We start from the raw sequence: 56895 nt of genomic DNA on the forward strand, positions 1-56895 counted from the left end.
GGCCGGAAGCCGGGCAGGTGTGCCAGTCGTTCATCGTCGAGTTGAAGTGCAGGCCGGGATCGGCCGAGGCCCAGGCGGCGTAGCCGATCTTCTCCCAGAGGTCGCGGGCCTTCAGCGTCTTGTGGACCTTGCCGGTGGTGCGGGCGGTCAGGTTCCAGTCATTGTCGTTCTCGACGGCGCGCAGGAAATCGTCGGTCAGCGAGACCGAGTTGTTCGAGTTCTGGCCGGAGACGGTGAGATAGGCGTCGGAATCCCAGTCGGTGTCATAGGTGTCGAAGGAGATGTCCTTGTAACCCTGCTTGGCGAACTGGATGACGCGCTTGATGTAGTTGTCCGGCACCAGCGCCTTGCGGGCGAGCTTGATCTCGCGCTTGAGCGCCGGGTTCTTCTCGGGGTCGAAGCAGGAATCGGCATCGCCTTCGCAGTTCACGCAGGCCTTGAGCACGGCCTTCATGTGCTTCTTGACGGTCTTGGAGCCGGTGACGAGGGCGGCGACCTTCTGCTCTTCCTTCACCTTCCAGTCGATATAGGCCTCGATATCCGGATGGTCGGCATCGACCACGACCATCTTCGCGGCGCGGCGGGTGGTGCCGCCCGACTTGATCGCGCCTGCGGCGCGATCGCCGATCTTGAGGAAGGACATCAGGCCCGAGGACTTGCCGCCGCCGGCGAGCTTCTCGCCTTCGCCGCGCAGCATCGAGAAGTTCGAGCCGGTGCCCGAGCCGTACTTGAACAGGCGGGCCTCACGGACCCAGAGATCCATGATGCCGCCCTCGTTGACGAGGTCGTCCTGCACGCCCTGGATGAAGCAGGCATGCGGCTGCGGGTGCTCGTAGCTCGACTTCGACTTCACGAGCTTGCCGGTCTTGAAGTCGACGTAGAAATGGCCCTGGCTGGGGCCGTCGATGCCATAGGCCCAGTGCAGGCCGGTGTTGAACCATTGCGGCGAGTTCGGCGCGACGCGCTGGGTGGCGAGCATGAAGCGCAGTTCGTCATGGAAGGCGGCGGCATCCTCCTCGGAGGAGAAATAGCCGCCCTTCCAGCCCCAGTATGTCCAGCAGCCGGCGAGGCGGTCGAAGACCTGCTTGGACGAGATCTCGGAGCCATAGCGTTCGCCCTCGGGCAACTCGGCAAGGGCGGCCTCGTCGGCGACCGAACGCCAGAGGAACGAGGGAACGTCGTTCTCTTCGAACTTCTTCAGGCGCGCGGGCACGCCGGCCTTGCGGAAATACTTCTGCGCGAGCACGTCGCTCGCGACCTGCGACCAGGTCTCGGGAACCTCGATGCCTTCCAGCCGGAAGACGACGGAGCCGTCCGGGTTCTTGATCTCGCTGACGGCCGATCGGAACGGGATCGCGGAATAGGGCGACTGTCCGGCGGTGGTGTAGCGGCGCTCGATGCGCATGATCTTCGTCCCTTGATCTGCCGCGGGCCCGCTTTGCGAAGCCACGCGCGGCCGGTTGATCACCGGCTCCTGATGTCAGCCCAAACTCGGTTCGATGCCCGGGATCATCGCGCGTCCTTCCGGACGCGGTTACGATGATCCCACTCCATGTTGGAGCATCGGATTCATCCAAAAAGTGGCTTCCACTTTTTGGTCCGATGCTTTGGGGACCCGGCGGTGTAGCCCCGCCGATGGCCCCGGACGCGCCCAAAATGCCCGCGCAAATCCGTTCGCTTCCGCTGATGTCGGCGGATGCGGCGGCAGGCCCGGAACACACTGGGAAACTAGGGTTTCGCAGTCATCCAGAGGGGGTGCCGCCGGCCGTCATGCGATGGTCAAAATCTAGTGCAGGTACCGGTCTGACGTCAAGGAATAGTGTCCCGTGATCCCTGTGGACACGACATCTGGTAGGGATATGTGGGTTATGGGGATAAGTTGCAAGGTCCCGGCTAAGCCCCGGAAATCACCGGAGAATCGGACGCGCGTCGGCAAGATTGCCACAGTGCGGGAGGAAGCGCAGTCCTTAAAATCCCCACTATTCATGGTTGACACGATGTTAATGAGGGTGTCGCCGCATCGGCTCGCAAGCGCTGTCTGCAGGCCCTTGCGCAAGTGCTTGAAGCGCGGGCGCTTCGCCGTCCTATCGTGGCGGGAAGTCGGCCGAATCGGGGCGGTGTTGTGGCTAGGGCACCCGAGGGGAATCAGCGATCGTCGGTGGACCGATAGGCCAGCCCGCAGCGGAAGGGCTACGCGGATCGGTTCGATATGGGCGGACTGGACAGGGCGGGGCGGGACCGCCATAAGTCGCCCCGAGACATGCACGCATTTGCGTGCGCGCGAGCGCATGGACTTGAATACGATGAAGGACTGGCTGCTGCAGATCTTCACCTGGTGGAATGGCCAGACGATCGGCACCCGCTTCCACACCTGGCGCTTCGGCGAGCGGGTGGGCGAGGACGAGTTCGGCAATGTCTATTACCGCACCAAGGGTGGGGTGAAGGACAAGGCGCTCGGCTTCCAGCGCCGCTGGGTGATCTACAAGGGTGACGCGGAGGCCTCCAAGGTGCCTCCGGGCTGGAACGGCTGGCTGCATCACACCGTCGATGTTGCGCCCTCCGAGGAGAGCTACCAGCCGCGCGAGTGGCAGCAGCCGCATCAGCAGAACTGGACCGGCACCGCTCTGGCCTATCGCCCGCAGGGCTCGACGCTGGCCGAGGGCGAGCGCCCGGCCGCGACCGGCGACTACGAGGCCTGGACGCCCGGTCGCTGAGCGAGGCCGGCAAGGCCCCGCCGATCGATACCGAGCCGCTTCTTTCGGAGCGGCTTTTTTGTTGCTGGACGGAACATCCGCGGCCGTACTCCAAGGGTTTCAAGGGGAACGCCCTTTTTCCGCTGCGATTGCCGTGTTACTGCGCGCCATCGCGGTCCTTCCGCGCCGTCGAAGAGATTCGCGCACGCATGCCGTCGTTCTTTCGTTTCCCGATCCTGGCAGGCCTCGCCGCGAGCGCGCTGGCGACGCTGACGGCTACAGGGCCGGCGCAGGCGGATCGCATCCGCAATCCGACCGCGGTCTTCGCCGGGCTCGACAAGATCACCGGGCGCATCATCTCCTTCGAAGTCGCGATCGACGAGACCGTGCAGTTCGGCGCGCTGCAGCTCACGCCGCGCGTCTGCTGGACGCGGCCGCCGACCGAGGCGCCGCAGACCGATGCCTTCGTCGAGGTCGACGAAGTCACGGTCAAGAACGAGTACCGACGCATCTTCACCGGCTGGATGTATGCGGCGAGCCCCGGCCTGCACGGCGTCGAGCATGCGATCTACGACGCCTGGCTGACCGACTGCAAAGGCGGGACCGAGCTTGTCGTCGATCCCAAGGAGCCGGAGGCGCCGCCCCCGCCGGAGGATCAGCGCAAGCCGCGCACGCCGCCGCGTGACCCCAACCTGCCGCCGCCCGGGCAGCAGCCGCCTCCGCCGCCACCCGGCGGGCGCATCGATGTCGAGCCGCCGCGCGGCGTGCCGGTGCAGCCGCAGCGGCCGAGCCAGCGCTTCTTCCCGACCAATCCGATGCCCGGCCGCGATCCGGCGGCAAGCGGCGGCGCCTGATCCTCGCGAGCCGGCCGCCCGCGCTCAGAGCTGAGCGAGAGCCTCCCGACCGCTGATCGGCGCCGAGGTGGGCAGGGCGTGCCAGTTGCCCTGATGGCGTAGCGCTTCGTCGAGCAGGTGGCGATAGGCGTCGCGGGGAATCTCCATCGTGCCGAACTGCGCGAGATGGCCGGTCTGGAACTGCGTATCCAGCAGGCGATAGCCGCCGCGTTTCAATCGGGCGACGAGATGGACCAGCGCGACCTTCGACGCGTCGGTCTCGCGGTGGAACATGCTTTCGCCGAAGAAGGCTCCCCCCAGCGAAAGCCCGTAGAGGCCGCCGACGAGCCGGCTCTCGCGCCAGCACTCGACCGTGTGGACATGGCCGAGTGCGAACAGCGCGCCGAAGATCTCGCGGATGCGTGCGTTGATCCAGGTCTCGGTACGGTCCGGCTTGGCCTCGGCGCAGGCCGCGATGACCGCGTCGAAGGCGCTGTCGACCCGGATCTCGAACCGATCCGCGCGCACGGTCCGGGCGAGCCGCGACGAGAGATGGAAGCGGTCGAGCGGGATGATGCCGCGCAGTTCCGGCTCGACCCAGAACAGGCTGGGATCGTCGGCGCTCTCCGCCATCGGGAAGATGCCGGCCGCATAGGCGCGCAGCATGATCTCCGGCGTGATCGCGGGGGTGCGGACGGGCACGGAACGAGCCTTCATGAGATGATGGGAGCGTGAGCCGCGTCGCGAGTCAAATATAGGCAAGCGCTTCAGGAGGGTCCGTCATGCTCGGGCCTGACCCGAGCGCCTCGTGACGGAGAGGCGCCTGTTCCAGCCTGCGACTCTCGGGTCTGTTCTTCGCTTCGCCCGAGAATGACGCGCACTCATACAGCCTCGCATGAGGGACGGCCATGGTTTCAGACATAGCCTGAAGCCATGGCCGCAAGAGGCTGACAGATCAGCCTTCCGTGGCTTCGCCGCCCGGTGCCTCATCTCCAGCTTCGCCGTCCTCGCCGCCCTCGCCATCGTCGTTGATGCACTCGACCGAGACGACCTTCTCGTCCTTGGCGGTGTTGAACACCGTCACGCCCTGCGTCGAACGCCCGGCGATGCGGATGCGGTTGTCCGGGCCGGCATCGACCGGCACGCGGATGAGCTGGCCGCCATCGGTGACGAGCATGAGCTGGTCCGAGTCGAGGGCCGGGAAGGAGGCGACGAGCTTGCCGTTGCGGTCGTTGACGACCATGGCAACGATGCCCTTGCCGCCGCGCCCGGTGACCCGGTACTCGAAGGACGAGGTGCGCTTACCGTAGCCGCGTTCCGAGATCGTCAGGATGAACTGCTCGGCCGCGCCCATGGCGGTGTACTTCTCGAGCCCGAGCTCGATATCGCCGGCGCTCTCCTCGGCATCGGCCTCGACCGTCGTCGTGACCTCTGCACCTTCCTCGGCCTCGCCGGTCAGCGCTCTGCGGGCGGCTGCCGCGCGCTTGAGATAGGCGGCGCGCTCGTCGGGCGTGGCGTCGAGATGGCGCAGGATCGCCAGCGAGATGACCGTGTCGTCCTTGGCGAGGTTGATGCCGCGCACGCCGGTCGAGTCACGGCCTTTGAAGACGCGCACCTCGGGCACCGCGAAGCGGATGCACTGACCGTCGGCGGTGGTCAGCAGCACGTCGTCATTCTCGGTGCAGATCTGCACGTCGACGATATGGTCGCCGTCGTCGAGCTTCATCGCGATCTTGCCGGCGCGGTTGACGTTGACGAAGTCGGAGAGCTTGTTGCGGCGCACCCCGCCCGAGGCGGTGGCGAACATTACGTCGAGCGTCTCCCAGCTCGCCTCGTCCTCCGGCAGCGGCATGATCGTGGTGATGCGCTCGCCGGCCTCGATCGGCAGCATGTTGACCAGCGCCTTGCCGCGCGCGTTCGGCGCCGAGAGCGGCAGGCGCCAGACCTTCTCCTTGTAGACCTGGCCTTCCGAGGAGAAGAACAGCACCGGCGTATGGGTCGAGGCGACGAAGAGGCGGGCGACGAAATCCTCGTCCTTGGTCGCCATGCCGGAGCGGCCCTTGCCGCCGCGGCGCTGCGCCCGATAGGTCGAGAGCGGCACGCGCTTGATGTAGCCGCCATGGCTGACGGTGACGACCATGTCCTCGCGGGCGATCAGGTCCTCGTCGTCGAGATCGGAGCCCCAGTCCTGGATCTCGGTGCGGCGCGGCGTGGCGAAGGCAGTCTTGACCTCCGCGAGCTCGGCCTTGACGATCGATTGGATGCGGGCGCGCGAGCGCAAGATGTCGAGGTAGTCCGCGATCTCCTTGGCGAGCTTCTCCAGTTCCTCGCCGATCTCGTCGCGGCCGAGAGCGGTCAGGCGGGACAGGCGCAGCTCGAGGATCGCCTTGGCCTGCGCGTCCGAGAGCCTGTAGGTGCCGTCCGGGTTCATCGGGTGGCGCGGATCGTCGACCAGCGCGATCAGCGGGGCGATATCGTCGGCCGGCCAGTCGCGCGCCATCAGCGATTCATGCGCGGCGGCCGGCGTCGGCGCCGTGCGGATCAGGCGGATGACCTCATCGATATTGGCAACCGCCGTGGCGAGGCCGCAGAGCACATGGGCGCGCTCGCGGGCCTTGTTGAGCAGGTAGCGCGTGCGCCGCGAGACGACCTGTTCGCGGAACTCGACGAAGGCAGTGATGAAGTCCTTGAGGTTCAGAACCTCAGGGCGGCCGCCGTTCAGCGCCACCATATTGGCGCCGAAGGAGGTCTGCAGTGGCGTGAAGCGGTAGAGCTGGTTCAGCACGACATCGGCGACGGCGTCGCGCTTGATCTCGATGACGACGCGCACGCCCTCGCGGCTGGATTCGTCGCGCAGGTCGGAGATGCCCTCGATGCGCTTCTCGCGCACGAGATCGGCGATCTTCTCGACCATCGTCGCCTTGTTCACCTGATAGGGAATCTCGGTGACGACGATCGCCTCGCGCTCCTTGCGCATCTCCTCGATATGCGTCTTCGAGCGCATCACGATCGAGCCGCGGCCGGTGTGATAGGCGGAGTGGATACCGCTGCGGCCCATGATCGAGGCGCCGGTCGGGAAATCCGGTCCGGGGACGATCTCGATCAGGTCGTCGATCGAGATCTCGGGATCGTCGATATAGGCGACGCAGGCGTCGATGACCTCGCCGAGATTATGCGGCGGGATGTTGGTGGCCATGCCGACCGCGATGCCGCCGGCGCCGTTGACCAGGAGGTTCGGATAGCGCGCCGGCAAGACCGTCGGCTCATGCTCCTTGCCGTCATAGTTCGGCTGGAAGTCGACGGTCTCGAGGTCGAGGTCTTCGAGCAGCGGCATCGCCGCCTTGTCGAGGCGGGCCTCGGTATAACGGTCGGCGGCTGGGCTGTCGCCGTCCATCGAGCCGAAATTGCCCTGGCCGTCGATCAGCGGCAGGCGCAGCGAGAAATCCTGCGCCATGCGCACCAGCGCGTCATAGACCGCGAGATTGCCGTGCGGATGGTACTTACCCATCGTGTCGCCGACGATGCGGGCGCATTTTGTATAGGGCCGCTCGGGCAGGTTCTTGTTCTCGTGCATCGAGAACAGGATGCGGCGGTGGACCGGCTTCAGGCCGTCGCGGACATCGGGCAGAGCGCGGCTCACGATCACGCTCATGGCGTAATCGAGATAGCTCTTCTTCATCTCGTCGGTGATCGCGATCGGCTTGATGTCGCCGCCGAAGTCCGGGGCTCCGTCGCGCTTGTCGTCGGTATCGTCGCTCAAGGGGAAATGTCCCGATTCCTGCTGGTTTTTCAGCCTTCTGGCTATCCGATTCCGGCTGCAGACGCCAGCGAAAGCGGGCGCTGTCCAAGCAAAAATTATGTTAGTGAATTCAATAGTTTACGTGACGTTTTCGATTGCGTCGCGAAGTACTGCCATATTCCAGCCTTTCTTGGTGCGTGACGGCGGCCTTCCGGCGTGCTGATGTGGCGCCATGTTCGTCGAATTCGCCACTGCTGCGCTCGTCACCATGCTGGTGACGCTCGACCCGCCGGGCCTCGCGCCGATCTTCCTGTCGCTCACGCGCGGGATGTCGGAAAGCGAGCGGAAGCAGGTCGCGATCCGCGCCTCGATCATCGCCTTCTGCATCATGGCCTTCTTCGCAGTGGCGGGCGATATCGTGTTGAAGGCGCTCGGCGTGTCGCTGCCGGCCTTCCGCATCGCGGGCGGCCTCCTGCTGTTCTGGATCGCCTTCGAAATGGTGTTCGAGCGCCGCACCGAGCGCAAGCAGCAGACGGCCGAGACCGCGATCACCCAGGACCATATCCGCAATGTCGCGGCCTTTCCGCTGGCGATCCCGCTGATGGCGGGGCCGGGCGCGCTCACCGCGATGATCCTGCTCGCGGGCCGAGCTCATGGCGACCCGCTGCTGCTGGCGACTCTCGCGGTGATCTGCGGCCTGGTGGTGTTTTCCTGCCTGCTGGTGTTCCTGACGGCGACGCCGATCGCGAAGCTGCTCGGCGTCACCGGCAATATCGTGCTCACCCGCCTGCTGGGCGTGGTGCTAGCAGCACTGGCCGTGCAGTTCGTGATCGACGGGATCAAGGCTGCGGCGCAGGGCGGGTAGACCGACGCAGTTCGCGCCGGATGCAGTGCAGCGATCCGATGGTTTCGGTATCCCGGCGTGTTTCCATCAAATTATGATGCTTGCGACACGGAATGTCGGGGCGCGCTTTGCGGTGCGCTTTCCATCGTCGATGACAACAGTGACGCTGCCAAGGCCTTCTGTCTGATAATGCTCGCATTTTCTGCAGTCCTGCGCATTTTCCGACAGCCACCGGACCGATGACCGGATTGGCACGAAACCTGCCAATGCCGCCGCACACGGAACAGGTCGTGCAGGAAGCGACAGGGGCGTCGATCGATGGCGCGTGCCTTGCCCCGGCAAAGACGGCCCGTTTGATCGAGGACATCGCCGCCCGCGGCGTCGCTATGCAGGTTTACAATGCAAAGTCTTGATATCGTACGAGAAATCGTTGCGGGTCAGATCAGCCGCGACCCTTCCGAGGTCACGGAACAGACCAATCTCGAGGAAGCCGGCTACGATTCGCTGGATGTGCTGGAGACGATCTTCGCCATCGAGGAGCGCTTCAAGGTCCGCGTCCCCTTCGATGCCAACGATCCCAAACTCAAGGAAATGAAGACCGTCGGCGATATCGCGCGCATCGTCGAAGAGGCGATCGGCCAGCGGGCGCCGGCGTGAGGCGCATTGCCGTTACGGGCCTTGGCGCCGTATCCCCGGCGGGATTGACCATGGCGGCGACCTGGCAGCGCGTCGCTGCCGGGGAGACAGCGATCGGGCCGCTGGTGCTGCCGCGCACGGATAATCCTCCCTGTCCGATCGCCGCGCAGGTTCTGGATTTCGATGCCAATGCTCATTTCACGGCCAAGCAGCTCGGGGCGCTCGATCGCATCGCGCAGTTCGCGGTCGTCGCCGCGCGGGAGGCGGTCGCGGATGCGGGGTTCGAACGCGGTGATCCGGCGCTCACGCAGGCGGATGTGATCATCGGCGTCGGCGTCGGCGGTATGAACACGGTGGATGACAGCTTTTACCGGATCTATGCCGAGCAGGCGCGCGGGGTCCACCCGCTCACGGTACCCAAGCTGATGGCCAATGCGTCCGCGAGCCAGATCTCGATGGATCTCGGCCTGCGCGGCAACACGTTCGCGGTGGCGAGCGCCTGCGCTTCGGGAACCCATGCGCTGGGCCTGGCCTTCCGATCCATCCTGCACGGCGATTGCGACGTCGCCCTTGCTGGAGGCGCCGAAGCCTGCATCACGCACGGCACGCTGGTCGCCTGGAATGCGCTGCGGATCCTGTCGCGCGACACTTGCCGGCCGTTCTCGCGCAACCGCAGCGGCCTGGTGCTGGGGGAGGGCAGTGCGATCCTGGTCCTCGAGGAATGGGAACGGGCCGTGGCGCGCGGCGCGCGCATCTATGCCGAGATCGTTGGCTTCGCCGGGAATGCCGATGCGGGCGATCTGACCTCTCCCGACCAGCACGGCGCGGAGATGGCGATGCGGCGCGCCATGGCCAGTGCCGGCATCGCGCCTGAAGATATCGATTACATCAATGCCCATGGCACGGGGACCTTGATGAACGACGCCATCGAAAGCAGGGCGATCCGCGCGATCTTCCCAGGGGAGCGCCTGCCGTTGGTCTCGTCGACGAAGGGGGTGCTCGGCCATAGCCTGGGCGCTGCCGGGGCGTTCGAGGCGCTGGTCACGACGCTCGCGCTGCATCACCAGGTCGTGCCGCCGACGGCGAACTGCACCGAGCCGGACGAGGAATGCGGGCTTGACGTCGTGCCCGAAGGGCCGCGGCAGGTCGCCGTCAGGCATGCATTGTCGAACTCGTTCGCGTTCGGCGGCCTGAATGCCGTGCTGGCGTTCCGGCGCCACGCTTAAGCGCGACCCTCCGGGCTTGGACGGTTCCAGCCCGGAGAGTCATCCGCTTTCCAACGTCCTCGGGACAGGCAGGGCAGGTCGCGACTGCCGCAGCCAGGCGGCCTTTCGGTCGCGGGATCGGGCTATTGCACATCGCATAAGTAAATGCTTATGTGATGCCATGATCGAGAACGAGATCTTCAAGGCGCTGGCCGACCCGACCCGCCGCACCATCCTCGACAAGCTGGCTGCGAGCAGCATGAACGCGAGCGCGCTGCGCGAGGGCATGGTGATCAGCCAGCCGGCGATGTCGCAGCATCTCGCCGTGTTGCGCGGCGCCGGCCTCGTCCGCGAGGAGCGGAAAGGGCGCTTCGTGAACTACCGGGTCGATCCGGAGGGGCTCGCTCTGGTCGCGCGATGGCTGACGAAATACCGCGCCTTCTGGCCGGAGCGGATCGGCGATCTCAGGACCTTGCTCAAGGAGATGGATCAATGAGCGGTGACGACAGCGAAGCGGCGATTGACCCTCTCGTTTTCGCGTTCCAGTTCGATGAACCGCCCGAGAAGCTCTGGCGCGCCATCACTACGCCTGGCCTGCGCGAGCATTGGCTGCCCGACGCGGAGCTTGCTGATCCAGAGCCGAGCATCGTCACCCCGGGGGAGGCGCTCCGCTACCGGATGCGCGACAGCGAGCCGCCCTTTCTGGAAAGCGTGGTCACGTTCCGGATCGACGCCAGCGAGGCCGGCGGAAGCAGCCTGCATGTGATCCATGAACTGACCGATCGCCATGTCGGCCTGGAGCTGATCCCGGCGAACAGCAATGCGCCGCCGCTGATGCGCGCTGCCTGAGGCGGCGCGAACCACAAGCCTATCCATTCCCTAGATTTGGAGGTCGCCGATGCGCGAAGCGATGCAACTCGTCCCTATGGTCGTCGAGCAGTCGAGCCGCGGAGAACGCTCGTTCGACATCTACTCGCGGCTGCTGCGCGAGCGGATCATCTTCCTCAACGGTGAGGTCAATGACGCGATGAGCGCGCTGGTCTGCGCGCAGCTCCTGTTCCTGGAGGCAGAGAATCCGAAGAAGCCGATCCATCTCTACATCAACTCGCCGGGCGGCGTGGTGACCAGCGGCTTCGCCATGTACGACACGATGCGCTACATCCGCTCGCCCGTGCATACGCTGTGCATGGGCACGGCGCGCTCGATGGGCTCGTTCCTGCTGATGGCGGGGGAGCCGGGCGAGCGCGGGGCGCTGCCCAATGCGAGCCTGCATGTCCATCAGCCGCTTGGCGGCTTCCAGGGGCAGGCTTCCGACATCTTCATCCATGCCGAGGAGATGCGGCAGACCAAGCATCGCCTGACCCGGCTCTATGCCGAGCATTGCGGGCGCAGCTACGAGGAGGTCGAGCGTACGCTCGACCGCGACCGCTTCATGACGGCGGAGGAAGCCCTGGAGTGGGGCCTGATCGACCGGATCGTCCACCGAATGGAGGAACCGGCCGCCGCGTGAGCGGCCGGCTGCTGTCGCCTATTTTTCCAGGAAAGCCCGGATCGCGCCTTCGGCCTGCTTCATCGACATCACGCCGTCGAGATGGCCGCGGCTGCCGTCGATCGTGACATGGGTAATATCGCGCCCGGCATCTTTCGCTGCCTTCAGCGTGCGTTCGACCGCGTCCGGCGTGAAGACCAGATCCTTCGGCTGGGTGATGTAAAGCATCGGCGCCTTGATCTTCGCCATGCCGTCAGCAAGCGAGGTGCCGCCGGCCGTGAAGAGCTGGTTCGCCTTGACCAGATAGAGGAAATGGTTGGCGTCCGAGACCTTGGCGCGAGCCATGCCGGCATTGTCGAGCACGCTCTGGACCTGGAACTTGTTGGCGAGCGCCTTGCCGGGCTCCTCGCCCTCCTTGGCCGGGCGACGGCCGAAGGTGGCGTTGGCCCAGTCCTGGTGGTTCGCCTGCAGCGTCACCGCGGTCAGCGCCTTGGCGAGGCCAGCCAGCGGCGGGGTCTTGCCGTAGTAATCGCCATTGTTCCAATTGGGATCGACGAGGATGGGAGCGGCCCAGATGTCGAGCCAGGCTATCAGCATCGCGTCGGCCTCGCCGGCGCCGATCACCGGCATGGCTTTCGCGACCATCTCGGGATGGCTCGCCGCCCATTCGAAAGTCTGGAGCGAGCCCATCGAGGGGCCGGCGACGAGCGCGAGCTTCTTGATCCCGAGGTTCTCGACCAGCGCTTTCTGGACCTCGACGAAGTCGCGGACCGTGACGACGGGGAAGTCGAGCCCATAGGGCTTGCCGGTGTCAGGATTGGTCGAGGCCGGGCCGGTCGTGATGGTCTTGGGGTCGCCGGTGCTCAGGTTCACCAGCGTGTCCGAGGAGAGGACGAAATATTTGTTGGTGTCGATCGCCTTGCCTGGGCCGATGATCGCATCCCAATAGCCGGGCGCTGCATCGGCCGCGGCATATTTGCCGGCGGCATGCGAGTTGCCGGAGAAGAAATGGCAGATCAGCACGGCGTTGGACTTGTCGGCGTTGAGCGCGCCGTAACTCTCCCAGCCGACGCGGACATTCTTCAGCGTGCGTCCGCTCTGGGTGGTGAAGCTCGGGAGTTCGAAGACCTTCTTCTCGACTGCCAGATCCTGCGCTTCGGCCATGCCTGCCGTCATCCATCCTGCGAGCGCCAAAGCACCCATGATCCACATCTTCATCGCCGCATCCTTCCCGCTGCCGCAATACGTCCGGCCGCATCAGAGCGGATTTCCGACGATCGCGAAAGGGCTGGGGATCAGCGCGTGAACTGCGTCGGCACGAGGGAGGCGCCGGCCGGGCTGAGGAGAGTTTCGGGCTCGATGTCGAAGGCTGGAGCGTCGACCGGCCCCTTGAGCACGAAGGGCAGCTTCAGGGCGCCGTTCGCGGAGGCGAGCAGCGCGGTCATGTCGAGGATGCGGGTGCGCAACGAGGCGCTGCCGGCGAGGTTGAAGCGGTAGTTCGAGCCGTTCATCTGCGCCTCGGTCAGGGCGAGCAGGCCGCCGGCGATGCCGGCGTTGGCGGTGATGGTCTCGAAGGGCGTCTTGCCCTGCCGCCAGTCGCGCAGGGCCAGGGCCGGGCTGCGCTCGGCGCGGCGGAGCATTTCGCTGAAAGCCATGCCGTCGATTTCACCTTGCCGGGCTGCGAGATTGACGCGGCCGGTGAGCGAGCCGATCAGCTCGTCGAAGGTGCGGCCGACACCGTCGAGGGTGAGCTGCGCAGCGCCCGTGCCGCTCAGGCGTGCCAGTTGCGGCAGGTCGGACGCAGCTTGCCCGATATTGACCTTGTCGAGGCCGGCCTGAACCTTGACATCGACGCCGGCTGGAGCGGCGACGGCGAGAAAACGGCTCTTGACGTTGCCGCCATAAGCACTCGCACGGAGCAGCCCGGTCTCGAAACGGCCCTTCTTGACCAGCAGATAGGTCGCGACATCCGCTAGGCGCGCTCCTTTCAGGCGAGCGGCATCGACCGAGATGCGCAGGTCGATGTCGCGGGCGGTCCAGGCATCCAGGTCCAGAGGCGTGGCGTCTGCGGCATCGACTGTCGGGATCGGCAGGCGATCGACGAGGCGGCCGAGATCGAGCGTTGCGCCGGCCAGCGTACCCGACAGCGCAAAGCGGCCGCCGGCTTCCGCGAGCTTCATGACGCCGTCGAGGCGCTCGCCGTCGAGATTGACGACGGCATTGTTGAACGACACCTCGCGCGGCTTCACCTGGATATCCGCGGAAATGGCAACGGCTCCGAGAGCCGACGCCAATCGCGATTCCTCGCCGAACCAACCGAGCAACTGCGGAAGTGCCGGCGTGGAGAGCGCGAGAAGGCCGCTGATCACCGGGTCGCCCGGGCCTGAGCGGGTGCCTTCGAAACGCAGCTTCAGCAAGGAAGAGGTTGCCGAGAGCGCCGCCTTCGCGCTGCCACCGACCATCGGCCAGAGCAGGCTGATCTCGGTCGGTGTTCCCCGCCAGTTCAGAGAGCCGGACAGGGCCAGCGGGTCGTTTCGCTCGCGCTCGTCGACGACGAGGTCGAGATCGCGCACGACGCTCTGGATCGCGCCGTTCGCCCGCAAGAAGACCGAGCCCGCGCGGATGACGACCTTGCTCTGGCTCTGCAGGCGCTCGAATTCGGCGAGCGGCGTCGCAAGCCAGTCGGTGAGACCGTCGCTTCCGGCGGGAACGGCAACATCGATCCGCGGCGCGATGAGATCGACCCGGTCGAAGCTGATGCGTCCGCCCAGGAGCGGCAGAAGGCGCAATTGCGCCTTGACCCTCACAGCCTCTCCCGCGAGCGCACTGTCGCGCTGGGCGAAGACGACCTGAGACAGGCTGATCCGGGGTAGTGGCAGGAAGGCGATCTCGGCGCGATCGAGCGTCTTGACGACGAAGCCGGTCCGCTCCTCGATCGCGCGGACAGCCGCGCGCTGGACGCGACCGAGCGCGACGTCCCACGACTGCAACCCGAGCAAGCCGATGGCGACGACGAAGCCGAAAGCGAGAATCGCAGCGCGTCTGGTCATGGACTTCCGAATCGGCACCGGGCCGAAAGTCAGCCAGCCCCCTGGCGGGACAGGGTTTAGGCCGATGCGGAGGGCTTGTCGAGGCTGGAAAGCCGGCTATCCCGCCCGATCTGTGCCGGTTTTGGCCAGAATGAAGGCGGGATAGAGGCCGGCGAGGATGATCAGGAGCGCCGCCAGCGCGCCGTCCTCGAAAACGCCGCGCGACGCATGACCGTAGACTACGGTCGCCAGCGTATCGACATTGAGCGGGCGCAGCAGCAGCGTCGCCGGCAATTCCTTGAGGCAGTCGACGAAGACGAGGAGCGCCGCTGCGGCGATGGCCGGCCGGGCCAGCGGCCAGTGGATGCGCCGCAGCACCTCCGGCCCGGCCGCCCCGAGCGCGCGGGCGGCGTCGTCGATCCGGGGCGAGACACGCGACAACCCGCTGTCTACGCCGGAGACCCCGATGGCGAGGAAGCGCACGGTATAGGCGATGACGAGTGCCGCTCCTGAACCGATCAGGATCAGGCCGGGCTTGAGGCCGAACAGGGCCGATGCGGCATCGGCCAGCAGATTGTCGAAGGCGGCAAGTGGGATCAGCAGGCCGAGCGCCAGCACGGTGCCAGGCACGGCATAGCCGAGGCTGGCGATGCGGGCGAGGGGCTTCAGCCAGGCCTCGCGGCCGATGCGGCAAGCGGTCGCGATCGCGAGCCCCAGCGTCACGACCAGAACCGAGGCGAGCCCGGACAGCAAAAGGGCAGTGCCGAGAAGCTTGAGCAACGTTGCGTCGAGCTGTGCGAGGAGGCCGCGCTGCAGGATCTCGGTGACGAGATAGCCGATCGGCATGGCGGCGCCGAACACGACGGGCACGGCGCAGGCGAAGGTGGCCAGCGCCGCGCGGCGCCCCCGCAACGGCCTGCGCGTCACCGGTCGGGGCTGGCGGACGGGCAGGGCGAAGCGGCGTTGCCCGCGCAGTTTCACTTCGATGAGGATCAGGGCGAAGACGATGACCAGCATGACGCAGGCGATCTGGGCGGCGCCGGGCAATGAGCCGCGATTGACCCAGGTCGTGTAGATCGAGAGCGTCAGCGACCTCACGCCGAGATACTCGGTGGCGCCGATGTCGTTCAGGGTCTCCAGCAGGACGAGCGTCAGGCCGGCGGCAAGAGCCGGGCGGGCGAGCGGCAGGCCGATGCGCCAGAACAGCCGGCCGGGGGCGGCTCCGAGATTGCGCGCCGCCTCGACGACGCTGGCGCCCTGCACACTGAACAGCGCGCGCGTGCTGAGATAGACGTAAGGGTAGAGGACGATCGCCATGATCGCGATCGCGCCCGGCAGGTTGCGCGGGTCGGGGAACCAGTAGTCTCGCAAGGAGCGCCAGCCGGTGGCGGTGCGCAATGCGCTCTGGAGCGGTCCCTGGAAGCCCAGGAATTCAACGTAGATATAGGCGGTCAGATAGGTCGGCAGCGCCAGCGGCAGCACCAGCAGCCATTCGAACGAGCGCCGTCCCGCGAAATCGTATTGCGTCACCAGCCAGGCCGTGCCGACGCCGATGACGGCGCAGGCCGTGCCCACGCCGGCGAGGAGCAGCGTGGTCTGGACGAGGGCGGTGGGCAGGACATTGGCTGCGAGATGGGGCCAGATCTCAGCCGCTTGTCGCGACGAGAACGCGGTCGCGACGAGCGCGAGCAGCGGCAGTGCCGCGAGTGCGGCTCCCCCGATCACGGCATAGGCAAAACGGGTCGACGGCCGCCATGGGAATGGCGACCGTCGTGCTGGCTTGAGCGGTTGGCTCAGGCTCAATTGTCGAAGCCGACCTTGTCGACGAGATTCGCGGCGGCCTTGCGCTGCTTGGCGACCTCGGAGAGCGGCAGCTTGTCCGGCGTCACGGTGCCGAGCAGCTTGACGGCTGCGGAGTCGGTCACAGCCGCGTTGACCGGGAACTCGAAATTGCCGTTCGCGTAGAGCGCCTGTGCCTTGTCGCCGAGCATGTACTCGACCAGCTTGACCGCGTTCTCCTTGTTCGGAGCGTTCTTGGCGAGCGCAGCGGCCGAGACGTTCACATGCGTTCCGCCGCCGGCGAAGGTGGTCTTGAGCGGCTTGATCGCGTCGAACCAGCCCTTCTGCTCGTTCTTCGCCTCGCTCATCAGGCCGATATAGTAGGTGTTGATGATGGCGATGTCGCAGAGGCCGGACTGAATGTCGCGGGCGACGTCGCGGTCGCCGCCGCCGGGCTTGCGGGCGGCATTGGCGCGCAGGGCCTTGAGCCAGGTCTCGGTCTTCTCGGCGCCGTGATGCGCGAGATACGCCGCGAAGAGCGCGTTGTTATAGGGGTGCTGGCCGGCGCGGATGCAGAACTTGCCTTTCCATTTGGGGTCGGCGAGGTCCTCATAGGTGATCGCGTCCTGCTTGATGCGCTCCTTCGAGACCACGACGACGCGGGCGCGCTTGGTCAGCGTGACCCAGTTGTTGTCCGGGCGAAGCTGCGCGGGGACGGTCTTGTCGACGAGCTCGGACTTGATCGGCTGGGTGATGCCGGCATCGACCGCGGCGTTGATCTCGCCGACATCGACCATCAGCATGACGTCGGCCGGGCTGTTGGCGCCCTCGGCGCGGATGCGCTCCTGCAGGCCATCCTTCAGGAAGACCGCGTTGACCTTGATGCCGGTATCCCTGGTGAAGGCTTCCAGGACCGGGTTGAGCAGGGCGGGTTCGCGGGTGGTGTAGAGGTTCACGCCTTGCGCGAAGGCCGGGGCGGCCAGAAGGCAGGAGGACAGCGCCAGGGCGTGGAGATAGGTCTTTGCGATCATTCTTCTGCTCCGTCGAAGCGTGCGGTCAGCGCGATGGACGAGCGATAGAGCGCAGCTCTCGGAGCGTCAATGAAGTAATCTTTTGATATCAATGGCTTATAGTAATTTCAAGCCAGTTTGTATTTTGATGGATTCTAATAAATCAGGCATTGCCTTGGAAAGACGGAGAGATTTCTGGCGAGACTAGGTCGTACGTCTTTAGGGTGAGACGACCTGTCGCGGCTGGGGCTCGCAGTTTCTTGTCGAACGTGAGCGCAATATCGGGTCGCGCGATGCGCAAGATGTCGTCATTCCGGGGCGTGCCGAAGGCGCGAACCCGGCACGATCGGATGTCTCGAGCTTTAGCGCACCGGCAGCGGGATCAGGCGCACCGGTTCGCGCGGCGTCGGCTCGACCGTGCCGCGCAGGACCGCGTCGCTGGTGAAGGCGTCGTCCTGCAACTGCGCTTCGCGAACACGCAATTGACGGCGGACGCTGCGCACCTGCGCCTCCATCCGGGAAATGCCGACCTGCTCGTCGATCTGCTTGCGCTGGGCCTTGCTCAGTTCCGCGGCGGTGCGGAAGTCGCGGAAGTCGCGCCGGCTATAGGGCCAGCTCGAACCGCCGGTGAAGGTCGAGACCTTGCCGTCGAGCACGACGCTGTCGCCCGGGCGCAAGGTGATGTCGCGAAGCAGCGAGACGCGGCGCTCGCCGGCCTGCACGATCGCGGGGCGGCAGGCGGGATCGGCAGATTTCTCATGGCTGAAGGCCATCGGCAGGGCGCTGTAGCGCTTGCCGTCAGCGGCGACGGCATCGGCGATGCCGGTCGAGCCAGCGGCGGCCCTGAAGACCTTGACCGGAACGCCCGGATTCATCGCCTTGCAGATCGCTTCGTGAGCCTTCAGATCACTGGCCGTGCGGACATAGCCGATCGGCGCATGGAAGCCGTCGCAGAGGCGCACGCAGAAGGTCTGGGCGCGGTCTGCTGCGCCCGTCACCGCGTCGAACGATGCGGTGGCGGTGCCAGCAATCCTGGGTTGCCGGTCGGCGGATTTCCGGGCCGATTTGCGGAAGGGGTTGAGCTCAATCTGCGGCTGCACGAGTCGTCCGTCGGGCAGCATCTGCATCAGCGGCAGGCGCCAGCCATTGCCGGCAGGCGCGTAGGCACTGGCTTGTGGGGCGGCGTGGGTCGAGGTGTAGGCCGCGTTTCGCAGACGGGCCTGCTCGGTCTGGCGTGCGATTTCCCGGATGTTGGCTTCGCGCGCGTCGTCGTTCTCGGCCAGGACCATCGATGCCGTCAGCACCATGCCGCCGGAGCCGAGCACGACACCGAGCGCGGCAAGCGCCAGCAGGCGGCCCGCAGGGTTGCGCCTTGCAATCTTCGTCTTGCCGGAAACGGCAGCCAGAACCTCGCCGTCGCGGGCAAAAACCCGCGCCGGGACTTCACGGACACGCAACATCGCGTCACTCCAAACTACGCTTGTCCACCGTCCGCCGCCATTCGGGGTGTAGTTTACTTTTCGTTAAGCTTCAACGGCTTCGGGTCCGCCGCCGGCGGAAAGAGACGGAATGCTTAACGGGAGCGCAGCCTGAAGCGGCTGCTCAGAGCACGGCGACGAGGATGCCGAGCCACATGCAGAACAGCGCGAGCACGCCGATGCCGTAGACCGCGCCGCGCAGGCGCAGCTTGTTGGGGCCGATATGGATCAGCGTGTGGACGACGCGGGTCGCCACGTAGAGCCAGGCGAGAACCGCCATGACATAGCCGGTGGCGCCCGTCGCCATCGCCAGCATGATCAGCGCGAAGAAGACGACCGGCGTTTCGAATTGGTTGGTGAAGTTCGCCGAGGCGAGCCGGGCCGGGACGGGGTAGCGCTCGGTCGAGACCGTGACCTCGTCGGGGCGGACGGCGCCGCTGGTGAAGGCGGTCTTGCGGCGCAGCGCCAGGATGACGCCGACGACGAAGATCCAGAAAATCATCGCCAGCGTCGGATAGATCAGCTTGAGAGTCATGGTCGCGCGTCGCCTCTTGCAGCACTGCCTGAGTTAAGCCGGGTCAGTGCTGCACGAAGCTTGCGTGGACTCAAGAGCGGGTCGGATAGTTCGGGCTTTCCCGCACGATGGTCACGTCATGGACATGGCTCTCGCGCAGGCCGGCGCTGGTGATGCGGATGAAGCGCGCCTTGGTCTGGTAGTCGGCGAGGTCCTTGCCGCCGACATAGCCCATCGCGGCGCGCAGGCCGCCGGCGAGCTGGTGGAGCACGTTCGAGACCGGGCCCTTATAGGCGACCTGGCCCTCGATGCCCTCCGGCACGAGCTTCAGCGAATCCTTGATGTCCTGCTGGAAATAGCGGTCGGCCGAGCCGCGTGCCATCGCGCCGACCGAACCCATGCCGCGATAGGCCTTGTAGGAGCGGCCCTGGTACAGGAAGGTTTCGCCGGGGGTCTCGTCCGTGCCGGCGAGCAGTGAACCGACCATGGCGCAGGACGCGCCGCCGGCCAGCGCCTTGGCGAGGTCGCCCGAATACTTGATGCCGCCATCGGCGATGACCGGCACACCGGCCTTCGAGGCGGCGGAGGCCGCGTCCATGATGGCGGTGAGCTGCGGCACGCCGACACCGGCGACGATGCGGGTCGTGCAGATCGAGCCCGGGCCGATGCCGACCTTGATGGCGTCGGCGCCAGCGTCGACCAGGGCCTGAGCGCCGCCGGCGGTCGCGACGTTGCCGGCGATGACCTGGACCGAGTTCGACAGCTTCTTCACCCGGCTGACGGCCTCCAGCACCTTGGCCGAGTGGCCATGGGCGGTGTCGACGACGATCAGGTCGACGCCGGCATCGATCAGCATCTCCGAGCGCTCGAAGCCTTGATCGCCGGTCGTGGTGGCGGCAGCGGCGAGGAGCCTGCCGTGAACGTCCTTGGCGGCGTTCGGATGGGCGACCTGCTTCTCCATGTCCTTCACGGTGATCAGGCCGATGCAGCGGTAGTGATCGTCGACGACGAGCAGCTTCTCGATGCGGAACTGATGGAGCAGGCGGCGCGCCTCGTCGGGGCTGACGCCCTCGCGCACCGTGATCAGCCGCTCCCTGGTCATCAGCTCGGAGACCGGCTGGGCCGGGTTCTGGGCGAAGCGCACGTCGCGGTTGGTCAGGATGCCGACGAGCTTGCCGTTATGGCCCTGCGGGCCGCGCTCGACGACCGGGATGCCGGAGATGCCGTTGTTCTTCATCAGCGCCAGCGCGTCGGCCAGCGTCTCGTCGGGATGGATGGTGATCGGGTTGGCGATCATCCCCGATTCGAATTTCTTGACGAGGCGGACCTGGGCGGCCTGCTGGTCCGCTTCGAGATTGCGATGGATGACGCCGAGGCCGCCGGCCTGAGCCATGGCGATCGCCATGCGGGCCTCGGTGACCGTATCCATGGCCGAAGCGATGATCGGCAGGTTCAGCGAGATGGTCCGGGTGAGTTTGGTGCGGATGTCGACATCCGCCGGCATGACCTCGGACGGGCCGGGCTCGAGCAGCACGTCGTCGAAGGTGAGGCCGTCGCGAATCAGACCGTCGAGGGAAAGCGTCATCGTCAACTCCGACCGCCGGGTGAGACCGGCTTTTCAAGGGGGGCAGGGCGAGAGGCCCAATGCCGAGTTGACGAGGCCCGTTAGCATGCGCGGGCTGAGACCGCTAGTGCGCGGTCAGGATTCTTTTGCAGTGCAAAACGGCCGGGCGCGCATAACCGCCCGTCCGGCATATGAAGCGGACCGTGCCCCAGCGCCCCTGTCAGCCAAGGCCGCCCAGCGGCTGCGGTGAACCGCCCTGATCGGATCAGCCTATTCCGCCAGCGATCAGCGCCCGATTGCGGGCTGCATCACGCTCTCCGGCTTTACCCCGAAGCAGCCCCAATCGAAGAATTCGCGACCGGCAGCATTGGCCAGATTCTGGCAGCTCTGCAGGTGGATGCAGGCGTCGTACTGGATGCTGGCGGCGGCCCCGCCCGGGTCGGCCTTGAACGGGCAGGCGGAGCGCCAGACGGCTGGGGCTGCTGCTGCGGGGGCAGTCGCCGCCGCTCCATAGGAGAGCCCAGCCAGCACCGCCAGGGCTGCGATGCGCGTGCCGAGCGAAAGCCGGCGAGGACCGGTCAAAACATCTGAAATATGCGTCATAGTGCTTCTCCGCAGTTGGCGGCGCGCGCCCCTCGCGACGGCCCGGCGCAACCGGACACCCCAAAAATGGTGCTGCTGCGAGGGCCGCAGCAGTGAGACAAACGCATGGCGGCATTGTGCTTGTTGCCGAGCCATCAGTCTCATGCATAGCGGAAGCGCGCAGGCGGCGGGCAAATCGGGGGTCGGAGCGTGATTTCGCTCTCGTCACCTGCCGTGCATGCGATTAATAGCCGAGCTTATGATTTCAAGCGCGCCTAATTTGTCCAGGCGTGGAAGGTTCGACCCGTGCAGCGCGCCAAACTCCTCCCCCTGATCGTCGCTTGCGCGCTGTTCATGGAGAATACCGATTCGACGGTGATCGCGACCTCGCTACCGGTGATCGCGAAATCCCTCGGCGAGGACCCGATCGCGCTGAAGCTGGCGCTGACCTCCTATCTCGTCAGCCTCGCCGTCTTCATCCCGATCTCCGGCTGGATGGCGGATCGTTTCGGTGCCCGGACGATCTTCCGCTCGGCGCTTGTCGTCTTCCTGGCCGGCTCGATCCTGTGCGCGGTGTCGAATTCGCTCGGCGCCTTCGTCGGCGCGCGCTTCATCCAGGGCATGGGCGGGGCGATGATGGTGCCGGTCGGGCGCCTCGTCATCCTGCGCAGCGTCAGCAAGTCGGAAATCGTCGGCGCGCTCGCCTATCTGACGATTCCAGCCCTGGTCGGCCCGGTCGTCGGACCGCCGCTCGGCGGCTTCATCACGACCTATTTCGACTGGCGCTGGATCTTCTTCATCAACATCCCGATCGGTCTCGTCGGCATCGTGCTGGCGAGCCTGTTCTTCGAGGATATCCGCGAGGAGGATGTGCCGCCCCTCGATATCCGCGGTTTCCTGCTGTCCTCCTTCGGCTTCGCCGCCCTGATGCTCGGGCTCAATACCGGCGGGCGACATCTCGTGCCGGAGGCGGTGTCCTATGGCTGCGTATTGGGCGGCGCGGCTGCGCTACTGGCCTATTGGTTCCATGCGCAACGCGTGCCTTACCCGGTGCTCAACCTGTCGCTGTTCCGCATTCCGACCTTCCGGATCGGCGTGATCGGCGGCTCGATCTTCCGGACAGGCATCGGCGCCATCCCCTTCCTGCTACCGCTGATGCTGCAACTCGGCTTCGGCCTGGATGCGCTGCAGTCCGGATTGATCACCTTCGCCTCGGCGGCCGGGGCACTGATCATGAAGACGCTGGCGAAGACGATCCTGGCGCGCTTCGGCTTCCGTGGAGTGCTGACCGTCAACGCCGTGATCGGCGCCGCCTTCCTGGCCGCCTCCGGCCTGTTCACGCCGGCGACGCCGCACGCGATCATGCTGTCCATGCTGCTGGTCGGCGGCTGCTTCCGCTCGCTGCAATTCACCGGCATCAACGCGCTGAGCTATGCCGACGTCTCCAACCGCGAGATGTCGAGCGCCACCAGCCTGTCGAGCGTCGCGCAACAGCTCTCGTTGAGCATCGGCGTCACGATCGGCGCTTTCGCGCTGGAGACCACCCATATGCTTCACGGCGGCAAGACGCTTGCTGCCGGCGATTTCTGGCCGGCCTTCCTGATCGTGGGCCTCGTCTCGGCCTCATCGGCGCTATGGATGATGCAGCTCGACCCGAATGCCGGTGCCGAAGTCTCGGGCCATGTGCCGGTCAGCGCGCGCAAGATCACGGCCGAAGCGATCGCGGAGCAGAAGCCGCTGGATTGAGCTCTCGCTCGTCACGGCCGAAAAGCGTCTGCATGGATCAGGTTCCATGCAGCGGCGCGGAGGAACGATGCGAAAGGGCTGGCTTTCCTGGCTCGGCTATTGCGTCCTGATCGCGGCATTGCCGCTGGCCATGCTGGGAGCCGTCTCCGAAGCGAACGAATACCGCGCGATGGGCGTCGACGCGCTCGACTGCGACGGGCCGCTCGGCGTGCTTCTCTTCTCGGTCCCTGCCATCCTGATCTATGCGGCCGGCGGGATCCTCAACGCGCGTCGGTTCCGGCGCCGTCGCTCGGCCATGGTGGCCTGCCTCTGCGGGCTGATATGCGTGCCGCTGACGGTCAACATCGGGGCCGCATTGCGCGAGAGCAACCGCCCGGATGTTCGGGACGGCTGCCGTTCCGCTACTGCTCAGTCGGTGGCGCCCTCGGTGTCGCGCTTACGACGATACCCCGTCGCCAGCACGTAGAGCTCCGATGAATCCGCGCGGCTTGCCGCCGGCTTGACGTTACGGACGGTGGTGAAGTCGCGCTTCAGCCCGGTGAGAAGCTCGGCGCTGTCCCCGCCCTGGAACAGCTTGGCCAGAAAGAAGCCGCCCGGCGCCAGCACGCCATGGGCGAATTCGACGGCGGCTTCGGCCAACGCGATGATCTTGAGATGGTCGGTCTTCTTGTGGCCAGTGGTGTTGGCGGCCATGTCCGACATCACGCCGTCAGCGCGGCCGCCAAGACGCTCGGTCAGCAGGGCAGGCGCTTCCTCGGCCATGAAATCCATCTGGATCAGGTCGACACCGGGGATCGGGTCGACGGCCAGCAGGTCGATACCGACGATATGGCCCTTGCCCTGCTCCAGACCGATGCGCTTGGCGGCGATCTGGCACCAGCCGCCCGGCGCGCAGCCGAGATCGACCAGCCGCTGCCCGGGCTTGAGGAACTTGTAGCGGTCGTCCATCTCCTCGAGCTTGAAGGCAGCACGCGAGCGATAGCCCATCTCCCGGGCCCGCTTCACATAGGGGTCGTTGAGCTGGCGCTCGAGCCAGAGCTGCGAGGAATGCTTGAGCTTGCCGGCCTTCTTGACCTTGACGCGCATGTCGCGCGCGCCGGCAGGCTTGCCGCCGGTGTTGCCGCCCGATTTTCCGGTACTCATTGTGTCGAACCTATTTCCGCCGCCACCAGGCGCGGTCCTCATGCATCATGCGCAGCAGGATGCCCTCGCGCAGGCCGCGATCGGCGATGCGGACGCGCTCGCTCGGGAATGCGCGACGGATCGCCTCGAAGATCGCGCAGCCCGCCAGAACCAGATCGGCACGCTCGCGGCCGATGCAGGCATTCGCCGCCCGGGCGGCATAGTCCATCTCGATCAGGCGGTCGATGACCGTGAGGATATCACGCTGATGCATCCACAGCCCGTCGACCTCCCGCCGGTCATAGCGCGGCAGGTCGAGATGGATGCCGGCGACGGTTGTGACCGTGCCGGAGGTGCCGAGCAGATGGAAGCTGCGGGCGTCGCGGGCTCCCGCGGCCTTCTTCGCGAAGGGGGCGAGTGCCTGCGTGCAATCCTCGACCATGCGCTCGAAGAGTTCGCGGCTGACCTCGATGCCGCCATAGCGTTCGGCAACCGTGACGACGCCGATCGGCAGCGAGGCCCACTCGCGAATACGGGCGGCAGGGTCACGCGCCTCGCTGCGGCCGCCAAGCCAGATGATCTCGGTCGAGCCGCCGCCAATGTCGAAGACGATGACGCTTTCGGCCGCGGGATCGGCCAGAGCCGCGCAGCCGGAGACGGCGAGCGCGGCTTCCGTGCGCTGATCGATGACCTCCAGCGACAATTCAGCCTCGGCTGCGACGCGGCGGATGAAGTCGAGCCCGTTGGTGGCGGCGCGGCAGGCTTCCGTCGTCACCAGCCGGGCGCGGGTGACACCGCGATTCGCCATCTTGCCGCGGCAGATCTTCAGCGCCTCGACGGCGCGGTCCATGGCGGCGTCGGCGAGGCGGCTGCTCGCGGCCAGGCCTTCGCCGAGGCGGACGATACGGGAGAAGGCATCGACGACGCGGAAGCCGTGCTGCGCTGGGCGGGCAATCAGGAGGCGGCAATTATTGGTGCCGAGATCGAGCGCGGCATAGGTCGCGCCCGGCGGGCGCGGGGCGGGCTGAACGAAGCTCTTGAAGGGCGCCGGCGTGCCAGACGGAACGGCGCCGGTCCGCTGCGGATCGGCGTCATACCGCTGCGGCCGCGCGGCAGGCGCGACTTCCCGTTGTTGCCGGTCCTTGACCGCCACCGATCCAATCCCTTGACCTGCCCGATGCCAATGGCGCGGGCAGGGGTCGCGGCCCCGCACGACCCTGCTTCTTCATGAGCTAACTACAGGGCAAGCGTCATGCCAAGCAGAACCTTGCCCGGCAGGAGGCTTGCTCGATACCCGGGTGGCTACACGCTTGCGCGAGGACCGGCTGATCGGCCAGTCTCCGCCGACTTGAGAGACCGGGCAGGGAACCGACATGGCCGCCAGACATATTCTCGCCATCGACCAGGGCACGACCTCCTCCCGGGCGATCCTGTTCGATGCGTCGCTTGGCGTGGTGGCCAGTGCCCAGCGCGAGTTTCCGCAGCATTTCCCGGCCTCGGGCTGGGTCGAGCACGAGCCGGAGGATATCTGGGAGAGCGTGCTGGCGACCGCAAGGGAGGCCATCGCCAAGGGCGGCCTGAGCGCCAAGGATATCGCCGGCATCGGCATCACCAACCAGCGCGAGACGACGCTGATCTGGGACCGCCGGACCGGTCGGGCAATCCACCGCGCCATCGTCTGGCAGGACCGGCGGACGGCGAAGGCTTGTGCGAATCTCGTTGCGGCCGGCCATGAGGCGCTGGTCGCCGAACGGACGGGCCTGCGCATCGATCCCTATTTCTCGGCCACCAAGATCGCCTGGCTGCTCGACAACGTGCCGGGAGCGCGGCGCCGGGCGGAAGCTGGCGAGCTCGCCTTCGGCACGATCGACTGTTTCCTGCTCTGGCGCCTGACCGGCGGGTCCGTGCATGCGACCGACGCGACCAACGCGGCGCGCACCATGCTGTTCGATATCAGCCGCGGCGTCTGGGATTCGGACCTGCTCGACCTGTTCGACATCCCGGCCGCGCTGTTGCCGCAGGTGCGCGATTGCGCCGCGCATTTCGGCGATACCGCGCCGGAGCTGTTCGGCGCCTCTATCGCTGTGCGCGGCATGGCCGGCGACCAGCAGGCGGCGACGATCGGGCAGGCCTGTTTCTCGCCCGGCATGGTCAAATCGACCTATGGCACCGGCTGCTTCGCGCTGCTGAACACCGGCGACACGCCGGTTCGCTCGAAACATCGCCTGCTCAGCACCGTCGCCTATCAGCTCGGCGGCAAGCGAATCTATGCGCTGGAGGGCTCGATCTTCATCGCCGGCGCAGCGGTGCAATGGCTGCGCGACGGTCTCGGCATCATCGAGACCGCGAGCGATACCGGGCCGCTGGCGGAAGCCGCCGATCCCGAACAGGATGTCTATCTGGTGCCGGCCTTCGTGGGCTTGGGCGCGCCGCATTGGGACGCACATGCGCGCGGGGCGATGTTCGGCCTGACCCGCAATTCGGGCCCGCGCGAATTCGCACGGGCTGCGCTGGAAAGCGTCTGCTACCAGACGCTCGACCTCGTCGAGGCGATGCGGGCCGACTGGCCCGATGCAGGCGCCGGCAAGCAATCGGTGCTGCGGGTCGATGGCGGCATGGTCGCCTCCGACTGGACGATGCAGCGCCTCGCCGACATCCTCGACCTGCCGGTCGACCGGCCGACCGTGCTGGAGACAACGGCTTTGGGCGCGGCTTATCTCGCCGGGCTCGACGCCGGCTTGCTGCCGGAACCCGATCGCTTCGCCGACATGTGGCGGCTGGAGCGGCGCTTCTCGCCGGCCATGGCGGCGAGCGAGCGCAAGCGCAAGGTCACGGGCTGGCGCGACAGCGTCAGGCGGACTCTGAGCTCAACCTGAGAAGGGCAGCCAGCGCCGCTCAGCCGAGGACGCCACGGCGCATTCGATGAAGCGCACGCCGCGCGCGCCGTCGCTCACCGTCGGATAATCGGCGTCGAGCGGATCGGCCGTCGTGCCGGCCTTGCGGGTGCGGATATCGGCGAAGACGCCGCGATAGATATTGGCGAAGGCCTCGATGAAGCCTTCGGGATGTCCCGCCGGGATGCGGCCGGCGCGCCGCGCCGATTCGCAGAGCCAGGGCGAGGCGCGCGTGAAAATCTCGGTCGGCCCCTCGCGGCGGTGATGGACGAGCCGATTCGGCTCCTCTTGCCGCCATTCCAGCGTGCCGTTCTCGCCGGAGACGCGCAGGCGCAGATCGTTCTCCAGCCCGGCATTGACCTGCGAGGCGACGAGCACGCCGCGCGCGCCGCCCTTGAAGCGCAGCAGCATGCTGGTGTCGTCATCGAGCGCACGGCCGGGCACCAAGGCGCCAAGATCGGCGACCAATTCCTCGATCTGAAGTCCGGTTACGGTCGAGACGAGATTCTCGGCATGGGAGCCGATATCGCCGAGCGCGCCGGCGATACCACTGCGGGCCGGGTCGGTGCGCCAGCTCGCCTGCTTGTTGCCGGTCGTCTCCAGCGCTGTCGCGAGCCAGCCCTGATTATACTCGACCACGACCTTGCGGATGCGGCCGAGCGCGCCCGAGCGCACCATCTCGCGCGCCTGCCGGACCATCGGGTAGCCGGTGTAGTTGTAGGTAACGCCGAAGACCGTGCCGCGTTTGGCGACCGTCTCGACCAGCGTCGTGGCCTGCTGGCCGGTATGGGTCAGCGGCTTGTCGCAGACGACATGGAAGCCGGCTTCCGCAAAAGCCTGCGCGATCGGAAAATGCGTGTCGGTCGGCGTGACGATGACCACGAGATCGACGCGCTCCGCCGCCGAGCGGGCGAGCTCGGCTTCGAGCAAGGCCTGCCAGCTCGCGTGATTATGCTCGTCGGCCAGCCCAAGAGCACGCCCGGATTCGCGGGCGCGCTCGGGGGTCGAGGAGAGCGCGCCTGCGACCAATTCCGCTTGCCCGTCGAGCGCGATGGCATGGCGGTGCACGGCGCCGATGAAGGCATCGCGGCCGCCGCCGATCATGGCATAGCGCAGCTTGGGCGCGGGTTCGTCGTTCATCGCGTGACCTGATGCTCTCGGAGATGCGGCCGCCGCCGTAGCGGCGGCCGATGGGTATTATCCGCTCAGAACGGCGAGTCGGGATGGTAGAACTCCTTGGCGTTGCTCTTGTCGATCAGCACCGAGGGGATGATCGTGGTCGCCGGCAGTTTCTCGCCTTTCAGGCGAGCTTCCGCCGTCAGCTTGATCGATTCATAGATGAATTTCGGGGAATAGCTGACATTGGCCTGGATGCGCGGGTCCTTGCCATCGAGGATGATCTTGATCATGTCCTTGGCCCCGGCGCCGCCGAAAATTACCTTGATATCCTTGCGTCCGGCCTGGTCGATGGCGCGGATCGCGCCGAAGGCCATGTCGTCATCGGCCGCCCAGAAGGCGTCGATATCCTTGAAGCGCGTCAGGAAGTCCTGCGTGACCTTGTAGGCGTCGTCGCGGTTCCAGTTGGCGTATTTGGCATCGAGCAGCTTGATATCGGGATGGCCCTTCAGCACGCCGCTGAACGCGTCCATGCGCTCGTTGTCGAGCGTGGTCGGAATGCCGCGGAGCGCTACGACATTGCCTTTGCCGTTCAGCGTCTTGGCGATGTACTCGGCCGGGATCTTGCCGAAGGCGGTGTTGTCGCCGGCGACATAGGCATCCTGCGCCGAGGTGTCGGTCAGGCCGCGGTCAACGACCGTCACATAGGCGCCCTTGGCCTTCACATTGGCGACCGGCCGGGTCAGCGCCGCCGATTCGAAGGGGAAGACGACGAGCGCGTTGATCTTGGTGACCGCGCTCAGGTCCTGGAGCTGGTTGGCCTGCTCGGTCGCGTTGGCGGCGGTGCGGATGGTGATCTTGAGGTCCTTGTGCTTGGCCTCGAGATCCTTCTTCGCCTGGTTCGCCCAGTAGTTGATGCCGCCCATGAAGCTGTGCGTCGCGGCGGGAATGGAGACACCGAGATTGACGGGTTCGGCCGCGGCGCTCGTCGCTGCGAAGGCGAGGCCCGCGGCGGTGGCGAGCATGAGGCTGCGTCTGGTCTGCTTGGACATCGCTTCTCTCCCTGGTGGACCGCCTAGAGCACGCGCCGATCAGATTGCTGCGCAATCGGATCGGATCACGCGTTCTCTCTTTCTGAGCGAGAGACGGATTCACCGATCAGGCCAGGATGGCCTGATCGGATCCGGCTCTAGCGGCGGCCTTTCTGCAAAAACGCGACGGTGATGATGACGAAGCCCTGCACGGCAGCGTTGAGATAGACGCTGATCAGGCTCGTCAGGTTGAGGATGTTGCTGATCACCGAGAGCAGGATCGCGCCGATGACCGTGCCGGTGATGCTGCCATGGCCACCTTTCAGCGCCGCCCCGCCGACGATGACCGCGGCGATGGCTTCGAGCTCCCAGAGCAGGCCGGTCGTCGGCGAGGCCGAGCCCAGACGCGGCACGTAGAGCAGCGTGGCAACGCCCACACAGAGGCCGAGCAGCATATAGGTGAGAATCTTGACGCGCTCGACATCGACGGCGGCATAGCGCGCCACGGTTTCGTTCGAGCCGATCGCCTGGACATGCCGGCCGAAGATCGTGCGGTTCAGGATCAGCGCGCCGAGCAGCGCGACCAGCAGGAAGACCCAGACCGGGATCGGCACGCCGAGGACGCTGCCGTAATAGACCGGCGCGTAGAGATCGGCCAACGCGTTGTCGAGCGTCAGCGCCCCGCCATCGGCGAAATAGGTGAGGTATGCCCGGTAGATGCCGAGCGTTCCTAAGGTGACGATGAAGGGCTCGATCCGCCCCTTCGCAATCAGGATGCCGTGCAGCAGGCCGAAGACGCCGCCGAGCACGACTGCCAGCGCGGCCCCGCCGATCACCGCCATGATTGGCGAGCCGAAGACGCCGGCCGCCCAGTTGATGAAGAGGATGACGCAGCCCGCGATCAGCGCTGCCATCGAGCCGACCGAGAGGTCGATGCCGCCGAGGATGATGACGAAGCACATGCCGACGGCGATGATGCCGATGAAGGCCGTGCGAGTGAGCACGTTCAGCGCGTTGTCGAGCGTGGCGAAATCGCCGTTGAGCACCGCGCCCGCCGCGCAGAGCAGCACGAGGCCGATGATGGGTCCGAAGGCGGCGATGCGATCGCCAAGCGGCGTGGTTGCCTCGCGGGCGCGGCCTTTGGTACGCTGAACGGCTTCAGGCTGCGACATGGCGGGTCCCCGTGGCATGGGCGATCATCGTCGCTTCGGTCATCTCGTCGCCCTCGACCGAGGCGACGAGCCGGCCCTCGCGCATCACCGCCACGCGATGGGCGAGGCCGATCAGCTCGATCAGTTCCGAGGAGATGACGATCAGGGCGAGGCCCTGGGCCGCGAGCTTCTGGATCAGGAAGTAGATCTCGCGCTTGGCGCCCACATCGACGCCGCGTGTCGGCTCGTCGAGCACCAGCACTCGCGGCGCGGGGTGCAACACCTTGGCGAGCGCGAGCTTCTGCTGGTTGCCGCCCGAGAGCGAGGCCGCCTTCATGCCGAGCGAGCCCGCACGGATGCCAAATTCGGTGACCGCTGCTTCCAGCGCTCGCTGCTCGGCCGCGTGGTCGAGCAGCGGCCTGGCATAACGCTCAAGCGCCATCAGCGTCAGGTTGGGGCGTAGCGGGAAGTCGACATGCAGGCCTTTGCCCTTACGGTCCTCGCTCAGATAGGCGAGTCCGTGGCGGGTGGCGTCGCGCGGTGAACGGAGCTGGACGGCCTTGCCGTCACGCTTGATCGTGCCGCTGGCTGGCCGCAAGCCGAGAATGCCCTCGAACAGCTCGGTGCGCCCGGCGCCGACCAGCCCGGCGAACCCCAGAATCTCCCCCGACCGCACCGCGAACGAGATGTCGCTAGCCCAGCCCGGCACGGAGAAATCCTTGACCGACAAGGCCGGCGGCAGAGCTGGATCAGCGAAAATCTTCTCCGGAAAGAGGTCGGCGATCTCGCGCCCGACCATCATCGTCGCCATCGCGTGGCGGGTGAGCGAGGCGGTCGGAGCGCGGCCAACGAAGCGGCCGTCGCGCATGACGATGACCTCGTCGGTGATGCGTTCGACCTCGTCGAGCTTGTGCGAGATGTAGACGACGGTGATGCCCTCGGCCCGCATTCGCTCGATGAGGGCGAAGAGCCTTCCGGCCTCGGAGGGCGTCAGCGTCGCGGTCGGCTCGTCCATGATCAGCAGGCGCGCTTTTCGCGACAAGGCCTTGGCGATCTCGACGAGCTGCTTCTCGGCGACAATCAGCCGGCGCACCGGCGTGTCCGACGCCCGAGCCAACCCGACCTGCGCGAGCGCGGCCTCGGCTTCACGGCGCATGGCTTCCTCGTCGAGCAGCCAGCCCTTGCGGTGCTCATGGCCGAGGAAGATGTTGCCGGCGATGGTCAGATCCTCGGCCAGGTTGAATTCCTGGTGAATCAGGACGATGCCCTTGGCCTCGGCCGCGCGCGAGCCGGCGAAGGCAATTGGCTCGCCGTCGATCAGGACGCGGCCCTCGCTCGGCTGCTCGTAGCCCGAGAGGATCTTCATCAGCGTCGATTTGCCGGCGCCGTTCTCGCCGAGCACCCCGTAGACCTTGCCGGGTTCGAGGTCGAAGGAGACGCCATGCAGTACCTCGACCGGGCCGAAGCGCTTGACGATGCCATCGAAGGTGATGGTGAGGCCTACGGTCTGGCTCATGCCGGGCCTCCGCTGCGCAACGCCTCGCGCATGGCGAGCACGCCGGCGCCGATCAGTCCGGTCTCGGGGCCGAGTGGGGCGGAGGTGATTTCGAGATGGCGCGTCGAAAGGGCGAGCGAGCGCTGGTTCACGCTCTGGCGGATCGCGGCGAGGAACATCGGGCCGATCGCCGAGACGCCGCCGCCGATGAAGATATGAGAGGGGTTGTAGAAGTTGACGAGCGCCGCCAGCACCTGCCCGATCAATCGGCCGGAGCGGCGCACGATCGCATCGGCCTCGGCATCGCCGGCCCGGCTGGCGGCGCCGATATCGGCTGCTTCGAGCTGGCCTTTCGCCGCGAGGCGCTCCACCAGGGCGGGGCTGAGCCCGGATTGCGCGGCCTCCATTCCCATCGCGACGATAGCAGGCGCGGCGGCCATGGCCTCGACGCAGCCGCGATTGCCGCAGCGGCAGAGCGGGCCTTCGGGATCGGCGCAGATATGGCCGATATCGCCGGCCGAGCCAGTGGAGCCGCGATAGAGCTCGCCATGGCAGACGATGCCGCAGCCGATGCCGGTACCGACCTTGATGACGAGGAAGTTTTCGATCTGCTTGCGCTGGCGCCAGAGCACGCCGAGCGCCATCAGGTTCACGTCGTTGTCGACGAAGATCGGCGCGTCGGTGATCTCGCGCAGGTCCTCGCGGATGGCATAGCTGTCCCAGCCCGGCATCAGCGGCGGATTGACGAGCTGGCCGGCGGCGAAATTCACCGGGCCGGGCACGCCGATGCCGACGGCCAAGACGCGGTCCGGCGCGATACCGTTCTGGGCCAGCATCGCCGGCAGGAGGGTGCGCAGGCGGGCCATGATCGGGCCGGGGCCGGCCTGGACATCGGCCTCCTGCGCATGGCGGGCGATGATGCCGAGATCGGGGCGGAGCAGCGCGATATCGAGGCTGGTCGCGCCGATGTCGACGCCGACGAGCACGCCGATGCGACGATGGACGCAGAGGGTTTCGGGACGCCGGCCGCCTGTGGAATGCTGGACGCCGGCCTCGTCGAGCAGGCCTTCCTCGATCAACCCGGCGGCGATCGCATTGGTCTTGCTGCGCGAGAACTGCAAGGCATCGGCGAGCGCATGGCGGGCGGCGCCCCCGGACCAGAAAGTGGCCTCGAGCAGCGCGAGCTCATCCGGGCTCAGCCTGTGCCAGGGCAGGGCGATCGCAGCCTCCTGTCGTTTCCCGCTCGGCCTTTTGGCGGCCGTTGCAATGCAGGCTATGGGACGGTCTCGAAAGTGCTCAAGACCGAACTTCAGCCTAATTCAGGCAGAAGTTAAATTGAAAGCGAGACGGAGATCGGGCGCCCGCGATCTGGACGCCCGGCCGATCCTTGGGCGAAGCTGTGCGCAACGATGGAGGAATAGCCGATGCCGGCGACGATGCAGGGCCCTGCGATCTTTCTTGCCCAGTTCGCCGGCGACAAGGCGCCGTTCGACAGCTGGTCCGGCATCACAGCCTGGGCCGCTGGCCTCGGTTATCGCGGCGTGCAGTTGCCCAGCGGCGACAGGCGCTTCTTCGATCTGGAAAAGGCGGCAGCTTCTCAGGATTACTGCGACGAGATCACCGGCGTCGCGCGTGAGCACGGCATCGCGATCACCGAGCTTTCGACTCATCTGCAAGGCCAGCTCGTCGCGGTTCACTCAGCCTATGACGCGGCTTTCGACATCTTTGCCCCGGCGGAATTGCGCGGCAAGCCGAAGGAGAGGCAGGCCTGGGCGGTCGAGCAGATGAAGCTTGCCGCCAAGGCCTCGCGGCGGCTCGGGCTGTCCGGCTCGGTCAGCTTCACCGGCGCGCTGGCCTGGCCTTTCCTCTACCCCTGGCCGCAGCGGCCGGCCGGGCTCGTCGATGAGGCCTTCGGGGAGCTTGCGCGGCGCTGGCGGCCGATCCTCGATATTTATGAGGAGGAGGGTGTCGATGTCGGATTCGAGATCCATCCGGGCGAGGATGTCTTCGATGGTGCGACCTTCGAACTCTTCCTCGACCGGCTCGGCGGGCACAGGCGCTGCCGGATCAATTACGATCCCTCGCATTTCCTGCTGCAGCAGCTCGACTATCTCGCCTTCATCGATATCTATCACGAGCGCATCAGCGCCTTCCATGTGAAGGATGCCGAGTTCCGGCCCGATGGCCGGCAGGGCGTCTATTCCGGCTTCTCGCCCTGGATCGGAAGAGCCGGGCGCTTCCGCTCGCTCGGCGACGGGCAGGTCGATTTCAAGGCGATCTTCTCGAAGCTCGCGCAATACGGCTTCGACGGCTGGGCCGTGCTGGAATGGGAATGCGCGCTGAAGCACCCCGAGGACGGCGCGCGCGAGGGCGCCCGCTTCATCGCCGATCACATCATCCGCGTGACGGAAACGGCCTTCGACGATTTCGCCGGCGGCGGCGATCCGGGGCTGGCGCGGCAGATGCTGGGGCTGAGTTAAGACAGGCGCCGGTCGAGCGTTTCGGCGATCCGCGCGACGAGCGCGGCGTGGTCGGCCAGCATGTCCTGCAACGGGCCGATCGGGCGGAAGGCGCGCGAATCCTGCGCTTCCTCGCCCTCGTTTTCCCATGCCTCAATCGCCTCGTCGGCGGCTGTTAGCCAGGCTTCCTGCAATGCGCCTTCAGTCGGGCTGCCGGCTTCCAGCGCAAGGCGCTCAGCAATGCGATGGCGCAACGCGTCGCGGGCGGCACGGAGCGCGTCGAGTTCGTCGGTATAGCGCATGGATGCTGCGCGTCGCTCAGTGGACGGTGGCGAGGTCGTCGTCGTCCGGGTCGATCAGGCGATCGAGGCCGAGCTGCTCGACCCCGTCGGCGAACTCGGCGAAGGCATCGGCATCGGTGGCGAAGGCGTCCTGCCAGACGGTCGAGCCGCCTTCCTCGTCGACGAGCTCGAGGGTCCAGCCGTCGGTGCCTTCGATCTTGTAGATCTCCACCCGCACGGTGACTCCGTCATGGGTGAAGGTCTGTGACAGGGGCGAGCGGATGATGTCGGGGAATTCAGTCATCGCCGCAGTCTAGCACCTTCGAAAGCGGGGCGCAGCCGTCGCCAGCGGCGCCCCGTCATTCATTCAACGGCGGTTGCCGCGGCCGGCTCGGTGCGGCGCCAGCGCCGGACGAGGCGCACGACGCCGACATAGAGCAGCGGCACGAAGAAGACGCCGATCACGGTCGCGGCGATCATGCCGCCCATCACGCCGATGCCGATCGAGTTCTGGCTTCCCGATCCAGCGCCCGTGGCAACGGCCAAAGGCGTCACGCCCAGCACGAAGGCGAGCGAGGTCATCAGGATCGGCCGCAGGCGCTGGCGTGCCGCCTCCAAAGTCGCCTCGACGAGGCCCTTACCCTTGGCTTCCTGCTCGATCGCGAACTCGACGATCAGGATCGCGTTCTTGGCCGCGAGGCCGATCGTGGTGAGCAGGCCGACCTTGAAATAGACGTCGTTGGTCTGGCCGAAGAGCGTCGCCGCGAGCAGGGCGCCGAAGATGCCGATCGGCACCGAGAGCATGACCGCGAAGGGGATCGCCCAGCTCTCGTAGAGCGCCGCGAGGCAGAGGAAGACGACCAGCATCGAGATCGCGTAAAGCGCGACCGCCTGGCTGCCCGAGAGCTTCTCCTGGAAGGAGAGGCCGGTCCATTCATGGCCGAAGCCCGGCGGGAGCTGCGTCATCAGCTTATCGATTTCCTCCATCGCCGCGCCGGAGCTGACACCCGCGGCAGCCGCGCCCTGGATCTCGACGGCAGCCGCGCCGTTATAGCGCTCGAGCCGCGGCGAGCCGTAGGTCCAGCGCCCGCTGGAGAAGGCCGAGAACGGGACCATCTCGCCGCCTTGATTGCGGACATACCAGCGCCCGATATCGTTTGGCTGCATGCGGAAGGGCGCATCGGCCTGGACATAGACCGATTTCACCCGGCCACGGTCGATGAAGTCATTGACATAGGCCGAGCCCCAGGCCGTCGACAGCGTGTTGTTGATCGCGGCGAGCGGCAAGGTGAGGGCGCTTGCCTTCTCCTGATCGACCTCGACGGCGTATTGCGGGGTGTCCTCCTGGCCGTTCGGGCGCGTGCCCGTGAGCTGCTTGCTTTGCGCTGCGAGCCCGAGAAGCTGGTTACGCACCTCCATCAGGCGGGTGTGCCCGGCGCCTGCGATATCCTGCAGGTAGAAGTCGAAACCTGCCGTGTTGCCGAAGCCCTGGATCGCCGGGGGAGCCAGCGCGTAGACCGTGCCGTCCTTGATCGAGCGGAAGGCCCCCATGGCACGCGCCGCGATGGCCTGGGCCGTCGCCTGTTTGCCGACGCGGTCGGCGAAGGGCTTGAGGCGCACGAAGGCAAGGCCGACATTCTGCCCCTGGCCGCCGAAGCCGAAGCCGGCGACGGTGAGCACGCCCTCGACGAGGTCCTTCTCCTTCTCGAGATAGTGCTTCTGCACCTGATCGAGCACGCGTAGCGTCCGGTCCTGCGTCGCGCCAACAGGCAACTGCACGCTGGTGAGCAGGATGCCCTGGTCCTCGTCGGGGAGGAAGGAGGAGGGCATGCGGGCGAAGAGCCATGCCATGCCGCCGCTGATCAGCAGGAAGACGAGCAGGAAGCGCAGAGGCCGGCCGATCATTCCGGCGACGCCGGAGCGGTAGCCGTTGGTAGTGCGCTCGAAATTGCGGTTGAACCAGCCGAAGAAGCCCTTGCGGTGAGCGTGGTCGCCGGCCGGCTTGAGCAAGGTCGCGCACAGGGCAGGGGTGAGCACCAGCGCGACCACGACGGAGAGCGCCATCGCGGTCACGATCGTCACAGAAAACTGCCGGTAGATCACGCCGACCGAGCCGCCGAAGAAGGCCATCGGCACGAACACGGCCGAAAGCACGGTGGCGATGCCGACCAGCGCGCCGGTGATCTCGTCCATCGACTTGATCGTCGCTTCCTTCGGCCCGAGCTTCTCTTCCTGCATCACGCGTTCGACATTCTCGACCACGACGATCGCGTCGTCGACGAGCAGGCCGATGGCCAGCACCATCGCGAACATCGTCAGCGTGTTGATCGAATAGCCGGCGAGTGCCAGCACGCCGAAGGTGCCGAGCAGCACGACGGGCACCGCCAGCATCGGGATGAAGGTCGCGCGCAGGTTCTGCAGGAAGACGAACATCACGATGAAGACGAGGATGATCGCCTCGAACAGCGTGTGCACGACCTTGTCGATCGAGAGCGTGACGAAGGGCGTGGTGTCGTAGGGATAGGTGACCTCGACGCCTTCCGGCAGGGTCTGCTTCAGGCGCTCGATGGTCGCGGTCACCGCCTTGGCGGTGTCGATCGCGTTGGCACCGGTGGCGAGGCTGATGGCGAGGCCGGTCGTCGGCTGGCCATTATAGCGCGAGGAGGTGTCGTAGCTCTTGGCGCCGAGCTCGACGCGGGCGACGTCGTTCAGGCGCACGATCGAGCCCGACGAGCCGCTCTTGAGGATGATGTTCTCGAATTGCTGGACCGTCTGGAGCCGCGACAGCGCGGTCACAGTGGCGTTGAGCTGCTGGCCGCCGACCTGCGGCAGGCCGCCGAGCTGGCCGGCCGAAACTTGCGTGTTCTGGGCCTCGATCGCGGTGGCGATGTCGCTCGGCATCAGCGCGTATTTGCGCAGCTTGTCGGGATCGAGCCAGATGCGCATCGCATAGCCGGCGCCGAAGAGCTGGGTCGAGCCGACACCCTCGACGCGCTTCAGCGTGTCGTTGAGGGTCGAGTCGACATAGTCGGCGAGGTCGGTGGTCGACATCCGCCCGTCCTTGGAGACGAAGGCTGCGACCATCAGGAAGCCGGTGGACGCCTTGGCGACCGAGATGCCGGTGCTCTGCACTACCGATGGCAATTGCCGGGTGACGAGCTGCAGCTTGTTCTGCACCTGCATCTGCGCGACGTCGGGATTGGCCTGGCTGTTGAAGGTCAGGGTGATCTGCGCGTTGCCGGTCGAGGTCGAGGTCGCCGTCATGTATTGCAGGTTGTCGACGCCGGTCATGCCCTGCTCGATGACCTTGGTCACCGAGTTCTCGACGGCCTGCGCGTCGGCGCCGGGATAGTTGGCGCTGATCTGGACGGTCGTCGGGGCGATCTGGGGATATTGCGATATCGGCAGCGTGCGCAGCGCGAGCAGGCCCGCCAGCATGATGACGATGGCGACGACCCACGCGAAGATCGGCCGTTCGATGAAGAAGCGTGACAGCATGGCGTCAGTTCTTCGCCGTGTTGCCGTCGGCCGGCAGCTCGGCCCGGCGATGGGCGGATTTGAGCTCGCCAGTGGCCTCGTCGACGCTGACCTCGTTCACCGTCACGGTCTGGCCCGGGCGCACGAGCTGCCCGCCTTCGACGATGACGCGTTCGCCATCCTTGACGCCGCTATCGACCAGCCAGTTGTTGCCGATATTGCGGCGTGTGGTCAGCACGCGTTCCTCGACCTTGCCGTCGGCCGAGACGAACTTCGCGGTCGCCTCACCCTTGGTGTTGCGTCCGACCGCACGCTGCGGCAACAGGAAATTGTTCTCGGCGATGCCTTCCTGGATCACGGCGCGGACGAACATCCCCGGCAGCAGGATCCGCTCCGGATTGGGGAATTCGGCCCGGACCGTGAAGGTGCCGGTGGTCTCGTCGATATTGGCCTCGGCGAATTCGAGCTTGCCGGACTGGGGGTAGGCGTCGCCGGTGTCGAGCTTCAGCTTCACCGCGACATTGGGCCCGGTGAACTTCAAGCGGCCGGAGGCGACATCATTGCGGAACTTCAGCAGGTTGGTGCTGGACTGGGTGACGTCGACATTGATCGGGTCGAGCTTGCGGATCGTGGTCAGGATCGCCGCCTGGTTCGCCGTGACGAGCGCGCCCTGGGTCAGGGCCGACTTGTCGATGCGCCCGTCGATCGGCGCGGTGACCTTGGTATAGGCGAGGTTGATCTTTGCAGTCTCGACGCTGGCCTTGGCGGCTGCGACGTCCGCCTGGGCCTGGTTGAGCGTGGCAGCGGCGTCATCGGCATCCTGTTTGCTGCCGGCATTGCGCAAAAGGAGTTCGCGATAACGGTCGGCCCGGACCTGGGCGTTGACGGCGGCGGCCTCGGCCTTGCGCTGGGCGGCGACGGCGCTGTCGAGAGCAGCCTGATAGGGCGCCGGATCGATCTCGTAGAGCACCTCGCCGGCCTTGACCTCGCTGCCCTCGCGGAACAGCCGGGACTTGATGATGCCACTGACCTGCGGGCGAATCTCGGCGATCAGGTTCGCGGAGACCCGGCCGGGCAGCTCTGCCGTGATCGCGACGGGTTGCGGGTGCAGCGAGACGACGCTGACCTGGAGCTGCGGCTGCGGCGGAGGCGCCGCCTTCTCGGAATTGCAGCCGGCCAGTGCCGCCGCGAGCAGGAGGGCGCCGGGCAAGGCGTAGCGGGATGGCGAAGGGGCGCGCTCGGCCAGCATGCAATCTCTCTTTTTGGAAACTAACGAGTTTCTTATCTCTTGATTTCTGTGCCTGTCAAACCGAAGAATGCGGCGCGAGCACGGACGCGATCATGACAAGCAGTAAAATCAGTGAGATGACGGGGCAGCAGGGCCGCGGGCGTGGACGACCCAAGACACGCTCCGACGAAGCCGAGCGGCAGCGGATCGTGCAATCCGCCCGCGATCTGTTCCTCGATGTCGGCTATGGCGGGACGACCATGGATGCGGTCGCGGCGCGCTGCGGCGTTTCGAAGCGCACGCTCTATCAGCTGTTCCCAGCCAAGACCGACCTGTTCCGCGTCATGGTGGCCGATCACCGGCGCTCGATGCTGGCGCTGCCGCGCGACCCCGATGAGGACCTGCCGTTGGCCGAGGCGCTCGCTGCGATCTTCCGGCTCGAGATCGACGAGATCGACAATCGCGACCGACTGGCCTTCATCAGGCTGGTGCTCGCCGATTCCGATCGCTTCAGCGAGATCGGTGAGATGATCGAGCAGGAGGGGGCAGGACCCGCGCGACGCCTGCTTGAGGACTGGCTCTCCGTTCAGCAGGAACGAGGCAGGCTTCGCGCCTTTCCTGCGGATGCACTCGCCCGCATGCTGATGGACATGGTCTTCTCGGTGCTGATCAAGCGCTTTCCCGGCGACCGGCTACTTACGGTGGAGGACCGGGCCAGCCATGCCAGGCTTTGCCTTGAGGTGTTCGTGCAGGGCGCGGCGACGACGGCTGATTGATCTGGGTAGGCGTCTCGCTGTTCCTGCACGATGCCGGAATGCGCCTGCGAATGACGGGCCTTGGAACTGCCGGCTGCCGGTGTCCGTTCATCTCGCAGGAGGACGCGCCGATGACCAAGGTTCACAATCGGGCTACGGACGCCCCAGCGACCTACAACACCGCTCGACGGCCGGGACAGCCTGGGGAGGAGGGCGAGAATCGGGCTGGTCCGAACCCGCGTTCGATGCACCCGACCGGCCCCCATGCGCCTTATGAGCCGGATGACCCGGAAGGGCTGGCTGCCGAGAAACATCACTCGGAGCCCGTCGAACTTGAAGACAAGACGGCGGACACACGCAAACCAAGCGGGACGATCAAGGTGGTCGATCTCGGGAAGAAGGGGTAGCGCGCCGGACCGGGGCAATGATGGAGGGGCAGCTCCAGTCCGTTGACGTTGCCTCATTCGCGCCGTAATCGTCGTCGGGACGGTTCCCTCACGGGATCAAAAGGGAACGCGGTGCGGGTGGCCTTGCCACCCCATGCCGCGGCTGCCCCCGCAACTGTAAGCGGCGAGCCTTTCGCCACACGCCACTGGGGCCTCGGACCTGGGAAGGCGGTGAAAGGCACAGACCCGCGAGCCAGGAGACCTGCCGTCAGCCGTGGTCACACGCGGACACGTTCGGCCGGGGTGCGCCGATCGCTGATTCGACTGTTCGCCGTCTTTCGCGCGGCTGATGGGAGATCGCGTTCGCGGTGACGTGCCACTGACGTCAACGCCCGAGGTCTCCATCGTGAACGTCTTCCTCCAGGCCGCCGGACGCGGCCGCTTTCTGCTATCCGCTTCCTGCCTTGCCATCGCCGGTGCTGCTGCCCCGGCTTTCGCTCAGAGCGCGCCCGCAACCGTGGCCCTCGATGAGATCGTCGTCAGCGCCACGGGCACGCCGACCCCGGCGCGCGAGATCGCGAGCTCCGTGACAGTGATCACCGCCAAGGAGATCGAACAACAGCAGCGCCGCACCCTGCCGCAGGCGCTGGCCGCCGTGCCGGGGCTCAACATCGTCCAGATCGGCGGCCCGGGCGGCCAGACCTCGGTCTTCATACGTGGCACCAACTCGAACCACGTCAAAGTCCTGATCGACGGCATCGAAGCCAATGACGCCTCGACGCCGAACCGCGCCTTCGATTTCGGCTCGATGGTGACCGACGATATCGAGCGCATCGAAGTTTTGCGTGGACCTCAGAGCGGCCTCTACGGCGCCAATGCGATCGGTGGTGTGGTCTCGATCACCACGAAGCGCGGCGAAGGCCCGCCGAAGGTGACGGCCCGCGTCGAGGCCGGCTCGCAAGGCACCTTCAATCAGTCAGCCGGCTTCAGCGGTGGCGACGATCGCTTCAACTACGCCTTCAATGTCGCCCATAACCGCTCGGACTCGACCGATTCAGTTCCGCCAGGCCTGATTCCGCGGGGCGTGCGCGTACGGCCCTACGCCTATGATTCCTATACCTATTCCAGCCGGATCGGGGTCGCGCTCTCCGATACGCTCAGCCTCAACTGGGTCGGCCGCTATACCGATGGCAAGTTCCTGTCGGCCTATGATGCCGGGTTTCCGAGCCGCCCGACCGCCTATCGCTCCAGCCAGAACTATGCCCAGGCCTTTACGCGCGGCGAGATTGTCTGGGATCCGCTCGGTGGCCGTTTCGTCAATACCTTCGGCGTCTCCTATTCCAACCAGGATCGGTCGTCGCGGGCGCCTTCGGCGATGACCGGGCTCCTTGGATTGCCGACCGAGTATCTCGGCGAGCGCACCAAGCTCGACTGGCGCGGCAATCTCGAGATTGCCAAGGGTCACAACGTCATCATGGGCCTGCAATATGAGCGCGAGCGGTTGGACACGACGAGCTTCGTCGCCTCCAACGGCAACAAGGCGGGCTATATCGAGTACCAGGGCAATATCCAGGACCGCTATTTCCTGGCGGCGAACACTCGCCATGACGTCGACGACGCCTATGGCGGCCACACCACCTGGCGCGTCGCGCCGGCGATGATCGTGCCGGGTACGGAGACCAGGCTGAAGGCGAGCTACGGCACCGGCTTCAAGGCGCCGACCCTGAGCGAGCTCTTCGTCGACTATCGCCCCGGCTTCAATTTCCACGGCAATCCCGACCTCAAGCCGGAGCAAAGCCGCGGCTGGGATCTCGGTTTCGAGCAGCCGCTTTTCGACAGGCGCCTGCTGGTCGGCGCGACCTGGTTCCAGAACCACATCGACAACCTGATCGTCACCAACGCCAAGGGCGATTCCTACGCGAATGTCGGCAGGGCGCGGACCAAGGGCGCCGAGGCCTTCGCGGCACTGGAAATCTCGCCGCAGTTCCGGATCCGCGGCGACTATACCTTCACCCTCGCCAGGGACGAGATCGCCCGGCAGGAGCTGCTGCGCCGGCCGCGTCATAAGGCGAGCCTGACCGCGACCTGGACGCCGATCGAGAAGCTCAGCCTCTCGACGACGCTGATCTATGTGGGCTCCTGGGTCGACGGCAATCGCGACTTCTCGGTGCGCCGCCTGAACGCCAAGGGGGCGACGCTGGTCAACCTCGCCGCGGAATACAAGGCGACCGATAAGGTGACGGTTTTCGGACGGATCGATAACCTCTTCGACAAGCGCTGGGAGAATCCGGTCGGCTTCCTCGTGCCGGGCTTCGGCGCCTTTGGTGGTATCAGGGTGGCCTTCGGCGGATGAGACGGTTTCGCGCACGGCACCGGACGCCTGGCTTGATTTTCGCTGCGGTGCTTGCCGGCACCGTGGCGGGGATGCTGCCGGCGCAGGCTGTTTCGGCCGCGCCGAAGCCGGCGCGCATCGTCTCGCTCAACCTGTGCACGGACGAGCTCGTGCTGCGTCTCGCCGATCGCGCCCGCATCGCCTCCGTTACCTGGCTGTCGCGCGATCCGCGCAACGCCAATATGGCGGAGGCGGCACGGGCGGTCGGGGTCAATCACGGCCTCGCGGAAGAGGTCTTGGCCGCAAAGCCCGATCTCGTCGTCGCCGGCGCCTATACCACCCGAACGACGGCCGCCCTGCTGAAGCGCACCGGCATTCCGGTGCGCGAGTTCGGCGTGCCGCGCAACATCGCCGAGATGCGCGCCCAGATCACAGAGATGGCGGCGCTCATCGGCGAGGAGGAGCGGGGCACCAGGCTGGTCGCCGAAATCGACGCGCGCCTGGCGGCGATCGCTGCTAAGCGGCCGATAGAACATCCCCGAGCCATCGTGCTGCGGCCCAACGGCTTCACCGTCGGGCGGGGCTCGCTGGTCGACGAGATCCTGACGACGGCCGGCCTCGACAACATCGCCGCCAGCCTGGGAATCGAGAGCTACGGCCAGATTGCGCTGGAGACCGTCGCGCTCGGCGGTGCACAGATGCTGATCCTCAACGATACGCCGGACGGGCCGCCCTCGCTCGCCAACGAGATTCTGCATCATCCGCTGATCGTGAAGCTCGGCGCCCGGCTGAAGCTGATCGCTTTGCCATCGCGGCTCTGGACCTGCGCCGGCCCCAGCGTGCTCGATGCCGTCGACCTGCTGGCCAAGGCCGCCGGGGACGTCCGATGAAAGCGGCGGCGCTCCGAACACCGCCGCTGCTGGTTGCGCTGCTCGTGCTGGCGATGCTCGCCGTCTTCGCGCTGTCGGTCGCCATCGGCTATGCGTCGCTCGATCTCGGCACGGCTTTTGGCGACCTGCTTGCCGGGCGGCCGACACTGCCGGCGCTGGTCCTGTGGGAATTGCGTTTGCCGCGCGCCATGCTCGGAGCGCTGGTCGGTTTCAGCCTCGGTCTCTCGGGGGCGGCGCTGCAAGGATTGCTGCGCAATCCTCTGGCCGAGCCCGGCGTCATCGGCGTCTCCAGCGCCGCCGCCTTCGGGGCGGTGCTGACCTTCTATTCCGGACTCTCCGCCAGCTTTGCGCTTGCCCTGCCGCTCGGCGGCATCGCGGGGGCCATTCTGGCGACACTGCTGCTTTTCATCCTGCTCGGGCGCGGCGCCGGCACCGCGACCCTGATTCTCGCCGGCGTCGCGCTCAACAGCTTTGCGGGGGCTGCGACCGCGCTGGCGCTGAACCTCGCGCCCAACCCTTATGCCGCGCTGGAAATCGTGTTCTGGCTGATGGGATCGCTCGCCGACCGCAGCCTCAACCATGTCCTGCTCGCCCTGCCGCTGATGCTGGTCGGCTGGGGCCTGCTGCTCTCGACCGCGCCGGCTCTCGATGCGCTGACGCTGGGCGAGGACACGGCGGCCAGCCTCGGCGTCGATCTGGCCTGGCTGCGTGCGCGATTGATCGGCGGCACGGCGCTTGCGGTCGGCAGCGCGGTGGCGGTGGCGGGCGCGATCGGTTTCGTCGGCCTGGTCGTGCCGCATCTGTTGCGGCCTCTGGTGGGCAACCGGCCCGGCCGATTGCTCCTGGTCAGCGGCTTCGGCGGCGCCATCCTGGTGCTGCTGGCCGACACGGCGCTCCGGCTGGCGCCTATCCGCCCGGAACTCAAGCTCGGCGTGGTGACGGCGTTGATCGGCGCGCCCTTCCTGTTCAGCCTCGTCGACCGCATGCGGCGGGAGGCGCGATGACCATCGAGGCTCGCAACCTCTCCATCGCGTTCGGCAGCAAGACTGTCTTGCAGGATGTCGACCTCGACCTGAGACCCGGCGAGTGCCTGGGGCTGATCGGCCCCAACGGCGCCGGCAAGACCACATTGCTGCGCATCCTCGCCGGTCTCGCCCGACCGGCTGCGGGCACGCTGCGCTATGACGGGCAGAGCGCGGCCGCGCTCGGCCGCCCGGCGCTCGCCCGGCGCATCGCCTATCTCGCGCAGGGCGGGGAGGCGGCCTGGCCGCTCTCGGTCGAGGCGGTGGTCGGGCTCGGGCGCCTGCCGCATCGACGGCCTCTCGCCGGAGCGAAGCCTGACGATGCGGCGGCGATCATGCGGGCGCTGCAGGTTTGCGACGTCGCCGATCTGACCGACCGGACGCTCGGGACGCTCTCCGGCGGCGAGCAGCGGCGCGTGCTGCTGGCGCGGGCCCTGGCTGTCGAGGCGCCTTATCTCCTCGCCGATGAACCATTGGCAGGGCTCGATCCGCTGCACCAACTTGAAGTGATGGAGCTCCTGCGCCGCACCGCCCGGCGCGGGGCCGGCGTCGTCGTCGTGCTGCATGATCTCACACTCGCCGCCCGCTTCTGCGATCGGTTAGCCCTGCTGGACCATGGCAGCTTGATCGCGGCGGGCACACCGGCCGAGGTTCTCGACGACACGCAACTGGCGGCGGTCTTCGGCATCACGGCCCTCCGCGGCAGCCACGAAGGCGAGCCTTTCCTTCTGCCCTGGCGGGCCGCACCCGACGGAACCGACGACGATGAACGATAGCGAAGCGATCCGTGCCGTCCTGCGTGAGCACCTCCTGGACGAAACCAGCCAATGGAATCTGGGCACCTTCGGTGCCATCGCCGAATTCATGCGTGACCCCGGAGAGCCGGTCGCGATCGTCGACGAGCCGGGGCGCCTTTCGGCAGCAACCGTGCGCGGCGGCATCGGCTTCGCCAGGCTCGATGGCCTGCGCTTGTCCGCCTCGGAAACTGCGGTGGGCACGGCCTGGAGCCATCGCGTGGCGCTCTGCCTGCCTGAAGCCTCCTGCGCGATGAACCGGCGCGCCGCGCTGACTGAACTCGGCCCCGACAGCGATGCGTTGCGGCCTGAGGACAGCGGCGCCATCCTGTTCGACATGGGGCTCGGCACGCTCCAGTCCGATATCTGCATCCGCACGGACGATCCTGCGCTGATCAAGGTACTGCGTGCTGCCACCGGCCGATCCCTGTTCGAGCCCGGCAACCCGTCCATGCCGGCAATCGTCGTGGCCGGGCCGCATCGCGTTTTCATCGCCCGGATCGGGCGCTGCGAGGTTTATCAGCCGATTCCACCGGCCGACGGCAAATCTCCCGAGGGGCCGCATACCCATGTGCTGCCGCAATTGCTGCGGGCGGGCCGCACCCATGCCGCGACAGAGCCTATGCCTGTGGGTTATGTGCCCTGTGCCCATCTCGTGCCCGCCCACCCGCTGAAGGACATGATGGGGCGGAGACGTCAGTTCGACCGCCTGGCCTTCGACCGTTTCGAGGATCTTCTGGTCCGCTTCGGCGCTCCAGAACTGGTGGAGGCGAAGCGCGTGGTAAGGGAACTGCTGGCAAGCGACACGCCGCCAGATGCTTTTTCGTTGCCGCCGAACCGGTTCGGGCGCAGCGCGGTCAAGGTCGCCTTGCGTCAGCAGAAAGAGCTCCAGGGAGCTGGTGTTCGTTTGCGGGACTGGCTCCGTTGCCACGATCCACGCGACGGCCTGGATCCGGGTGAGGGGAGCATGGACGATTACGGTCACGGTTGAGCCGGAACGAATAGCCCAAACCGACACGCGCTCCTCGCGACTTGCCGCTTGAGGCGACGTTCCGCGGGAAACGGACCGATCGTCGCCGTCGTCGGATGCAGCGCTCGCAGCGCAGGTCGTGATATGCGAGGAAGCTGCGCGCAGCGGCATGCTCAGGGCTGAGGCAGCCAGGGCATGAATTTCAACCGCAGCGGTCAGATCTTCAGAAGAGAGGAAAGCCACGCGGAAGTGGCTGGGGGACTAGGATTCGAACCTAGACAACCAGAGTCAGAGTCTGGGGTCCTACCGTTAGACGATCCCCCAACGACAGGGCGCTTTCGTGCGGCGCCGCGTTGGTGAGCCGGGGTCTAATCAAAGCGGTCCGGCTTGGCAAGAGCAGAATTCACCCTCGGTGCAAAACGCTTCACAGAAATGTCGCCAACCAGCGCTTCCTCTCGCCAGTTGCGCTGGATAGGGCTCGGTCTTTCCGATTTGGGAGGTAAGCGGAGATGGAGACCGAGGCGGGAAGAGGCATTGTTGAGCTCTCAGAGAGATAGTTCTCTGCTGCGCGACGAAGCTGCGCGGTGCGGGCGCTGTGTTCCCCCGAAGATGCGACCGGCCGCTCCCGCCGGCTTGTATGACCGAGAAACTGGGTTGCGCCTCCGGCCTGCGTTCCGCGCATGAAAACCGCCTTGCGCGGCAAGGGCTTCTTCGGAGAACATCGCGGCATGAATCAGCAAGAAGCCGCCGCCGCGCTCTCCGTCTGGGTTGCGCTCGAAAGTCCCACCAGCCATCCCGCCGGGGTCAACGGCATGATGGACCTCGTTCAGAAGGAGGTCGCAGGGCTGCCGATCGCGGCCGAGCGCATTCCGGGGCGCGACGGGCTCGGCGACATGGTCCTGCTGCGTGCAGGCCTCGACAATGGCCAGCCGGGCGTAGCCGTGATGTCGCATCTCGACACTGTTCACCCGGTCGGCACCAGCGCCAAGGAACTGCCGGTGCGGATCGAGGGCGACCGGCTCTATGGCCCCGGCGTCTACGACATGAAGGGCGGCGCCTGGCTCGCTTTGCAGGCCTTCAAGCAGGTAGCTGCAGCGGGCTCGGCCAAGCGGCCGATGACCTTCCTGTTCACGCCGGACGAGGAGATCGGCTCGCCGACCAGCCGGGCGCTGATCGAGGAGATCGGGCGCGGATCGAAGGCGGTGCTCGTCACCGAGCCGGCGCGGCAGGGTGGCAAGATCGTGACGGCTCGCAAGGGCGTCGGCCGTTTCGATGTCCGGCTCGAAGGCCGGCCGGCCCATGCCGGCTCGAAACACGCTGACGGACGCAGCGCGATTCGCGAGGCGGCGCACCAGATCCTCGCGATCGAGGGCATGACCGATTATGCGCGCGGGATCACCACCAGCGTGGCGCTGGTTGGCGGTGGCACGGCAGCGAATGTCATCCCGCAGCATGCCTGGTTCAGCGTCGATTGCCGCGTGACCACGCTCGCCGACGGCACGATGATGGAGAACCGCATCCTCAGCCTGAAGCCGCATGATCCGGACGTCCAGTTGCGCATCACCGGCGGCATGAACAGGCCGCCCTATGAGAAATCGGCGGCGGTCGCGGAGCTGTTCGAGCTGGCACGCAAGGTTGCGGTCGATGTCGGTTTCGACCTGCAGGATTGCCCGATGACCGGCGGCGGCTCGGACGGCAATTTCACCGCCGCACTCGGCGTTCCCACTCTCGATGGGCTCGGCATCGATGGCGACGGTGCGCATACCTTGCAGGAATACGGACTGATCTCCTCGATCGCGCAACGGCAGGCATTGATGAAGGGCTTGCTGGAGACGATCTGAGCCTGGTCCGCTCGCCTCTGGGCAGCGGGCAAGAAAAAAGCCCCTCGCGTCGCGAGGGGCTTTCTCATGTCGGGAACTGCCCAAAGCCTCAGGCTTCCGGCTCGCCCATTCCGCCGGCGGCGAGGAATTTCTCGAGCCAGTGGATGTTGTAGTCGCCGTTGAGGATGTCCGGGTTGCGCACCAGCGTGCGGAACAGCGGCAGCGTCGTGTCGACGCCGTCGACGACGAACTCGTCGAGCGAGCGGCGCAGGCGCATCAGGCATTCGTCGCGGTTGCGGCCGTGGACGATCAGCTTGCCGACGAGCGAGTCGTAATGCGGCGGGATCGTGTAGCCCTGATAGGCGGCGGAATCGACGCGCACGCCGAGGCCGCCAGGCGTATGGAACGAGGCGATCTTGCCGGGTGAGGGCCGGAAGGTGGACGGATGCTCGGCATTGACCCGGCACTCGATGGCATGGCCCTCGATGACGATGTCGGATTGCTTGAGCGAAAGCGGCGCGCCCGCGGCAATGCGGATCTGCTCGTTGACGAGGTCGATCCCGGTGATCATCTCGGTGACCGGATGTTCGACCTGGATGCGGGTGTTCATCTCGATGAAGTAGAACTCGCCGTCCTCGTAGAGAAACTCGATCGTGCCGGCGCCGCGATACTGCAACTCGCACATCGCCTTGGCGCAGATCTCGCCGATCCGGTCGCGCTCGCCGGCATTGAGAGCGGGCGAGGGGCCTTCCTCCCAGACCTTCTGGTGGCGACGCTGCAGCGAGCAGTCGCGCTCGCCGAGATGGATCGCGTGGCCGCGACCATCTCCGAGCACCTGGATCTCGATATGGCGCGGCTTTTCGAGATATTTCTCGATATAGACCGCGTCGTCGCCGAAATTGGCCTTGGCTTCGCTGCGGGCCGTGGCGAGCAGGACGGGGAGTTCCTCCTCGTTCCGCACGACCTTCATGCCCTTGCCGCCGCCGCCGGAGGCCGCCTTGATGATGACCGGGAAGCCGATCTCCCGGATGATCTTCAGGGCCTCGGCTTCGTCGCTGACGCCGCCCTCGGAGCCCGGCACGCAGGGGATGCCAAGGCGTTTGGCGGTGCGCTTGGCTTCGATCTTGTCGCCCATCGAGCGGATATGCTCGGCCTTGGGGCCGATGAAGGCGATGTTGTGCCGGTCGAGGATGTCGGCGAAGCGGGCGTTCTCGGAGAGGAAGCCGTAGCCGGGATGGACCGCATCGGCGCCGGTGATCTCGCAGGCGGCGATCAGGGCGGGGATGTTGAGATAGCTCTCGCGGGCCGGCGGCGGGCCGATGCAGACGCTCTCGTCGGCCAGGCGCACATGCATGGCGTTGGCGTCGGCCGTGGAATGCACCGCGACGGTCGCGATGCCGAGCTCCTTGGCGGCGCGCAGCACGCGCAGCGCGATCTCTCCACGGTTGGCGATCAGGATCTTGTCGAACATCTTGAAACCCAAATCGGACCCGACGGCGCGAGGCGCCGCGCTCACTCGATCACCAGCAGCGGTTCGCCGTATTCCACCGGCTGGCCGTCCTCGACCAGGATGGCCGTTACCTTGCCGGCGCGGGGCGCGACGATGTCGTTGAACGTCTTCATCGCCTCGACGAGCAGGATGCGCTCACCCTGCTTCACGACGCTGCCGATCTCGACGAAAGGCTTGGCATCGGGCGAGGGGCGGCGATAGGCGGTGCCGACCATCGGGGAGGGCACGGCGCCGGGATGGGCGGCGGTCGGCTTGGCCTCTGTCGGGGCGGCAGCAGTGGCAGTGACCGGAGCCGGCATCGCCATCATCGGCGCGGCGGCAGGAACCTGGACGGTCGTCGAGATATTGCGGGCAACGCGGACGCGCAGGTCGCCCTTCTCGACCTCGATCTCGGTGAGATCGGTCTGGTTCAGCAGCTCGGCGAGCTCGCGGACAAGTTCGGGGTCGATCGGGCTCTTTGTCGCCATGGCGGATGTCACCGTCTTCTTCGAATATTCGGATGGGCCTCGGCAAGCGCCGCGAGCCCGCTCATTCAGGTTCAGATGGCCTTCGCCGCCCGCCCTCCGTCACCAACCCGCGCGGGGCGTGCAGATCGGGGGAAATGTCCATTCAGGACGTGGACGGCGACCATCGAGGGCGTTGATTCCGGCACCGCGCGCGGGCGGCAGGAGCCGCCCTCATAAACGTTGCGGGCCGGCAGGGGAAGCCTGAAGCTCCCTGCCGGCCCGTTCGATCGTGTTGAAACGGCCTATCAGCCGGCGCAGTCGGTCTTGCCGCAGCGGCGCACGGAATCGATCTTCGCCTTGAGGGCGGCTTGGCCTACCGCGCCGAAGACGATTTCGTCGCCGACGATGAAGGCGGGCGTGCCGGTGAGGCCGAGGCGGTCACCGAGCGCGACGGTGTCCTCGATCGCGGCCTTGGTGGCGGGGGCCTCGATGTCCTTCTTCACCTGCGCGATGTCGGCGCCAGCTTCCTTGGCGATGTCGAGCGCCTTGGCGGCATTGACCTTGCCCTTCACGCCCATCAGCTTGTTGTGAAACTCGAAATATTTCGGGCCCTGGAGCTGGTTCTTCACGGCGACGGCGACGCGGCTGGCCTCCACCGAATCAGGCCCGAGGATCGGGAAGTCCTTGAGCACGACCCGCAGCTTCGGATCGGCCTTGGAGAGGGCGGTCACGTCCTCCATCGCCCTTTTGCAGAAGCCGCAATTGTAATCCATGAACTCGACGAGGGTGATGTCGCCCTCGGGATTGCCGATGATGACCGAGGTCGCGGGATCGGTGATCCGAGCCTTCTCGGCGGCGACCGCGTTGCGCTGGGCATCGGCCTGGGCGACGGTGTTCCGGCGCTCCAGCTCGATCAGCGCGTCCTGGATGATCTCGGGATTCTTCAGGATCGTCTCGCGGATCAGGTCCGTCACCGCCTTGCGCTGCTCGGGCGAAAGCGGCTGGCCCTGCGCCATGGCCGGCGCGGCGGAGGCCGCGAGCCAGAGGCCGAGCGCGACGGCGGCAGGCCGCAGGCAGGCGCGCGCCAGGCTGGTCAGGATCGGGAAAGCCATCTCGTCATCCTTTCAAGGCCGCCTGCCAGGATTCCCGGCAGGCGAAGCAACGCGTCTGGCGCGAGCTTGTGGGTGTTCAGGGGGCGAAGGTCAAATCACAGCTCTGCCAGCGGGCGCGGCCGATGGTTGCAGGCAAGGGCAGGGTCAGCTACGCGGGCGGGCCTTCTCGTGAAACCGGACGAGCCGATGTCGAAGCCCCTGATTGCGCCCGCCGCCTTGCCGGCCCTGGCCGAACGAGCCGAGCGCGTCGCGCCCTTCATCGTTATGGACGTGATGAACCAGGCGGCTGCGATCGAGCGCCGGGGCGGATCGGTGGTGCATATGGAAGTCGGCCAGCCCTCGGCGCCGACGCCGGCCTCGATCCGTGCAGCCGCCGCTCGAGCGTTGGAGCATGGCCGGATCGGATACACGCAGGCGCTCGGCACGGATTCGCTGAGGGATCGCATCGCGCGCCATTATCGGGACGCTTATGGCGTGGAGGTGGCGGCCGAGCGCGTCGTCGTGACGACGGGCTCGTCGGGCGGCTTCATCCTGGCCTTCCTCGCCTGCTTCCAGCCGGGTTCGCGGATCGCGATCACGGCGCCGGGCTATCCGGCCTATCGCAACATCCTGATCGCGCTCGGGCTGGAGCCGGTGGCGATCGAGGTCGGCCCCGAGACGCGTTTCGCCTTGACGCCGGACCTGATCGAGCGCGCCCATCGCGAGAAGCCGCTCGCGGGTGTGCTGACCATGAGCCCGGCCAACCCGACCGGCGTGGTGATGATGCCCGACGCAATCGCCGATGTTGCTGCCTGCTGCCGCAAGCTCGGGCTCTGGTACATCTCGGACGAAATCTATCACGGCCTGACCTATGAGACTCCGGCGACGACGGCGCTCGCTGCCGATCCGGATGCGATCATCGTCAACTCCTTCTCCAAGTACTACTGCATGACCGGCTGGCGCGTCGGTTGGCTTGTCGTGCCGCAGCGGCTGGTGCGCACGATCGAGCGATTGCAGCAGAATTTCTCGATCTCGGTGCCCTATCTCAGCCAGGTCGCGGGCGAGGCGGCCTTCGACGCCACCGAAGAATGCGAGGCGATCAAGGCCGGCTATGCGCAGAACCGTGCCTTCCTGCTGAAGGCGCTGCCGGAGATCGGGCTCGGCGATTTCCTGCCCGTGGACGGTGCTTTCTACATCTATCTCGATATCGGCCGGTATTCGAACGACTCGATGGCCTTCTGCCGCAGCGTGCTCGAAGAGGCGGGCGTCGCGATCACGCCCGGGCTCGATTTCGACGAGGCGCGCGGCGCGCGCACGATCAGGCTCTCCTTTGCCGGTTCGCTCGCCGAATGCGAGGAGGCGGTGACGCGCATCGGCGCCTGGATGAAGAAGCGCTGACCGGCGCCTGGCGGCGTCTCGCGAACTGCTTGCCAGATTTCGCGGAATCCCCGCATTCTGCATCCGTGGGATAGCGCGGAGGCCTGCCATGAACGTCGCTGCATCGGGCACATCGGTCCCGCGGCGAAGCGCGGCCGGAAACGCATTCCTTTTCGGCTGGCTGGCACTTGCTTTCGTGTTGCTGGCGCCTGCCACTCCCGGCGTCGCCGAGGATCAATCCTCCGTCGTCCTGAGCCTGCGCGGCGACGAGACGCCCGAGACGATCCGCCGGATGGTCGACGCCCTGTCCGCTCCCGGACGGCAGGTCGAGATTCGGGTTGGTGGCGCCACGGCTGCGCCTGTTGCTGCTCCGCCGGCAGAGCCTGCGAGCAAGGCGAAGCCCGCCGCCACTCAACCCGCGCCTGCCCCGTCGATGGCGGATGAGGATGGTTTCCAGGCCGAGGTCAACGCCCTGGTCGATCGCTTCATCGACGGCGTCGAATATGGCGGCACCTCGATCCCTGCGATCGGCGAATTGCCGACCGACTGGGGCCGTGCCTGGCAGCGCAATCTCAACGGTCGGGAAAGCCTGCCGGCCGGTTGGCGCGTCTTCGGGATCGTCTGCCTCGCGCTCGCCGCTGCCTTCGCCTTCCGGGTCGTTACCGCCCGCTGGTTCGCGCGGAAGATGCTGCCGGCCGGACCCGAGTTCACGCCCCGCCTTATCGCCTCGTCCTGGGGGCTGCTCCAGGATGTCGCGACCATCTTCCTGGCGCTGGCCTTGGCGCGGATGGCCCGCAACGCCTGGCTTCCGGAGAACGATCTCGCCAACGTCGCTCTCACGACAGGCGCCAATGGCGCGGCGATCGGTGCGCTCTATATTGCCGTCGGCCGTTTCCTGATCGCGCCCGGCGCGCCGGACCGGCGGGTCATGCCGCTGCCGCGCGGCGAAGTGCATTTCTGGCGGCTCGTCGCCTATGCGATCCTGACACCGCTGATCGTGACCGGCATCCTGCTCGCCCACCATGTCAGTGCCGGCCCGCGGCCGGTTACGGGGCTGATCGCGCTCACCGGGCTTGGCATCACGCTGTTCAAGGTCTGGTGGTTCCACGACGCGCGGTACGATCTCGCGGCGCTGGTCCTCTCCGGCTCGTCCGAACCCGGCCCGATCCGGCGGCTGATCGCCACCGGGACGGCCTGGTTCTACATCGCGACGACCGTCCTGCTGTGGATGGTCAGCAGTGCCGCTGCGATGATGTCGAATGGTGGCCGCTGGGCCGAGGCCGCTGCGACGACGCAGGTAGCGATCGCCCTGATTCCGATCTTCGCCGTCGGCATCTCCAGCCTGATGCGTTGTCATGCGATGCGGCACGAGGCGGAGCACGGCGCCACGCCCATGCGGCGCGCCGGCAATGCGGCCTTGCGTGCGGCTGCCGTCGGGGCACTGTGGGCGGTCGGCTTCTTCGTTCTGGCGCGCCTCTGGGCCGGGCTGCTGCTGGGCGTCACGTCAGGGCAATTCGCCATGGTGATGCGGCAGACCGCGGGTGTCGCGATCTTCGCCTTCGTCGGCTGGGTCGCGCTCGTCTTCCTGCACGCCTTCTTCGACGGCTATACGCCGAAGCCGCGCGTCGTCGGTCCCGCCGACGAGGACGCGGCGCATGATGAGGGTGTGCCGAGCCGGTTGGCGACGGTGCTGCCGGTGCTGCGTGGGGTCGTGCTCGGCGCGGTGCTCGGCCTCACCATCCTCATCGTGCTGTCGCGACTGGGCGTCGATATCGGGCCGCTGCTCGCCGGATTCGGCATTCTCGGCCTCGCTCTCTCCTTCGGCTCGCAGGCCTTGGTGCGCGACATCGTCTCCGGCCTGTTCTTCATGCTGGAGGACGCGTTCCGCGTCGGCGAATATGTCGATACCGGCCGGCTCAAGGGCACGGTCGAGAAGATCTCGCTGCGCTCGATGCAATTGCGCCACCAGAGCGGGCAGATCCACACCGTGCCCTTCGGCCAGGTCCAATCGCTGACCAATGCCAGTCGCGACTGGGCGACGGTGAAGTTCAACGTCCGTCTCGACCATTCCGCCGATATCGAGCAGGCTCGAAAGGCGATCAAGAAGACCGGCATCGCGCTGATGGAGGATCCCGAGTTCGGACCGCATTTCATTGCGCCGCTCAAGATGCAGGGCGTCGCCGACATCACCGACAGCGCCATCGTCATCAGGCTGAAATTCACGGCCAAGCCGAACCAGGCCTCGGCGCTGCAGCGCGAGTCGCTGAAACGGGTCTACCGCGCCTTGAACGATGCGCACATCCCCTTCGCCTCGAATGCCGTCACGGTGCGTGGCGGCGAGGGTGGCTCGCAAAGCCAGGCTGCCGCGGCGATCTCGACCGTGCCGCCGCCGAGCCCATTGGCGCCCGCGGCGGGGTAAGCGCCGGCACTCGCGATTGCGTGGACGCGGCAATCGCCCCCCATGGATGGAAGGCTCTGCAGGCGCCGATCCCCTGACCGGTTTGGCGATGCGTGAAAAGGAAAAGCCCGCTGCGAGATGCAGCGGGCTTCGTCATTTATCGGGCTCAAGCCGTGCGGTCAGGAGCGGCCGGCGAGCCGGTTCCACCAGCCGCCGCGCTTGGGGCGATTCGGGTCCGGCTCCGTCAGCACGACCGCAACGGGCTCTTCGGCAGGCGCCGGAGCAGGTGCGGGTTCGGGCGCCGCAGCGGGCTCGGCCGCAGCGGGAGCGACTTCGGGAGCAGCGACCGGAGCTTCGGCCTTCGTCTCGACTGGAGCCGGAGCTGCTTCTGCAGCGGCTTCGCCGCCCTCGGTGATCGGCACGACCTTCTTGCGCGAGCGGCTGCGCTTGGGCTTCTCGGCCTCGGCGGGAGCGGCTTCGACCGCGACGGTCTCGGCCTTGGCCTCCGTCTCCTTGGCGGCCTCGGCCTTCGGCTTGCGGGCGCGGCTGCGCTTCGGCTTCACGGGCTCGGCGGCAGGCTCTTCGGCCACCGGCTCCTGAGCAACCTCGGCAACGGCTTCGGCGACCGGCTCGGTGGCGGCCGGGGTCACGGCCTCGTCGCCGTCTTCCTCGCCCTCGTCGCCTTCGTCATCACCCTGCGCGCCGTCGAGCTGCTGGCCCTGCTCGTCACGATCGCCACCCCGCCGACGGCGGCGGCGACGGCGGCGACGACGACCGTTCTCGCCTTCGCCGCGCTCGGACTGGCCCTGCGCCTCTTCGGCGGTCGCCTCGTTGCCGCCGGTTTCGGCGTCGAGGGCAGCGGCTTCCGCCGCGGCATCGAGCGCATCGTCGTCGACATCGGAGGCGATCGCCTCGGCCTTGAAGCTGGTCGGGACGACACGGCCCTCATTGCCGACGAACTCGCCGCGCTCGACCTCGAAATAGCGGGTGCCGAGCAGGTTCGCGTCGGTCGAGACCGTGATGGCGATGTTGAAGCGGGTCTCGAGATCGGAGAGATGGGCGCGCTTCTGGTTGAGGACGTAGAGCGCGACTTCCGGCCGGGTCCGGACGGTGAGGTTGTGCGAGGCGCTCTTGATCAGCGTCTCCTCCAGCGCGCGCAGGATCTGCAGCGCGACCGACGGGGTCGAGCGGATCATGCCGGCGCCGGCGCAGTGCGGGCAGGGCACCGAGGAGGATTCGAGCACGCCGGTGCGGATGCGCTGTCGCGACATCTCCAGCAGGCCGAAGGCCGAGATGCGGCCGACCTGGATGCGGGCGCGGTCGTCCTTCAAGCACTCCTTCAGCTTCTTCTCGACGGCGCGGTTGTTCCGGTTCTCCTCCATGTCGATGAAATCGATCACGATAAGGCCGGCGAGGTCGCGCAGGCGCAGCTGGCGGGAGATTTCCTCCGCCGCTTCGAGATTGGTCTTGAGGGCGGTGTCCTCGATATTGTGCTCGCGGGTCGAGCGGCCCGAGTTGATGTCGATCGCGACCAGCGCTTCCGTCTGGTTGATCACGAGATAACCACCGGACTTCAACGTGACCGTGTTCGAGAACATCGCGTCGAGCTGGCTCTCGACACCGAAGGAGGCGAAGAGCGGGGTCTGCTCGCGATAGGGCTTCACGCTCTTGGCATGGCTCGGCATGAGCATGCGCATGAAGTCCTTGGC

47 protein-coding genes, 1 tRNA gene, 1 pseudogene and 1 riboswitch (1 of these 50 only partly in view) are annotated in these 56895 nt (G+C 66.6%); of the genes and pseudogenes, 22 read left to right on the forward strand and 27 right to left on the reverse strand.

Going from position 1 to position 56895, the window contains the following annotated elements; translation table 11 throughout:
* Positions 1–1405 (reverse strand): annotated as a pseudogene (locus Q0Q36_RS13730) (vitamin B12-dependent ribonucleotide reductase); the annotation flags it as partial.
* Positions 1406–2303: 898 nt separating this feature from the next.
* Between Q0Q36_RS13730 and Q0Q36_RS13735 the strand changes: the two are divergent.
* Together Q0Q36_RS13735 and Q0Q36_RS13740 are read left to right on the forward strand one after the other, a co-directional pair.
* A complete protein-coding gene (locus Q0Q36_RS13735; RefSeq protein ID WP_265060339.1) occupies positions 2304–2714 on the forward strand; it encodes an NADH:ubiquinone oxidoreductase subunit NDUFA12 in 411 nt (136 codons plus the stop codon).
* A 188-nt stretch (positions 2715–2902) separates the two neighbouring features.
* Positions 2903–3547, forward strand: a complete 645-nt coding sequence (locus Q0Q36_RS13740; protein ID WP_293798738.1) for a DUF2155 domain-containing protein — start codon at positions 2903–2905, stop codon at positions 3545–3547.
* A 24-nt stretch (positions 3548–3571) separates the two neighbouring features.
* Here Q0Q36_RS13740 and aat read toward each other — a convergent pair whose 3' ends face one another.
* Together aat and gyrA are read right to left on the reverse strand one after the other, a co-directional pair.
* A complete protein-coding gene (gene aat, locus Q0Q36_RS13745; protein ID WP_293798806.1) occupies positions 3572–4192 on the reverse strand; it encodes a leucyl/phenylalanyl-tRNA--protein transferase in 621 nt (206 codons plus the stop codon).
* 289 nt (positions 4193–4481) lie between these two features.
* Positions 4482–7286 (reverse strand): DNA gyrase subunit A, encoded by a 2805-nt coding sequence (gene gyrA, locus Q0Q36_RS13750; RefSeq protein WP_293798740.1) that lies wholly within the window; start codon positions 7284–7286, stop codon positions 4482–4484.
* 211 nt (positions 7287–7497) lie between these two features.
* On the opposite strand from gyrA, the gene Q0Q36_RS13755 reads away from it, so the two are divergent.
* From Q0Q36_RS13755 to Q0Q36_RS13780, 6 genes are all read left to right on the forward strand, one after another.
* Positions 7498–8130 carry a MarC family protein gene (locus Q0Q36_RS13755; protein WP_293798742.1) on the forward strand — a complete coding sequence of 211 codons (633 nt, stop codon included), beginning with the start codon at positions 7498–7500 and terminating at the stop codon, positions 8128–8130.
* Between the two features lie 378 nt (positions 8131–8508).
* A complete protein-coding gene (locus Q0Q36_RS13760; RefSeq protein ID WP_293798744.1) occupies positions 8509–8766 on the forward strand; it encodes an acyl carrier protein in 258 nt (85 codons plus the stop codon).
* Positions 8763–9971: a beta-ketoacyl synthase gene (locus tag Q0Q36_RS13765; RefSeq protein ID WP_293798746.1), complete on the forward strand. Its 1209-nt coding sequence runs from the start codon at positions 8763–8765 to the stop codon at positions 9969–9971. Before Q0Q36_RS13760 ends, Q0Q36_RS13765 begins: the two co-directional genes overlap by 4 nt.
* Positions 9972–10131: 160 nt before the next feature.
* Entirely contained in the window at positions 10132–10446 is a 315-nt protein-coding gene (locus tag Q0Q36_RS13770; RefSeq protein ID WP_293798748.1) for a helix-turn-helix transcriptional regulator, read from the forward strand.
* Complete coding sequence (locus tag Q0Q36_RS13775; RefSeq protein WP_293798750.1) at positions 10443–10799, forward strand: hypothetical protein; 357 nt, start codon at positions 10443–10445, stop codon at positions 10797–10799. Before Q0Q36_RS13770 ends, Q0Q36_RS13775 begins: the two co-directional genes overlap by 4 nt.
* Before the next feature lie 49 nt (positions 10800–10848).
* Positions 10849–11460, forward strand: a complete 612-nt coding sequence (locus Q0Q36_RS13780; RefSeq protein WP_047582126.1) for an ATP-dependent Clp protease proteolytic subunit — start codon at positions 10849–10851, stop codon at positions 11458–11460.
* Between the two features lie 18 nt (positions 11461–11478).
* On the opposite strand, the gene Q0Q36_RS13785 is transcribed toward Q0Q36_RS13780, so the two are convergent.
* From Q0Q36_RS13785 to Q0Q36_RS13820, 8 genes are all read right to left on the reverse strand, one after another.
* Positions 11479–12657 carry a homoserine O-acetyltransferase gene (locus Q0Q36_RS13785; RefSeq protein WP_293798753.1) on the reverse strand — a complete coding sequence of 393 codons (1179 nt, stop codon included), beginning with the start codon at positions 12655–12657 and terminating at the stop codon, positions 11479–11481.
* A gap of 77 nt (positions 12658–12734) precedes the next feature.
* Positions 12735–14489 carry an AsmA family protein gene (locus Q0Q36_RS13790; RefSeq protein ID WP_293798755.1) on the reverse strand — a complete coding sequence of 585 codons (1755 nt, stop codon included), beginning with the start codon at positions 14487–14489 and terminating at the stop codon, positions 12735–12737.
* A 96-nt stretch (positions 14490–14585) separates the two neighbouring features.
* A complete protein-coding gene (locus tag Q0Q36_RS13795) occupies positions 14586–16193 on the reverse strand; it encodes an iron ABC transporter permease (RefSeq protein ID WP_293798757.1) in 1608 nt (535 codons plus the stop codon).
* A 74-nt stretch (positions 16194–16267) separates the two neighbouring features.
* Positions 16268–17278 (reverse strand): extracellular solute-binding protein, encoded by a 1011-nt coding sequence (locus Q0Q36_RS13800; RefSeq protein ID WP_293798759.1) that lies wholly within the window; start codon positions 17276–17278, stop codon positions 16268–16270.
* A 341-nt stretch (positions 17279–17619) separates the two neighbouring features.
* Entirely contained in the window at positions 17620–18717 is a 1098-nt protein-coding gene (locus tag Q0Q36_RS13805; RefSeq protein ID WP_293798760.1) for a DUF2865 domain-containing protein, read from the reverse strand.
* Positions 18718–18859: 142 nt separating this feature from the next.
* Positions 18860–19270 carry an MAPEG family protein gene (locus Q0Q36_RS13810; protein ID WP_293798761.1) on the reverse strand — a complete coding sequence of 137 codons (411 nt, stop codon included), beginning with the start codon at positions 19268–19270 and terminating at the stop codon, positions 18860–18862.
* A gap of 70 nt (positions 19271–19340) precedes the next feature.
* Positions 19341–20834, reverse strand: coding sequence for an IMP dehydrogenase (gene guaB / locus Q0Q36_RS13815; protein ID WP_293798762.1), 1494 nt, complete (start codon positions 20832–20834; stop codon positions 19341–19343).
* A gap of 264 nt (positions 20835–21098) precedes the next feature.
* On the reverse strand, positions 21099–21416 hold the full coding sequence (locus tag Q0Q36_RS13820; RefSeq protein ID WP_293798763.1) for a hypothetical protein: 318 nt from the start codon (positions 21414–21416) through the stop codon (positions 21099–21101).
* Between the two features lie 285 nt (positions 21417–21701).
* Here Q0Q36_RS13820 and Q0Q36_RS13825 point away from each other — a divergent pair, with 285 nt between their 5' ends.
* On the forward strand, positions 21702–23141 hold the full coding sequence (locus tag Q0Q36_RS13825; protein WP_293798764.1) for a DHA2 family efflux MFS transporter permease subunit: 1440 nt from the start codon (positions 21702–21704) through the stop codon (positions 23139–23141).
* 46 nt (positions 23142–23187) lie between these two features.
* Positions 23188–23607: a hypothetical protein gene (locus Q0Q36_RS13830; protein WP_293798765.1), complete on the forward strand. Its 420-nt coding sequence runs from the start codon at positions 23188–23190 to the stop codon at positions 23605–23607.
* Here the strand turns inward: Q0Q36_RS13830 and Q0Q36_RS13835 are convergent.
* Positions 23550–24284, reverse strand: coding sequence for an RlmE family RNA methyltransferase (locus Q0Q36_RS13835; protein WP_293798766.1), 735 nt, complete (start codon positions 24282–24284; stop codon positions 23550–23552). The two genes, Q0Q36_RS13830 and Q0Q36_RS13835, sit on opposite strands and share 58 nt — an antisense overlap.
* Positions 24285–24294: 10 nt before the next feature.
* Positions 24295–25416, reverse strand: coding sequence for a Ppx/GppA phosphatase family protein (locus Q0Q36_RS13840; RefSeq protein ID WP_293798767.1), 1122 nt, complete (start codon positions 25414–25416; stop codon positions 24295–24297).
* Positions 25417–25636: 220 nt separating this feature from the next.
* Between Q0Q36_RS13840 and glpK the strand changes: the two genes are divergently transcribed.
* Positions 25637–27139 carry a glycerol kinase GlpK gene (glpK, locus tag Q0Q36_RS13845; protein WP_293798768.1) on the forward strand — a complete coding sequence of 501 codons (1503 nt, stop codon included), beginning with the start codon at positions 25637–25639 and terminating at the stop codon, positions 27137–27139.
* Here the strand turns inward: glpK and Q0Q36_RS13850 are convergent.
* From Q0Q36_RS13850 to Q0Q36_RS13870, 5 genes are all read right to left on the reverse strand, one after another.
* On the reverse strand, positions 27131–28297 hold the full coding sequence (locus Q0Q36_RS13850) for a Gfo/Idh/MocA family oxidoreductase (protein ID WP_293798769.1): 1167 nt from the start codon (positions 28295–28297) through the stop codon (positions 27131–27133). The two genes, glpK and Q0Q36_RS13850, sit on opposite strands and share 9 nt — an antisense overlap.
* 65 nt (positions 28298–28362) lie before the next feature.
* Positions 28363–29325 carry a substrate-binding domain-containing protein gene (locus tag Q0Q36_RS13855; protein WP_293798770.1) on the reverse strand — a complete coding sequence of 321 codons (963 nt, stop codon included), beginning with the start codon at positions 29323–29325 and terminating at the stop codon, positions 28363–28365.
* 137 nt (positions 29326–29462) lie between these two features.
* Entirely contained in the window at positions 29463–30476 is a 1014-nt protein-coding gene (locus Q0Q36_RS13860) for an ABC transporter permease (RefSeq protein ID WP_293798771.1), read from the reverse strand.
* The gene (locus Q0Q36_RS13865) at positions 30463–31971 is read right to left on the reverse strand and encodes a sugar ABC transporter ATP-binding protein (protein WP_293798772.1); all 1509 of its coding nucleotides are present in this window, start codon (positions 31969–31971) and stop codon (positions 30463–30465) included. Before Q0Q36_RS13865 ends, Q0Q36_RS13860 begins: the two co-directional genes overlap by 14 nt.
* Entirely contained in the window at positions 31968–33071 is a 1104-nt protein-coding gene (locus Q0Q36_RS13870; protein WP_293798773.1) for an ROK family protein, read from the reverse strand. The genes Q0Q36_RS13865 and Q0Q36_RS13870 overlap by 4 nt, the downstream gene beginning before the upstream one ends.
* A gap of 303 nt (positions 33072–33374) precedes the next feature.
* On the opposite strand from Q0Q36_RS13870, the gene Q0Q36_RS13875 reads away from it, so the two are divergent.
* Entirely contained in the window at positions 33375–34430 is a 1056-nt protein-coding gene (locus Q0Q36_RS13875; protein ID WP_293798774.1) for a sugar phosphate isomerase/epimerase, read from the forward strand.
* On the opposite strand, the gene Q0Q36_RS13880 is transcribed toward Q0Q36_RS13875, so the two are convergent.
* From Q0Q36_RS13880 to Q0Q36_RS13895, 4 genes are read right to left on the reverse strand one after another with little or no spacing between them, the layout of a single operon-like run.
* Positions 34427–34711 (reverse strand): hypothetical protein, encoded by a 285-nt coding sequence (locus tag Q0Q36_RS13880; protein ID WP_293798775.1) that lies wholly within the window; start codon positions 34709–34711, stop codon positions 34427–34429. The two genes, Q0Q36_RS13875 and Q0Q36_RS13880, sit on opposite strands and share 4 nt — an antisense overlap.
* Before the next feature lie 16 nt (positions 34712–34727).
* Positions 34728–34994 (reverse strand): hypothetical protein, encoded by a 267-nt coding sequence (locus tag Q0Q36_RS13885; protein WP_265059544.1) that lies wholly within the window; start codon positions 34992–34994, stop codon positions 34728–34730.
* 59 nt (positions 34995–35053) lie between these two features.
* Positions 35054–38185 (reverse strand): efflux RND transporter permease subunit, encoded by a 3132-nt coding sequence (locus Q0Q36_RS13890; protein WP_293798807.1) that lies wholly within the window; start codon positions 38183–38185, stop codon positions 35054–35056.
* A gap of 7 nt (positions 38186–38192) precedes the next feature.
* On the reverse strand, positions 38193–39416 hold the full coding sequence (locus Q0Q36_RS13895; RefSeq protein WP_293798776.1) for an efflux RND transporter periplasmic adaptor subunit: 1224 nt from the start codon (positions 39414–39416) through the stop codon (positions 38193–38195).
* On the opposite strand from Q0Q36_RS13895, the gene Q0Q36_RS13900 reads away from it, so the two are divergent.
* The 7 genes from Q0Q36_RS13900 (at position 39389) to Q0Q36_RS13930 (ending at position 46565) form a co-directional block, all read left to right on the forward strand.
* Complete coding sequence (locus tag Q0Q36_RS13900) at positions 39389–40171, forward strand: TetR/AcrR family transcriptional regulator (protein WP_293798777.1); 783 nt, start codon at positions 39389–39391, stop codon at positions 40169–40171. The genes Q0Q36_RS13895 and Q0Q36_RS13900 overlap by 28 nt on opposite strands.
* Positions 40172–40281: 110 nt before the next feature.
* Positions 40282–40557 (forward strand): hypothetical protein, encoded by a 276-nt coding sequence (locus Q0Q36_RS13905; RefSeq protein ID WP_293798778.1) that lies wholly within the window; start codon positions 40282–40284, stop codon positions 40555–40557.
* A gap of 63 nt (positions 40558–40620) precedes the next feature.
* A riboswitch (cobalamin riboswitch) is annotated at positions 40621–40821 on the forward strand.
* 121 nt (positions 40822–40942) lie between these two features.
* Positions 40943–42889 (forward strand): TonB-dependent siderophore receptor, encoded by a 1947-nt coding sequence (locus Q0Q36_RS13910; RefSeq protein ID WP_293798779.1) that lies wholly within the window; start codon positions 40943–40945, stop codon positions 42887–42889.
* Between the two features lie 32 nt (positions 42890–42921).
* The gene (locus Q0Q36_RS13915) at positions 42922–43758 is read left to right on the forward strand and encodes an ABC transporter substrate-binding protein (protein WP_293798780.1); all 837 of its coding nucleotides are present in this window, start codon (positions 42922–42924) and stop codon (positions 43756–43758) included.
* Positions 43755–44762, forward strand: coding sequence for an iron ABC transporter permease (locus Q0Q36_RS13920; RefSeq protein ID WP_293798781.1), 1008 nt, complete (start codon positions 43755–43757; stop codon positions 44760–44762). The genes Q0Q36_RS13915 and Q0Q36_RS13920 overlap by 4 nt, the downstream gene beginning before the upstream one ends.
* Positions 44759–45556: an ABC transporter ATP-binding protein gene (locus Q0Q36_RS13925; protein WP_293798782.1), complete on the forward strand. Its 798-nt coding sequence runs from the start codon at positions 44759–44761 to the stop codon at positions 45554–45556. Before Q0Q36_RS13920 ends, Q0Q36_RS13925 begins: the two co-directional genes overlap by 4 nt.
* Complete coding sequence (locus Q0Q36_RS13930) at positions 45546–46565, forward strand: hypothetical protein (RefSeq protein ID WP_293798783.1); 1020 nt, start codon at positions 45546–45548, stop codon at positions 46563–46565. Before Q0Q36_RS13925 ends, Q0Q36_RS13930 begins: the two co-directional genes overlap by 11 nt.
* A gap of 229 nt (positions 46566–46794) precedes the next feature.
* Here the strand turns inward: Q0Q36_RS13930 and Q0Q36_RS13935 are convergent.
* Positions 46795–46868, reverse strand: a tRNA-Gln gene (locus Q0Q36_RS13935).
* Between the two features lie 404 nt (positions 46869–47272).
* Between Q0Q36_RS13935 and Q0Q36_RS13940 the strand changes: the two genes are divergently transcribed.
* The gene (locus tag Q0Q36_RS13940) at positions 47273–48385 is read left to right on the forward strand and encodes a M20 family metallopeptidase (RefSeq protein WP_293798784.1); all 1113 of its coding nucleotides are present in this window, start codon (positions 47273–47275) and stop codon (positions 48383–48385) included.
* Between the two features lie 88 nt (positions 48386–48473).
* Here Q0Q36_RS13940 and accC read toward each other — a convergent pair whose 3' ends face one another.
* The 3 genes from accC to Q0Q36_RS13955 all read right to left on the reverse strand — a co-directional run bounded on the left by accC (position 48474) and on the right by Q0Q36_RS13955 (position 51432).
* Entirely contained in the window at positions 48474–49835 is a 1362-nt protein-coding gene (gene accC / locus Q0Q36_RS13945) for an acetyl-CoA carboxylase biotin carboxylase subunit (RefSeq protein ID WP_293798785.1), read from the reverse strand.
* A 41-nt stretch (positions 49836–49876) separates the two neighbouring features.
* Positions 49877–50341 carry an acetyl-CoA carboxylase biotin carboxyl carrier protein gene (gene accB / locus Q0Q36_RS13950; protein ID WP_293798786.1) on the reverse strand — a complete coding sequence of 155 codons (465 nt, stop codon included), beginning with the start codon at positions 50339–50341 and terminating at the stop codon, positions 49877–49879.
* A 284-nt stretch (positions 50342–50625) separates the two neighbouring features.
* Entirely contained in the window at positions 50626–51432 is an 807-nt protein-coding gene (locus Q0Q36_RS13955) for a DsbA family protein (RefSeq protein ID WP_293798787.1), read from the reverse strand.
* Positions 51433–51618: 186 nt separating this feature from the next.
* Here Q0Q36_RS13955 and Q0Q36_RS13960 point away from each other — a divergent pair, with 186 nt between their 5' ends.
* Both Q0Q36_RS13960 and Q0Q36_RS13965 read left to right on the forward strand, forming a co-directional pair.
* Positions 51619–52809, forward strand: a complete 1191-nt coding sequence (locus Q0Q36_RS13960; protein ID WP_293798788.1) for an aminotransferase class I/II-fold pyridoxal phosphate-dependent enzyme — start codon at positions 51619–51621, stop codon at positions 52807–52809.
* An 88-nt stretch (positions 52810–52897) separates the two neighbouring features.
* On the forward strand, positions 52898–55207 hold the full coding sequence (locus Q0Q36_RS13965; RefSeq protein WP_293798789.1) for a mechanosensitive ion channel family protein: 2310 nt from the start codon (positions 52898–52900) through the stop codon (positions 55205–55207).
* Between the two features lie 158 nt (positions 55208–55365).
* On the opposite strand, the gene Q0Q36_RS13970 is transcribed toward Q0Q36_RS13965, so the two are convergent.
* On the reverse strand, positions 55366–56895 hold the 3' portion of the coding sequence (locus tag Q0Q36_RS13970) for a ribonuclease E/G (protein ID WP_293798791.1). The gene runs 1224 nt beyond the window's last position; the window shows 1530 of its 2754 coding nt (coding positions 1225–2754); its start codon lies off the right edge, out of view; its stop codon occupies positions 55366–55368.

It is taken from the genome of uncultured Allobosea sp., from assembly GCF_945957345.1.
Taxonomy (GTDB): Bacteria; Pseudomonadota; Alphaproteobacteria; order Rhizobiales; family Beijerinckiaceae; genus Allobosea.

Bases quoted from the DNA above. Each gene is read 5' to 3' on its own strand.
- Q0Q36_RS13775 (WP_293798750.1), top strand. From the start codon at position 10,443: ATGAGCGGTGACGACAGCGAAGCGGCGATTGACCCTCTCGTTTTCGCG.
- Q0Q36_RS13965 (WP_293798789.1), top strand. From the start codon at position 52,898: ATGAACGTCGCTGCATCGGGCACATCGGTCCCGCGGCGAAGCGCGGCC.
- Q0Q36_RS13735 (WP_265060339.1), top strand. From the start codon at position 2,304: ATGAAGGACTGGCTGCTGCAGATCTTCACCTGGTGGAATGGCCAGACG.
- Q0Q36_RS13850 (WP_293798769.1), bottom strand. From the start codon at position 28,297: ATGAACGACGAACCCGCGCCCAAGCTGCGCTATGCCATGATCGGCGGC.
- Q0Q36_RS13820 (WP_293798763.1), bottom strand. From the start codon at position 21,416: ATGACGCATATTTCAGATGTTTTGACCGGTCCTCGCCGGCTTTCGCTC.
- Q0Q36_RS13855 (WP_293798770.1), bottom strand. From the start codon at position 29,325: ATGTCCAAGCAGACCAGACGCAGCCTCATGCTCGCCACCGCCGCGGGC.
- Q0Q36_RS13920 (WP_293798781.1), top strand. From the start codon at position 43,755: ATGAAAGCGGCGGCGCTCCGAACACCGCCGCTGCTGGTTGCGCTGCTC.
- Q0Q36_RS13800 (WP_293798759.1), bottom strand. From the start codon at position 17,278: ATGATCGCAAAGACCTATCTCCACGCCCTGGCGCTGTCCTCCTGCCTT.
- Q0Q36_RS13780 (WP_047582126.1), top strand. From the start codon at position 10,849: ATGCGCGAAGCGATGCAACTCGTCCCTATGGTCGTCGAGCAGTCGAGC.
- Q0Q36_RS13790 (WP_293798755.1), bottom strand. From the start codon at position 14,489: ATGACCAGACGCGCTGCGATTCTCGCTTTCGGCTTCGTCGTCGCCATC.
- Q0Q36_RS13740 (WP_293798738.1), top strand. From the start codon at position 2,903: ATGCCGTCGTTCTTTCGTTTCCCGATCCTGGCAGGCCTCGCCGCGAGC.
- Q0Q36_RS13880 (WP_293798775.1), bottom strand. From the start codon at position 34,711: ATGCGCTATACCGACGAACTCGACGCGCTCCGTGCCGCCCGCGACGCG.
- Q0Q36_RS13930 (WP_293798783.1), top strand. From the start codon at position 45,546: ATGAACGATAGCGAAGCGATCCGTGCCGTCCTGCGTGAGCACCTCCTG.
- guaB (WP_293798762.1), bottom strand. From the start codon at position 20,834: ATGACGCTTTCCCTCGACGGTCTGATTCGCGACGGCCTCACCTTCGAC.
- Q0Q36_RS13925 (WP_293798782.1), top strand. From the start codon at position 44,759: ATGACCATCGAGGCTCGCAACCTCTCCATCGCGTTCGGCAGCAAGACT.
- Q0Q36_RS13760 (WP_293798744.1), top strand. From the start codon at position 8,509: ATGCAAAGTCTTGATATCGTACGAGAAATCGTTGCGGGTCAGATCAGC.
- accB (WP_293798786.1), bottom strand. From the start codon at position 50,341: ATGGCGACAAAGAGCCCGATCGACCCCGAACTTGTCCGCGAGCTCGCC.
- Q0Q36_RS13830 (WP_293798765.1), top strand. From the start codon at position 23,188: ATGCAGCGGCGCGGAGGAACGATGCGAAAGGGCTGGCTTTCCTGGCTC.
- glpK (WP_293798768.1), top strand. From the start codon at position 25,637: ATGGCCGCCAGACATATTCTCGCCATCGACCAGGGCACGACCTCCTCC.
- Q0Q36_RS13770 (WP_293798748.1), top strand. From the start codon at position 10,132: ATGATCGAGAACGAGATCTTCAAGGCGCTGGCCGACCCGACCCGCCGC.
- Q0Q36_RS13860 (WP_293798771.1), bottom strand. From the start codon at position 30,476: ATGTCGCAGCCTGAAGCCGTTCAGCGTACCAAAGGCCGCGCCCGCGAG.
- Q0Q36_RS13805 (WP_293798760.1), bottom strand. From the start codon at position 18,717: ATGTTGCGTGTCCGTGAAGTCCCGGCGCGGGTTTTTGCCCGCGACGGC.
- Q0Q36_RS13895 (WP_293798776.1), bottom strand. From the start codon at position 39,416: ATGCTGGCCGAGCGCGCCCCTTCGCCATCCCGCTACGCCTTGCCCGGC.
- Q0Q36_RS13865 (WP_293798772.1), bottom strand. From the start codon at position 31,971: ATGAGCCAGACCGTAGGCCTCACCATCACCTTCGATGGCATCGTCAAG.
- Q0Q36_RS13810 (WP_293798761.1), bottom strand. From the start codon at position 19,270: ATGACTCTCAAGCTGATCTATCCGACGCTGGCGATGATTTTCTGGATC.
- Q0Q36_RS13940 (WP_293798784.1), top strand. From the start codon at position 47,273: ATGAATCAGCAAGAAGCCGCCGCCGCGCTCTCCGTCTGGGTTGCGCTC.
- accC (WP_293798785.1), bottom strand. From the start codon at position 49,835: ATGTTCGACAAGATCCTGATCGCCAACCGTGGAGAGATCGCGCTGCGC.
- aat (WP_293798806.1), bottom strand. From the start codon at position 4,192: ATGCTGCGCGCCTATGCGGCCGGCATCTTCCCGATGGCGGAGAGCGCC.
- Q0Q36_RS13900 (WP_293798777.1), top strand. From the start codon at position 39,389: ATGGCGAAGGGGCGCGCTCGGCCAGCATGCAATCTCTCTTTTTGGAAA.
- Q0Q36_RS13885 (WP_265059544.1), bottom strand. From the start codon at position 34,994: ATGACTGAATTCCCCGACATCATCCGCTCGCCCCTGTCACAGACCTTC.
- Q0Q36_RS13875 (WP_293798774.1), top strand. From the start codon at position 33,375: ATGCCGGCGACGATGCAGGGCCCTGCGATCTTTCTTGCCCAGTTCGCC.
- Q0Q36_RS13905 (WP_293798778.1), top strand. From the start codon at position 40,282: ATGACCAAGGTTCACAATCGGGCTACGGACGCCCCAGCGACCTACAAC.
- Q0Q36_RS13755 (WP_293798742.1), top strand. From the start codon at position 7,498: ATGTTCGTCGAATTCGCCACTGCTGCGCTCGTCACCATGCTGGTGACG.
- Q0Q36_RS13960 (WP_293798788.1), top strand. From the start codon at position 51,619: ATGTCGAAGCCCCTGATTGCGCCCGCCGCCTTGCCGGCCCTGGCCGAA.
- Q0Q36_RS13955 (WP_293798787.1), bottom strand. From the start codon at position 51,432: ATGGCTTTCCCGATCCTGACCAGCCTGGCGCGCGCCTGCCTGCGGCCT.
- Q0Q36_RS13785 (WP_293798753.1), bottom strand. From the start codon at position 12,657: ATGAAGATGTGGATCATGGGTGCTTTGGCGCTCGCAGGATGGATGACG.
- Q0Q36_RS13835 (WP_293798766.1), bottom strand. From the start codon at position 24,284: ATGAGTACCGGAAAATCGGGCGGCAACACCGGCGGCAAGCCTGCCGGC.